General features: G+C 68.0%; 57 protein-coding genes (2 of these 57 cut by a window edge). 47 read left to right on the top strand and 10 right to left on the bottom strand.

What is annotated here, in order from left to right:
- Nucleotides 1-160, top strand: partial view of a metallophosphoesterase gene (locus DNK52_RS04145; protein ID WP_239455372.1) — the end only. 1,376 nt of this gene lie to the left of the window's left edge; the window shows 160 of its 1,536 coding nt (coding positions 1,377-1,536); the start codon falls outside the window, past its left edge; the stop codon is at nt 158-160.
- 23 nt (nt 161-183) lie between these two features.
- On the opposite strand, the gene DNK52_RS04140 is transcribed toward DNK52_RS04145, so the two are convergent.
- On the bottom strand, nt 184-1,185 hold the full coding sequence (locus tag DNK52_RS04140) for a GTP pyrophosphokinase (protein WP_110239664.1): 1,002 nt from the start codon (nt 1,183-1,185) through the stop codon (nt 184-186).
- Nucleotides 1,186-1,224: 39 nt separating this feature from the next.
- On the bottom strand, nt 1,225-1,797 hold the full coding sequence (locus DNK52_RS04135) for a mismatch-specific DNA-glycosylase (RefSeq protein WP_110239663.1): 573 nt from the start codon (nt 1,795-1,797) through the stop codon (nt 1,225-1,227).
- A gap of 65 nt (nt 1,798-1,862) precedes the next feature.
- Between DNK52_RS04135 and DNK52_RS04130 the strand changes: the two genes are divergently transcribed.
- A complete protein-coding gene (locus tag DNK52_RS04130) occupies nt 1,863-2,381 on the top strand; it encodes a hypothetical protein (RefSeq protein ID WP_110239662.1) in 519 nt (172 codons plus the stop codon).
- Between the two features lie 10 nt (nt 2,382-2,391).
- Nucleotides 2,392-3,558: a site-specific DNA-methyltransferase gene (locus tag DNK52_RS04125; RefSeq protein ID WP_110239661.1), complete on the top strand. Its 1,167-nt coding sequence runs from the start codon at nt 2,392-2,394 to the stop codon at nt 3,556-3,558.
- A 28-nt stretch (nt 3,559-3,586) separates the two neighbouring features.
- Here DNK52_RS04125 and DNK52_RS04120 read toward each other — a convergent pair whose 3' ends face one another.
- Nucleotides 3,587-4,717 (bottom strand): glutamate--cysteine ligase, encoded by a 1,131-nt coding sequence (locus DNK52_RS04120; protein WP_110239660.1) that lies wholly within the window; start codon nt 4,715-4,717, stop codon nt 3,587-3,589.
- A gap of 108 nt (nt 4,718-4,825) precedes the next feature.
- Here DNK52_RS04120 and DNK52_RS04115 point away from each other — a divergent pair, with 108 nt between their 5' ends.
- The 6 genes from DNK52_RS04115 to DNK52_RS04090 all read left to right on the top strand — a co-directional run bounded on the left by DNK52_RS04115 (nt 4,826) and on the right by DNK52_RS04090 (nt 13,676).
- Entirely contained in the window at nt 4,826-6,187 is a 1,362-nt protein-coding gene (locus DNK52_RS04115; RefSeq protein ID WP_239455371.1) for a threonine/serine exporter family protein, read from the top strand.
- A 51-nt stretch (nt 6,188-6,238) separates the two neighbouring features.
- Nucleotides 6,239-6,703, top strand: coding sequence for a pyridoxamine 5'-phosphate oxidase family protein (locus DNK52_RS04110; protein ID WP_110239659.1), 465 nt, complete (start codon nt 6,239-6,241; stop codon nt 6,701-6,703).
- A 4-nt stretch (nt 6,704-6,707) separates the two neighbouring features.
- Nucleotides 6,708-10,688 (top strand): ATP-dependent RNA helicase HrpA, encoded by a 3,981-nt coding sequence (gene hrpA / locus DNK52_RS04105; protein ID WP_110239658.1) that lies wholly within the window; start codon nt 6,708-6,710, stop codon nt 10,686-10,688.
- 168 nt (nt 10,689-10,856) lie between these two features.
- Nucleotides 10,857-11,465 (top strand): hypothetical protein, encoded by a 609-nt coding sequence (locus DNK52_RS04100; protein WP_239455370.1) that lies wholly within the window; start codon nt 10,857-10,859, stop codon nt 11,463-11,465.
- 162 nt (nt 11,466-11,627) lie between these two features.
- The gene (locus DNK52_RS04095; RefSeq protein WP_110239656.1) at nt 11,628-12,173 is read left to right on the top strand and encodes a type II toxin-antitoxin system PemK/MazF family toxin; all 546 of its coding nucleotides are present in this window, start codon (nt 11,628-11,630) and stop codon (nt 12,171-12,173) included.
- A gap of 114 nt (nt 12,174-12,287) precedes the next feature.
- Nucleotides 12,288-13,676 carry an extracellular solute-binding protein gene (locus DNK52_RS04090; RefSeq protein WP_110239655.1) on the top strand — a complete coding sequence of 463 codons (1,389 nt, stop codon included), beginning with the start codon at nt 12,288-12,290 and terminating at the stop codon, nt 13,674-13,676.
- A gap of 66 nt (nt 13,677-13,742) precedes the next feature.
- Here the strand turns inward: DNK52_RS04090 and DNK52_RS04085 are convergent, their stop codons facing one another.
- Nucleotides 13,743-15,125 carry a ribonuclease D gene (locus tag DNK52_RS04085; RefSeq protein ID WP_110239654.1) on the bottom strand — a complete coding sequence of 461 codons (1,383 nt, stop codon included), beginning with the start codon at nt 15,123-15,125 and terminating at the stop codon, nt 13,743-13,745.
- A 5-nt stretch (nt 15,126-15,130) separates the two neighbouring features.
- Nucleotides 15,131-15,748, bottom strand: a complete 618-nt coding sequence (locus DNK52_RS04080; RefSeq protein WP_110239653.1) for a DUF3000 domain-containing protein — start codon at nt 15,746-15,748, stop codon at nt 15,131-15,133.
- Between the two features lie 70 nt (nt 15,749-15,818).
- Here DNK52_RS04080 and hemE point away from each other — a divergent pair, with 70 nt between their 5' ends.
- The 4 genes from hemE to DNK52_RS04060 are packed head-to-tail and all read left to right on the top strand — an operon-like array spanning nt 15,819 to nt 19,477.
- A complete protein-coding gene (hemE, locus tag DNK52_RS04075) occupies nt 15,819-16,859 on the top strand; it encodes a uroporphyrinogen decarboxylase (protein ID WP_110239652.1) in 1,041 nt (346 codons plus the stop codon).
- Between the two features lie 47 nt (nt 16,860-16,906).
- Nucleotides 16,907-18,283 carry a protoporphyrinogen oxidase gene (hemG, locus tag DNK52_RS04070; RefSeq protein WP_110239651.1) on the top strand — a complete coding sequence of 459 codons (1,377 nt, stop codon included), beginning with the start codon at nt 16,907-16,909 and terminating at the stop codon, nt 18,281-18,283.
- 37 nt (nt 18,284-18,320) lie between these two features.
- Entirely contained in the window at nt 18,321-19,043 is a 723-nt protein-coding gene (hemQ, locus tag DNK52_RS04065) for a hydrogen peroxide-dependent heme synthase (RefSeq protein ID WP_110239650.1), read from the top strand.
- A complete protein-coding gene (locus DNK52_RS04060; RefSeq protein ID WP_110239649.1) occupies nt 19,043-19,477 on the top strand; it encodes an SRPBCC family protein in 435 nt (144 codons plus the stop codon). Before hemQ ends, DNK52_RS04060 begins: the two co-directional genes overlap by 1 nt.
- A 17-nt stretch (nt 19,478-19,494) precedes the next feature.
- Here DNK52_RS04060 and msrB read toward each other — a convergent pair whose 3' ends face one another.
- Both msrB and DNK52_RS04050 read right to left on the bottom strand, forming a co-directional pair.
- Nucleotides 19,495-19,893, bottom strand: a complete 399-nt coding sequence (gene msrB / locus DNK52_RS04055; protein WP_110239648.1) for a peptide-methionine (R)-S-oxide reductase MsrB — start codon at nt 19,891-19,893, stop codon at nt 19,495-19,497.
- 79 nt (nt 19,894-19,972) lie between these two features.
- Nucleotides 19,973-21,253, bottom strand: coding sequence for a hypothetical protein (locus DNK52_RS04050; RefSeq protein WP_204163358.1), 1,281 nt, complete (start codon nt 21,251-21,253; stop codon nt 19,973-19,975).
- Between the two features lie 62 nt (nt 21,254-21,315).
- Here DNK52_RS04050 and DNK52_RS04045 point away from each other — a divergent pair, with 62 nt between their 5' ends.
- The 4 genes from DNK52_RS04045 to DNK52_RS04030 all read left to right on the top strand — a co-directional run bounded on the left by DNK52_RS04045 (nt 21,316) and on the right by DNK52_RS04030 (nt 24,885).
- The gene (locus DNK52_RS04045) at nt 21,316-22,395 is read left to right on the top strand and encodes a DNA polymerase domain-containing protein (protein ID WP_110239968.1); all 1,080 of its coding nucleotides are present in this window, start codon (nt 21,316-21,318) and stop codon (nt 22,393-22,395) included.
- Nucleotides 22,396-22,538: 143 nt separating this feature from the next.
- A complete protein-coding gene (locus DNK52_RS04040) occupies nt 22,539-22,961 on the top strand; it encodes an FAD synthase family protein (protein WP_110239647.1) in 423 nt (140 codons plus the stop codon).
- A gap of 38 nt (nt 22,962-22,999) precedes the next feature.
- Nucleotides 23,000-24,628 carry a class I SAM-dependent methyltransferase gene (locus tag DNK52_RS04035; RefSeq protein WP_204163357.1) on the top strand — a complete coding sequence of 543 codons (1,629 nt, stop codon included), beginning with the start codon at nt 23,000-23,002 and terminating at the stop codon, nt 24,626-24,628.
- A complete protein-coding gene (locus DNK52_RS04030) occupies nt 24,625-24,885 on the top strand; it encodes a DUF6752 domain-containing protein (protein WP_110239646.1) in 261 nt (86 codons plus the stop codon). Before DNK52_RS04035 ends, DNK52_RS04030 begins: the two co-directional genes overlap by 4 nt.
- Before the next feature lie 62 nt (nt 24,886-24,947).
- Here DNK52_RS04030 and DNK52_RS04025 read toward each other — a convergent pair whose 3' ends face one another.
- Together DNK52_RS04025 and DNK52_RS04020 are read right to left on the bottom strand one after the other, a co-directional pair.
- Nucleotides 24,948-25,544, bottom strand: coding sequence for a hypothetical protein (locus DNK52_RS04025; RefSeq protein ID WP_239455369.1), 597 nt, complete (start codon nt 25,542-25,544; stop codon nt 24,948-24,950).
- Between the two features lie 13 nt (nt 25,545-25,557).
- Nucleotides 25,558-26,703 (bottom strand): ATP-dependent DNA ligase, encoded by a 1,146-nt coding sequence (locus DNK52_RS04020; protein ID WP_204163356.1) that lies wholly within the window; start codon nt 26,701-26,703, stop codon nt 25,558-25,560.
- A 127-nt stretch (nt 26,704-26,830) separates the two neighbouring features.
- Here DNK52_RS04020 and DNK52_RS04015 point away from each other — a divergent pair, with 127 nt between their 5' ends.
- From DNK52_RS04015 to DNK52_RS03975, 9 genes are all read left to right on the top strand, one after another.
- Entirely contained in the window at nt 26,831-27,886 is a 1,056-nt protein-coding gene (locus tag DNK52_RS04015; RefSeq protein WP_110239645.1) for a maleylacetate reductase, read from the top strand.
- Nucleotides 27,883-28,776, top strand: coding sequence for an intradiol ring-cleavage dioxygenase (locus tag DNK52_RS04010; RefSeq protein ID WP_110239644.1), 894 nt, complete (start codon nt 27,883-27,885; stop codon nt 28,774-28,776). The genes DNK52_RS04015 and DNK52_RS04010 overlap by 4 nt, the downstream gene beginning before the upstream one ends.
- Nucleotides 28,773-29,339 carry an NADPH-dependent FMN reductase gene (locus DNK52_RS04005; RefSeq protein WP_110239643.1) on the top strand — a complete coding sequence of 189 codons (567 nt, stop codon included), beginning with the start codon at nt 28,773-28,775 and terminating at the stop codon, nt 29,337-29,339. Before DNK52_RS04010 ends, DNK52_RS04005 begins: the two co-directional genes overlap by 4 nt.
- An 11-nt stretch (nt 29,340-29,350) precedes the next feature.
- Nucleotides 29,351-30,235, top strand: a complete 885-nt coding sequence (locus DNK52_RS04000; RefSeq protein WP_239455368.1) for an AAA family ATPase — start codon at nt 29,351-29,353, stop codon at nt 30,233-30,235.
- Nucleotides 30,232-31,623 carry a VWA domain-containing protein gene (locus DNK52_RS03995; RefSeq protein WP_110239642.1) on the top strand — a complete coding sequence of 464 codons (1,392 nt, stop codon included), beginning with the start codon at nt 30,232-30,234 and terminating at the stop codon, nt 31,621-31,623. The genes DNK52_RS04000 and DNK52_RS03995 overlap by 4 nt, the downstream gene beginning before the upstream one ends.
- Before the next feature lie 22 nt (nt 31,624-31,645).
- Complete coding sequence (locus DNK52_RS03990; RefSeq protein WP_110239641.1) at nt 31,646-32,248, top strand: hypothetical protein; 603 nt, start codon at nt 31,646-31,648, stop codon at nt 32,246-32,248.
- Nucleotides 32,249-32,399: 151 nt separating this feature from the next.
- On the top strand, nt 32,400-32,951 hold the full coding sequence (locus DNK52_RS03985) for a cupin domain-containing protein (protein WP_110239640.1): 552 nt from the start codon (nt 32,400-32,402) through the stop codon (nt 32,949-32,951).
- A 36-nt stretch (nt 32,952-32,987) separates the two neighbouring features.
- Complete coding sequence (locus DNK52_RS03980; protein WP_110239639.1) at nt 32,988-33,971, top strand: hydroxyquinol 1,2-dioxygenase; 984 nt, start codon at nt 32,988-32,990, stop codon at nt 33,969-33,971.
- Nucleotides 33,972-33,977: 6 nt separating this feature from the next.
- The gene (locus tag DNK52_RS03975) at nt 33,978-35,441 is read left to right on the top strand and encodes an aldehyde dehydrogenase family protein (RefSeq protein ID WP_110239638.1); all 1,464 of its coding nucleotides are present in this window, start codon (nt 33,978-33,980) and stop codon (nt 35,439-35,441) included.
- A gap of 95 nt (nt 35,442-35,536) precedes the next feature.
- Here DNK52_RS03975 and DNK52_RS03970 read toward each other — a convergent pair whose 3' ends face one another.
- Nucleotides 35,537-36,478: an AraC family transcriptional regulator gene (locus tag DNK52_RS03970; protein ID WP_110239637.1), complete on the bottom strand. Its 942-nt coding sequence runs from the start codon at nt 36,476-36,478 to the stop codon at nt 35,537-35,539.
- A 234-nt stretch (nt 36,479-36,712) separates the two neighbouring features.
- Between DNK52_RS03970 and DNK52_RS03965 the strand changes: the two genes are divergently transcribed.
- From DNK52_RS03965 to DNK52_RS03860, 21 genes are all read left to right on the top strand, one after another.
- Nucleotides 36,713-38,359, top strand: a complete 1,647-nt coding sequence (locus DNK52_RS03965; protein ID WP_204163355.1) for an FAD-dependent monooxygenase — start codon at nt 36,713-36,715, stop codon at nt 38,357-38,359.
- Between the two features lie 56 nt (nt 38,360-38,415).
- Nucleotides 38,416-38,874: a VOC family protein gene (locus DNK52_RS03960; RefSeq protein ID WP_110239636.1), complete on the top strand. Its 459-nt coding sequence runs from the start codon at nt 38,416-38,418 to the stop codon at nt 38,872-38,874.
- Between the two features lie 29 nt (nt 38,875-38,903).
- Entirely contained in the window at nt 38,904-39,665 is a 762-nt protein-coding gene (locus DNK52_RS03955) for a dienelactone hydrolase family protein (RefSeq protein ID WP_110239963.1), read from the top strand.
- 2 nt (nt 39,666-39,667) lie between these two features.
- Nucleotides 39,668-39,970 carry a DUF6295 family protein gene (locus DNK52_RS03950; protein ID WP_110239635.1) on the top strand — a complete coding sequence of 101 codons (303 nt, stop codon included), beginning with the start codon at nt 39,668-39,670 and terminating at the stop codon, nt 39,968-39,970.
- A gap of 134 nt (nt 39,971-40,104) precedes the next feature.
- Nucleotides 40,105-41,439: an ABC transporter substrate-binding protein gene (locus DNK52_RS03945; protein WP_110239634.1), complete on the top strand. Its 1,335-nt coding sequence runs from the start codon at nt 40,105-40,107 to the stop codon at nt 41,437-41,439.
- Nucleotides 41,440-41,491: 52 nt separating this feature from the next.
- Nucleotides 41,492-42,730 (top strand): acyl-CoA dehydrogenase family protein, encoded by a 1,239-nt coding sequence (locus DNK52_RS03940; RefSeq protein WP_110239633.1) that lies wholly within the window; start codon nt 41,492-41,494, stop codon nt 42,728-42,730.
- Nucleotides 42,731-42,753: 23 nt separating this feature from the next.
- A complete protein-coding gene (locus DNK52_RS03935; RefSeq protein WP_110239632.1) occupies nt 42,754-44,745 on the top strand; it encodes an ABC transporter permease in 1,992 nt (663 codons plus the stop codon).
- Nucleotides 44,742-45,512 (top strand): ABC transporter ATP-binding protein, encoded by a 771-nt coding sequence (locus tag DNK52_RS03930; protein ID WP_110239631.1) that lies wholly within the window; start codon nt 44,742-44,744, stop codon nt 45,510-45,512. The genes DNK52_RS03935 and DNK52_RS03930 overlap by 4 nt, the downstream gene beginning before the upstream one ends.
- Nucleotides 45,509-46,276: an ABC transporter ATP-binding protein gene (locus DNK52_RS03925; RefSeq protein ID WP_110239630.1), complete on the top strand. Its 768-nt coding sequence runs from the start codon at nt 45,509-45,511 to the stop codon at nt 46,274-46,276. The genes DNK52_RS03930 and DNK52_RS03925 overlap by 4 nt, the downstream gene beginning before the upstream one ends.
- On the top strand, nt 46,273-46,923 hold the full coding sequence (locus DNK52_RS03920; RefSeq protein WP_110239629.1) for an NADPH-dependent F420 reductase: 651 nt from the start codon (nt 46,273-46,275) through the stop codon (nt 46,921-46,923). The genes DNK52_RS03925 and DNK52_RS03920 overlap by 4 nt, the downstream gene beginning before the upstream one ends.
- Nucleotides 46,924-46,988: 65 nt before the next feature.
- Complete coding sequence (locus DNK52_RS03915; RefSeq protein WP_110239628.1) at nt 46,989-47,405, top strand: SRPBCC family protein; 417 nt, start codon at nt 46,989-46,991, stop codon at nt 47,403-47,405.
- The gene (locus tag DNK52_RS03910) at nt 47,398-48,117 is read left to right on the top strand and encodes an SDR family NAD(P)-dependent oxidoreductase (protein ID WP_162598594.1); all 720 of its coding nucleotides are present in this window, start codon (nt 47,398-47,400) and stop codon (nt 48,115-48,117) included. Before DNK52_RS03915 ends, DNK52_RS03910 begins: the two co-directional genes overlap by 8 nt.
- Nucleotides 48,118-48,128: 11 nt before the next feature.
- Nucleotides 48,129-48,860, top strand: coding sequence for a CoA transferase subunit A (locus DNK52_RS03905; RefSeq protein WP_110239626.1), 732 nt, complete (start codon nt 48,129-48,131; stop codon nt 48,858-48,860).
- Nucleotides 48,857-49,552, top strand: a complete 696-nt coding sequence (locus DNK52_RS03900; RefSeq protein WP_110239625.1) for a 3-oxoacid CoA-transferase subunit B — start codon at nt 48,857-48,859, stop codon at nt 49,550-49,552. Before DNK52_RS03905 ends, DNK52_RS03900 begins: the two co-directional genes overlap by 4 nt.
- Nucleotides 49,542-50,423: an IclR family transcriptional regulator gene (locus DNK52_RS03895; protein WP_110239624.1), complete on the top strand. Its 882-nt coding sequence runs from the start codon at nt 49,542-49,544 to the stop codon at nt 50,421-50,423. The genes DNK52_RS03900 and DNK52_RS03895 overlap by 11 nt, the downstream gene beginning before the upstream one ends.
- 274 nt (nt 50,424-50,697) lie before the next feature.
- Nucleotides 50,698-51,234, top strand: a complete 537-nt coding sequence (locus DNK52_RS03890; protein ID WP_338036722.1) for a flavin reductase family protein — start codon at nt 50,698-50,700, stop codon at nt 51,232-51,234.
- 14 nt (nt 51,235-51,248) lie between these two features.
- Nucleotides 51,249-52,184, top strand: coding sequence for a fumarylacetoacetate hydrolase family protein (locus tag DNK52_RS03885; protein ID WP_110239623.1), 936 nt, complete (start codon nt 51,249-51,251; stop codon nt 52,182-52,184).
- A 521-nt stretch (nt 52,185-52,705) separates the two neighbouring features.
- Nucleotides 52,706-52,966 carry a cupin domain-containing protein gene (locus DNK52_RS15955; RefSeq protein ID WP_162598593.1) on the top strand — a complete coding sequence of 87 codons (261 nt, stop codon included), beginning with the start codon at nt 52,706-52,708 and terminating at the stop codon, nt 52,964-52,966.
- Nucleotides 52,967-53,079: 113 nt separating this feature from the next.
- Entirely contained in the window at nt 53,080-54,303 is a 1,224-nt protein-coding gene (locus tag DNK52_RS03875; protein ID WP_162598592.1) for an acyl-CoA dehydrogenase family protein, read from the top strand.
- A gap of 548 nt (nt 54,304-54,851) precedes the next feature.
- Nucleotides 54,852-56,045, top strand: coding sequence for a thiolase family protein (locus tag DNK52_RS03865; protein ID WP_110239619.1), 1,194 nt, complete (start codon nt 54,852-54,854; stop codon nt 56,043-56,045).
- On the top strand, nt 56,042-56,439 hold the 5' portion of the coding sequence (locus DNK52_RS03860; protein WP_110239618.1) for a 3-oxoacid CoA-transferase subunit A. 298 nt of this gene lie beyond the right edge of the window; the window shows 398 of its 696 coding nt (coding positions 1-398); its start codon is at nt 56,042-56,044; its stop codon lies off the right edge, out of view. Before DNK52_RS03865 ends, DNK52_RS03860 begins: the two co-directional genes overlap by 4 nt.

The following is a 56,439-nucleotide window of genomic DNA, read 5'->3' as shown; positions in this document are numbered from 1 at the left end:
GATCGCGGTCGGCTCCAAGCCGCGACGTGACGCGCAGGTCACCCTGATCACCTACGACGCCACCGGCCGGCCGGTCGGACTCCAGTGGGTGACGTTGCAGACGACCGGTGTCTTCAAGGTCGGCGACTTCGCCGAGCTCGAGTTCCCCAGCGCGGTCTGAGGGCGCTCCTCAGGGCACCCCGCTCAGGGCACCTCGCGCAGGGTCTCCAACCGCGCCTGCAGCATCGGCACCCGGTGGGCGTTGCCGGTGAGGCGTACGTACTGGTCGCCGAAGATCGCGAGCAGGGCGTCGTCGAGTCGGCGCACGGCGCCGGCCGGGTAGCGGTACCCCATCCGGCTGATGATCGCGTCCGAGTCGACGGAGGTGAGCAGCCCGGCCAGCTCGTCGAGCGAGGTGATGCCGAGCTCCAGCAGCAGCCCGGAGATCCAGCCGTAGTGGTCGGTGTGCGACCAGCCAGCGTCGGCGTACGCCGCGGCCAGGAAGGTGGCCAGCTCCGAGGCGCTGATCCTGGGGTCGATCGGGTCGGCCTCGGCCGGGGTGCTGGGCGCGTTCGCCTGCAGCGCGGCGCGGATCGTCGCGAACTCCTGGTCGGCCAGCTCCAGCAACCCGGCGGCCAGGGTGAAGCGCCGGTCGAGGTCGGGGGCCAGCGACTCCGGCACCGTGCCCTTGTAGCGGACGTCGTGCTCGAACTCGGCCCACGCGTGCTGGAGCACGGTCCGCAACTGCATGCTGACCCGCAGGCCGATGAGGTCACGGAAGGGGGCCGGTGTGCGCTCGCCGAGCTCCACCAGCAGGTGGCGCGAGGAGTAGCCGAAGCGGCCCTCGCTCGCAGTCTCCAACCCCATGTCGCGGTCGTCGAGGATGACCAGGGCGTCCGAGAAGACGCCCGCCACCGCCTCCACGTCCGAGTGCACGTAGGTGATCACCCGCACCCCGATCTGGTCGGTGATGGCGTCGAGCGGGTCGGCGTCGGGGGTGCGTTCCAGGACTCGCGCTGCCTTGGCGGCGAAGGAGGCGACGCTCTTGGTGCGCGAGGAGACGCTCAGGTAGTTGATGCCGGCCTCGTCGAGCATCGATGTCACGAGCTCCAGCGCCTGGTGGGTCGGAGCGACCAGCGAGGGGCGCAGGGCGGCGTACTTGCGTACGGAGTCCCGGACCGGTTCCTCCGGCTGCATCGAGGTCATGGGGTCCAGCCTGCCCTGTGATCGGTCGTCATGGGGTCGTCACTCGCCGAAGATGCCGGCCGCGCAGGCCGGAGCTGCGTACTCGACGGCCAGCGAGGCGGTCGTGTGGTGGGCGTTGAGTCCGGACGGGTTGGGGACCACCCACAACTCGGCGCCGGCCAGGTCCTCGGGCTGACGCCCCACGACGGCCTTGCGCTGCCCGAAGGCCTGGCGGTACGCGGTGATCCCGGCGACCGCCACGACGCGCGGCCGTACGCGCTCGACCAGGGCCAGCAACTGCTCCCCACCGGCCTCGAGCTCGCTGGGGGTGAGCTCGTCGGCGCGCGCGGTGGCACGGCGTACGAGGTTGGTGATGCCGATGCCTCGGGCCTTCACGTAGTCCCGGTCCTCCTCGCTCATCCCGGCGGCCGGGTCGATCCTGCGCTCGAGGATGCCGGCCTGCGTCAGAGCCGGGTAGAAGCGGTTGACCGGATGGGCGAAGTGGGTCTGCGTGGCGGCGGTCCACAACCCCGGATTGATGCCCACGAAGAGGAGCCGCACGTCATCACCCAGCAGATCGGGGACCTCGGCGTCTCGGAAGGACTCGAGCTCGGCACGGGAGAAGCGCGGCATGGGGCCGAGGTTATCCGTCGGGTTGTGGGCGGGATCCGTCCCCGCCCCGCTATCGTCACATCACCATGAATGCCACCCGTCGCTCCCGTGCCCGCCACTTCTCCGGCCGAAGCGCTCGCCTGCGCCGGTGGGGCCTCGTCACGGTGCTCGTCACCTCCCTGACGCTGAGCGCGTGCGGCGACGGGGACGACGACCCGAAGTCACAGGGGACGCCGTCTGTCGACAGCAGTGAACCGCGTGTCATCGGCACCTTCTCCGGAACCGGCCTCCGTCCCATCGAGGACGGGCACAAGGTCACCGTGGACGGCGCGCAGGGCGCGAGTGACTGGCTGGAGACCCTGGGGGCCACCGAAGAGACTCGGGCCGAGGTCTCGGAGGCCATCGAGGACGCTGACCTGAGCGACGACGAGATCTTGTGGGGGGCGGTCCTGAGCACCGGCTGCCTGGCGCCGAAGAGCTGGACCTTCACCGAGGTCGACGACGAGTGGACCCTCGACGTCGTCCCCGACGACGAGGAAGCCACGACCACCTGCGTCGCCCCCGTCACCAGGATCGGCTTCGTGGCCGTGCCGAACGACGACTGAGACCGCTGACGTGGGGGCCTGGAACACCTTTCTCGAGGGCGACAACCTGGCCGTGATGGCCACGTTGGAGCCGGGATCGGTCGACCTCGTCTACACCGACCCGCCGTACAACACCGGCAACGGCTTCGCCTACGTCGACACCTTCCGCGGCGCCGACGGGTTGCGCGCCGGCCGGCACGAGGCCTGGACCGACTTCATGCGCCCGCGCCTGGAGGCCGTACGCAGGCTCCTGGCCGAGACCGGGGCAGTCTTCATCAGCATCGACGACAACGAGCAGGCCCACCTGCGGTTGCTGATGGACGAGGTCTTCGGCGAACGCAACTTCCTCGCCCAGGTCGTGGTCAACCTCAACTCCAAGGGTCGTCAGCTCGGCGACGGCTTCGCCACCAACCACGAGTACCTGCTCGTCTACGCGCGCGACGCGAAGAAGTGCGTGCTGGACGCGCGTACGTCCGACACCGTCGACCCGGACGACTTCCCGTACGTTACCGAGGACGGTCGCGCCTTCCGTCACCTGCCGCTGCGCAACACCAACAAGAAGTTCAACCCGGTCACCACCCCGACCATGCACTACCCACTGTGGGGGGACCCGGTCAGCGGCCGCGTCCGGGCGGAGCCGTTCGACGGCGGCCAGGAGATCACGCCGGTCTTCGGCGACGGACGTCCGGCGGTCTGGCGGTGGTCGAGGCCCCTGGTGGAGGCGCGCCCCGACGACCTGGTCTGCCGCGAGATCAAGGGGCTGGCCGGCCCGCGGGTCGACCTCTACCAACGCGACTGGCTCGACGCCCCCGGAGGGCGACGCAAGAAGCTCCGCACCATCTGGGTGCACGAGGAGGTCGGCTCCACCGACACCGCGGTCGCGGAGTTGAAGCAGCTCCTGGGCCACGTCTTCGAGTCACCCAAACCCACCGGGTTGGTGCGCCGGATCCTGCGCACCATGCCGGCCGACGCCCGGGTGCTGGATCCCTTCGCCGGCAGCGGCACGACCGGTCACGCGGTCGCGCAGTTGAACGCCGAGGACGACGGGACGCGTACGTGCGTCTCGATCAACGTGGCGGAGCCGACGCGAGCCGGGTCCAACGCCGCGAACGCCGGTCTGGCCACGGTCGCCGACATCACCCGCGCCCGGTTGCGTGCAGTCGCGGAGAAGTTCGGCGGAGGGCTGGAGGAGCGCTGAGGTCGTCGTCGCCCTGCGCCCGACAAGGTCAGCCCAGCGACGTACGCAGCTCGCCCACGACCGAGTCGACGACCGCCACCAGGTCGCCGCCGGTGGCCTCGGAGACCCGACGTTGCCGTTGGTAGGAGGCGCCGTGCTCGGCGATCCGCCACAACCGGTCGAGCTCGTCCTCGCAACCCAGGCGCGCCGCGACCGGCTCCAGGCGTACGAGCTCCGCGGCCAGGTGCTCGGTGACCAGCATCTCGGTGTTGTCGCTGTCGAGGATCACGATCGCGTCGAGTCCGTAGCGGGCCGCGCGCCACTTGTTCTCCTGCACGTGCCACGGCGGCAGGGTCGGCACCCGTTCGCCGGCCGCGATCCGGGTGTCGAGGTCGACGACCAGGCAGTGCACGAAGGCGGTCAGGGCGCCCAGCTCGTCGATGTTCGAGACCCCGTCGCACACCCGGGTCTCCAGCGTGCCGAGCGTGGGGACCGGGCGGACGTCCCACCGGATCTCGCTGAGCTCGTCGATCACGCCGGTGGTGAGCTGGTCGTGGGCGAACGACTCGAACTCGCTCCACGCCTCGAACTGGAAAGGCAACCCCGCGGTCGGCAACTGCTGGAACATCAGGGCCCGGTTGGAGGCGTACCCCGTGTCGAGTCCGGCCCAGACCGGGGACGAGGCGGAGAGTGCGAGCAGGTGCGGGTAGTGGTTGAGCAGGCCGTTGAGCACCGGCAGCACGCGGTCGCGCGAGGGCAGGCCGACATGCATGTGGACACCCCAGATCAGCATCTGGCGGCCCCACCACTGGGTGCGGGTGATCAGCTCCTCGTAGCGGTGGCCTTCGCTCAACTGTTGCTGCGACCAGTTCGCGAAGGGGTGCGCGCCAGCGCCGAAGAGGTCGACCCCGACCGAGTCGGCCGCCACGGAGACGCGGCTCAACGTCTCGCGCATCTGTTCCATCGCCTCGCCCACGGTCTCGCAGATCCCGGTGACCGCCTCGACGGTGTTGCGCAGCAGCTCCTTGTGCAGGCGCTCGGGGTGGGCCAGCAGTGGGGTGGCGGCAGTGAACAACTCGTCCGCAGCGCTGACCAGGTCCCGGCTGGTCCGGTCAACGAGCGCGAGTTCCCACTCGACCCCCAGGGTTGGTCGCGGCGAGGCGTGGAAGTCGATGCGCACGCGTTCACTCTAGGGGGCCACAGGTGGCCCGGCGGGCCCAGCAGACACGTGTGCAGGGGGATTCCGTCGGCTTTCGTCGGCTTTCGTCGGCATGGCAACATCGGCGAGGTGCCCCACTCCGACGAACACGACGTGAAGGAACTCAACCTCACCATCGACCTCTGCCTCCGGGTCGGAGAGATGCTGCTCGCCAACGGGGCCGGTGCAGCCGACGTGACCTCGACCATGCGGGCGGTGGCCCACCACCTCGGGCTGCGGCGTACCGACATCGACGTGACGTTCACCCAGATCTCGATGAGTTACCAGTACGACGCCTCCGAGCCGACGCTGGTGATGATCCGGCAGGTCACCCAGCGCACCATCGACTACGAGGACCTCACCCAGGTCGACCACCTGGTGCGGGCCCTGATCGCCGGCGAGCTGGACCTGTACACGGCACGGACCCGGATGGCCACGATCGTCTCGGTCGGCCACCCGTTCCCGCGATGGGCGGTGACCCTGGCCACCGGTGTCATGTGTGCCGCGGTCGGTCTCTTCCTCGGCGGCAACTGGCTGGTCGTGCTGATCGCGTTCATCGCGGCGATGACCATCGACCGGGCCCAACTGGAGCTCACCAAGCAGCGTTTCCCCAACTTCTACCTGCAGATCGTCGGCGGGGTGATCGCCAGCCTCTTCGCGGTGGCTGCGGCGGCCAGCAGCCTGGACGTCGACCCGTCACTGCTGGTCACCGCCAACATCATCATGCTGCTGGCCGGCATCGGCTTCATGGGAGCGCTGCAGGACTGCCTCTCCGGCTTCTACCTGACCGGGACGGCCCGGATCACCGAGGCGATGATGGCCACCGTCGGCATCGTGGCCGGGGTCAGCGCCGGACTCTCGGTGGGACAGCTTCTCGGCGTCGACATCGGGCGGTACGAGCCGGGTGCCTCGGGCTGGCAGAACCTCGGGGTCGTCGTCGTCGGTTCCGCGCTCTGCGCCGCCGCGTTCGCGGTCTCGGTCTACTCGCCCAAGCGCACGCTGATCCCGATCGCGCTGGTCGCCGGCGGGGCGGCCGCCATCTACCGCCTCGTCGTGGAGGCAGGGCTGGAACGACCCTGGGCAGCCGCCAGCGCAGCCTTCATGATCGGCGTCGTCAGCTACGCCGTCTCCGGTCGGGTCCGGGTCCCACCCCTGGTCGTGGTCGTCTCGGCGATCGTGCCGCTGCTGCCCGGTCTCACGATCTACCGAGGCCTCTCCCTGCTGATCCAGGGCGGTCCCATGAGCTCCCAGGGCATCCTGGCGATGGTCACGGCCGCTTCGGTGGCCCTGGCCCTCGCCTCCGGGGTGATCCTCGGCGAATACGTCGCCCAGCCGGTGAAGCGGGAGGCCCGCCGGCTCGAGCAACGCCTTGCCGGCCCACGCCTGGTGGGGGTCTCGCGAGCCCGGAGCCGGCAGTCGCGACGTGAGCGGGCCCGGGACCTGGAGCGGTAGGGGTGCCAGCGCCGCGTTCACGCCTGAGGCGTTCCGTGGGACCATGGATCCATGGACGCAAGCCGTGACTCATCGGTCGAGCTCTCCTTCGAGGAGTGCCGTGAGCTGCTCCTCACGCAGAGCGTCGGCCGGGTCGCCTTCAGCAGCCCGGACGGCGTACGCATCGTGCCGGTGAACTTCGCGCTGCGCGACGGCTCGGTGGAGTTCCGCACCACCTCCTACTCGGAGTTGGCGACCCATGCCCCCGGCACCCGGGTCGCCTTCGAGGTCGACCAGCTCGACCCGGCGCACCGCAGTGGCTGGAGCGTCATCGTCACCGGTGACTGCGAGCGCGTGCTGGAGCACTCCGGCTCGACACTCTCCGGCTCGACACGCTCCGGGTCCGCACCCGGCGGTGACGCCGACCCGTGGGCTGGCGGCCGGCGCCAGCTGGTGCTGCGCCTGCACGCCCACCAGATGACGGGTCGTCGGGTCGGTGGGGGCGAGTGGGACCACCCGCCCGCCGACCTGGACTGATCGGGTGAGCGAGACCACCGGGCGTGCTGCGCCCTCTCCCGAGACTGTCCCGACCCTGACGATCACCTACCCCGAGCAACTCCCGGTCTCGCAGCGTCGCGACGACATCGCCGCCGCGATCCGCGACCACCAGGTCGTGATCATCGCCGGCGAGACCGGCTCGGGCAAGACCACCCAGCTGCCGAAGATCTGCCTAGAGCTCGGCCGCGGGCGACGTACGGGCTCCGGCGACCGCGCCGCCGGCGGACTGATCGGCCACACCCAGCCGCGCCGGATCGCGGCCCGCTCGGTCGCCGAGCGGATCAGCGAGGAGCTGGCCGCCGACGGGATCGGCACCGGGCTCGGTGACGTGGTCGGCTACCAGGTCCGCTTCACCGATCGCACCTCGCGCAGCAGCCGGGTCAAGGTGATGACCGACGGCATCCTGCTGGCCGAGCTGCAGCGCGACCGGCTGCTGAAGAAGTACGACACGATCATCATCGACGAGGCCCACGAGCGCAGCCTCAACATCGACTTCCTGCTGGGCTACCTGCGTCGCCTGTTGCCCAAGCGTCCCGACCTCAAGCTCATCGTCACCTCGGCGACCATCGACGTGGAGCGCTTCGCCGCCCACTTCGCCGACGCCCGCAAGCAGCCCGCACCGGTCATCGAGGTCTCGGGCCGTACGTTCCCGGTCGAGGTCCGCTACCGCCCGCTGATCGACCTCTCCGAGACGGACGAGGAGGGTGAGGCGGTCACCCGCGACCAGACCGAGGCGATCATCGAGGGGGTCCGCGAGCTCAGCAGGGAAGGCCCCGGCGACGTCCTGGTCTTCCTGCCCGGCGAACGCGAGATCCGCGACACCGCGGACGCGTTGGACGCGCTGCTGAACAATTTTGGGGGGCGCGACCGGCTCGAGGTGGTGCCGCTCTACTCGCGGCTCTCGGCCGCCGAGCAGCACCGGGTCTTCTCCAGCCACCCCTCGACGGTGCGTCGGATCGTGCTCGCCACCAACGTCGCCGAGACCTCGCTGACCGTGCCCGGCATCCGGTACGTCATCGACACCGGCGTCGCGCGCATCTCGCGCTACTCGGTGCGGACGAAGGTGCAGCGCCTCCCGATCGAGCCCATCAGCCAGGCCAGCGCCAACCAGCGCTCGGGTCGCTGTGGCCGGGTCGCGGAGGGCATCGCGATCCGGCTCTACTCCGAAGAGGACTTCGAGGGGCGTCCGGAGTTCACCGACCCCGAGATCCTGCGCACCAACCTGGCATCGGTGATCCTCCAGATGACCTCGCTCGGGTTGGGTGACGTCGCCCGCTTCCCGTTCCTGGAGCCGCCGGACAAGCGCAACGTCCAGGCCGGTGTCCAGCTCCTGGAGGAGCTGGGAGCCCTCACCACGAGGAGCAGCGAGCAGTCGAGGCTGACCCGTCTGGGTCACCGTCTGGCACGACTGCCGATCGATCCCCGACTGGGTCGGATGATCCTCGAGGCCGAACGACTCGGCTGCGTGCGCGAGGTCGTCGTGATCGCAGCTGCGCTGTCGCTGCAGGACCCGCGGGAACGCCCCGCCGACCAGCAGGCGCAGGCCGACCAGTCGCACGCCCGCTTCAAGGACAAGACCTCGGACTTCCTGACCTGGCTCAACCTGTGGCGCTACGTCAAGGGTCAGCAGAAGGAGCTGTCGTCCTCGGCCTTCCGGCGGATGTGCAAGCGCGAGCACCTCAACTACCTCAGGGTGCGGGAGTGGCAGGACTTCGAGTCGCAGCTGCGCCAGGTCTGCAAGGAGATGAAGGTCGACCTCGGGCCCTCACAACGTCATCCGGAGTGGTCGCCCCAGCAACCGGGTGTGATGACGTCCGGGGGTGGTGACGGCGCCGTCGAGGTCGTGGCGGGCAGCGAGGGTGGAGCGACGTACGACGCCGACGGCATCCACCAGGCGCTGCTCTCCGGCCTGCTCTCCCACGTCGGGGCCCTGGAGGAGCGCGAACGCCCCAAGCCGGGTGCGAAGCCGACCGAACGGCGCGCGATGCGCGAGTACCTGGGCGCGCGCGGCTCCCGGTTCGCGATCTTCCCCGGCAGCGCACTGAAGGGGGCCAACCCGCCCTTCGTGATGGCCGGCGAACTCGTCGAGACGGGCCGGTTGTGGGCCCGGCAGAACGCCGCCATCAACCCCGAGTGGGCCGAGAAGCTGGGTGCCCACCTGGTCAAGAAGACCTACTCCGAGCCGCACTGGTCGAAGAAGCGCGCTGCGGTCACCGCCTTCGAGAAGGTGACCCTGTACGGCGTCCCGCTGGTCTCCGACCGGGCCGTCAACTACGGCTCGATCGACCCCGAGGTGGCCCGCGAGCTCTTCATCCGTCACGCGCTGGTCCAGGGTGAGTGGGTCGAGCTCACCTCGGGACGCCACAAGTTCTTCACCAAGAACCTCGAGATGCTCGCCCAGGCCGAAGAGCTCGAGCACCGGGCCCGTCGTCGCGACATCGTCGTCGACGAGCACACCCTCTTCGACTTCTACGACGCCCGGATCCCCGCCGACGTGGTCTCCGGCGCCCACTTCTCGGCCTGGTGGAAGAAGGAGCGTCAGAAGAACGGTGAGCTGCTCACGTTCGACCTCGACATGCTCACCCACGACACCGCTGAGCAGGTCGCCGCGAGTGACTTCCCGACCACGTGGCACGGGGAGTCCCTGACCTTCGCGATCAGCTATCACTTCGAGCCCGGGGCCGAGGACGACGGCCTCAGCATCGAGGTCCCGGTCGCGACCCTCAACCAGGTCGACCCGGACGACTTCTCCTGGTTGGTCCCCGGTCTGCGCGAGGAACTGGTGGTCAACCTGATCCGTACGCTCCCCAAGAACCTGCGGGTCAACTTCGTGCCGGCGCCCAACACGGCCAAGACGTTCCTGGAGACGGTGCCGCCCGGCGAGGAGCCGCTGCTGGACTCCCTGGAGCGTCACCTGCGGGCCGTCACCGGAGTGCACGTGCCGCGCGAGGCGTGGGACGTCGACAAGCTCCCGCCGCACCTGCGTCCGACCTTCACGGTGGTCGGGGAGGACGGCAAGGTCGCCGCCCGGGGCAAGGACCTGGACGCGTTGAAGGCGCCCTTGCGCCCCACGTTCGCCGCCGCGATGGCCGAGGTCGCCAATGACACCGGAGTCACCTCCACCGGACAACGGACCTGGACCTTCGGCGAGATCGAGACCTCGTTCACCCGCCGTCGGGCCGGGCACGAGGTCCGGGGTTTCCCGGCGCTCACCGACGAGGGCGGCACGGTCGGACTCGGGGTCTTCGGCTCCGAGGAGGAGGCCGCGGCGCGTCACCGGCTCGGCGTACGCCGACTCCTGCTGCTGGCGCTGCCGAGCGCGGAACCGTTGCTCGCGAGCCTGTCCAACACCGACAAGCTGGCGCTCGCGGTCTCGCCCTACCCGACGGTGGCCGAGATGGTCGAGGACCTGCGCGCCGCCGTGCTGATCGACGTGGTCGACGCGCATCCGCCGGTCCGCGACCAAGGGGCGTACGAGGCACTGCTCGCCGTTGCCCGCACCACCCTGGAGCGGTCCCTGCCGGGGGCGCTGGCGGATCTGATGAAGGCGCTGGCGGCGTGGCGCAGCGCGGAGAAGGTGCTCACCGGGCGTGCCGACCTGAACACCCTGCCTGCGCTGAGTGACATGAAGGCCCAGGTCGAACGTTTGGTGCACCGCGGCTTCCTGGGCGAGGCCGGGGCTGCCCAGTTGCGGCACTACCCCCGCTATCTCGCCGGCGTCGAACAACGTCGTGCGAAGCTGGGCCAGCAGGTCGCCAAGGACCGTCAGATGATGGACCAGCTGGCCGACCTGCAGGGTGCCTGGTTGCACCAGACGGCCGCGTTGGCGCCGGGACGTCCGCCGCACGAGTCGTTGCGCCGGGTCCGCTGGATGCTCGAGGAGTACCGCGTCCAGCTGTGGGCGCAGTCGTTGGGCACTGCCCAGTCGGTCTCCGACCAGCGCATCCGCAAGGCCCTCGGCTGACCCGTCCCGCTGCAGCGAGCCGCGGACGTCATCACGTGCGTACGTCAGGGGAGCCGGAGGTGATGACGTCCGGGAGGGGGGCGCGCGGGACGTCATCAGGAACGTACGTCAGGGGCGTCATTCGTGATGACGTCCCGGAGGGTTTCCGGCGGGCGTAGCCTGATTCCCATGAGCGACTCCGAGCGAAGCAGGCGACACCACCGGCCGATGCTGCGTGACGAGGCCTACTTCGACCAGATCACCCAGGGTCTCGACCCGGCAGTCATGCGCGAGGCCGGCGAGGTCGCCGCCACCATGCTCGTACGCGGGGTGCGGCGCAAGGGCGACGACGCCCTGATCGACCGGGTGGTCGCCCTGGCCGAGACCGAGGGGTTGGAGACGCTGGCCGAGATCTGGTCCGGCGCTCCCGCCGACACCCTGGCCGGCACGCTGTGGCGGCTCTACCTGCTCACCACCTGGGTGAGGGAGAACCCCCAGCGGGTGGCCGAGGAGTTCACCTGCGGTCGAGAGGTCGCCCAGGCTGCCGGCGTCATCGCCGGGATCGCCGACCCGCCGGGACCTGAGCAGCTGCAGGTGATGGTCGACGAGGTGCTGCGGGGCGTGGTCGAGGGTGACTTCGTCGACGTGCTGCACCGGGCGTCGGCCTTCGCCCACGTCGTGGCCACCGGCCGCGGGCGGCTGGGCCACGCATCGCACGACGAGACGGTGCGGATGCTGACCCTGGCCGAGCAGCTGGAGGCGGCGTCACGACTGGAAAGTCGCGGCTCCTTGGTCTGATCCGGCTTGGCTTCGTGGGTCAGCGGATTACACTGTCGATGTGCACCGGACCGCGGCAGCCCCGGGTCCCAAAATAAGCCGCTTCGAGCGGCCACGCGCCGTGAGGCGCTCCCGGTCCGGTGCGCACCACCCTCTCGCCGAGGGCCTCACTAGGCTGGCCACATGGGACGTCTGACTCGTACGTTGTCCGGGCTCGTGCGCCGTACGGTGCAGGACGCCGTCAGGATCAATGGGGCCAAGCTCGCCGGGAGCCGCGCCCGCAGCACCCGCGAAGACAACCCCCGTACCCGACCCGCGAACGGTCCGGGCCGCCCGGTCGTGGAGTACCGCGTGGAGATCGACGGCGAACCGGATCCCGGCGAGGTCGTCTGGGGCTGGGTGCCCTACGAGGACGACCCTTCCCAGGGGAAGGACCGGCCCGTCCTGCTGCTGTCCCACCAGGCCCGTCACGATGCAGGGGAGTGGGTTGGGTTGATGCTGAGCAGCCGGGACCACACCCGCGACCCGGGTCGCGAAGCCCGCTACGGCCGGATTTGGATGGACGTCGGCACCGGCGCCTGGGACCGGGAGCACCGTCCGAGCGAAGTGCGCCTGGACCGGCTGGTCCGCCTCCCTGACTCCGCGATCCGTCGAGAAGGGGCCGCCTTGCCGAAGGTGGTCTTCGACGCGGTGGTGGCTCGGGCCCGGGAGCTGCACGACCTCGGGTGAGGAGAACGCGAGGGCCGTCTCTCGGCTCCCAGTCGTGCGGTGGGATGACCCCTGAGTCGCTAGGCTGACCCGGCGACCGCCCCATCCCACGTGCCGGAAGAAGAACGACCGCTGATGACGACCCGCCGCCCTGCCCTCACCCTCGCCGCGCTGATGGCGCTCGCCGTGACCGCGGTCGGTTGCACCGGGGACGCCTCGAACCCCGAGCCCACCGGCGCCCCCACCGCCAGCGCCGAGCCGGAGCAGCTGACTCTCGGGGTCCAGGGCACGGAGGCGGAGATGGAGGCCTGGAGCGAGGTCGTCGCCGACTTCAACGACGGCAACGTCGACTCCCAGGCGTCGTTGGTGAAGTGGGCACCCCAGAAATCGGCCCAGGAGGTCCTCGACGGCGGCAAGGCCCAGGACGTCCCCGACGTCTTCCTGACCTCGCGCGGCGACCTGGACGCGGTCCTCGAGAGCAAGCTCTCCCGGCCCGTGAGCGAGCTGCTCGACGAGCGGGGCGTCGACTTCGGCGACCGTTTCGCGCGGGCAGCCGTGCAGTCCTTCGGCGTCGACGGCGAGCTCCAGTGCATGGCGTACTCGATCTCCCCGATGGTGCTCTTCGTCAACGAGAAGCTCGTCGACTTCGAGAAGATGAAGGCCCGTGGCCTCAACACCACCCACCGCGACGACCGGTGGAACATGGTCGACTTCGAGGAGGCGGCGCGCTTCGGCACCCGCCCGGCCCGCAAGATCGCCGGTCTCCACATCGAGTCCACGGTCCGCGGCCTCGCGCCGTTCATCCTGTCGGCGGGTGGGTCACTCTTCGACGACCCGGAAACGCCGACGACGCTCAACTTCTCCTCGGACGAGACCCGCGACGCCCTCCAGAGTGCGCTGCCGGTGCTGCGCGACGCGAGCCTGACCCTGACCGAGGAGCAGCTCTCCCGCCGTACGCCGATGGAGTGGTTCAAGCGCGGCAAGCTCGGCATGATCGCGGGCGAGCGGTCGCTGGTCCCCGAGCTCCGTCAGGAGGAGAAGCTCAAGTTCAACGTCATGCCGATGCCCTACCTCGGTGCTGCGGCCACCATCGGAGACTCCACGGGTCTGTGCATCTCGGCGAACACGAAGAACGCCCCCGAGGCCGCTGACCTGATCACCCACCTGGTCAGCGACGAGGCCACCGCGGCGTTGGCCGAGTCCGGGTCCATGGTGCCGACCAACCTGGCCGCCGCAGCGTCCGACTCCTTCCTCCAGCCCGACCAGATGCCGGAGCGTTCGTCGGTCTTCAACTCGTCGGTGCGGGGGACATTCTTCCCGCCCCTCGGCGTCTCGTGGGCAGCGCTCGAGGAGGCGGTCGCTCCTCAGGTGAGCCGTCTGCTCCTCGAGCCCGGCGAGATCGACCTCGAGGAGATCACCACCCAGATCGACGAGGCCTCCAGGACGGTCCTCGACCCGGAGACCGTCGAGGAGGAGTCCGGTGACCCGTCGTCCGGTGCTCCTGACGGTGCCGCCGACGAGTGACTCAGCCGATGGGTGAGTCAGCCGATGGCTGAGTCAACCGAGGGGTGACTCAGCCAACGGGGAGGTTCAGCTGGTGGTCTCGGGTGCCGGAGCCTGACCTGCGGCAGGATCCTCGACGGGCTCGTCAGCCTTGAGCGTCGCGTCTGCCAGGGCGCCGGTCACGAGCTCGCGCTGCCAGGGCCGCGCACCGTAGCCGGCCAGTTGCTCGTCGATGGCGACGGTGAGGGCAGGCAGGTTGCGGGTCGCCGGTGGTGTCCACATCGCGCGGCGTACGTGGTCGGGTGCGATGAGGTTCTCCACCGGCAGGTGATTCGCCTCGGCGATCGAGAGCATCGCCTCGCGGGCGGCCTTGAAACGTCGATCGGCCACCGGGTCACGGTCCGCCCACGACTTGGGGTGCGGAGGACCATCCCCACGCAGGGTGCGGACCGGCAGCTCGGACTCGGGGAGCTCAAGACCTGCCGCGATCGCGCCCAACCAACGGTTGACGTGACGCTCTGCGCCGCGGCCGTTGAACCCCTTGGTCGACAGCAGGGCTCCGCGGGTGGTCGGCATGGCAGCGGCAGCAGCCACCAGGGCGGCGTCGGGGATGAGGCGTCCCGGGCTCACGTCCCGGTCCCGGGCCAGCTCGTCACGGGCCTCCCACAGGGCACGGGCCACGGCCATGGCGCGGCGGCTGCGGAGTTTGGTGACCCCGGACGTACGACGCCAGGGTTCGGTCCGCACGGCGGGTCGGAAGTTGAGGAGGTGCGCGAACTCCTGGCGCGCCCACTCGGCCTTGCCGGCCTTCTCCAACTCATCGGCCATGTGGTCGCGCAGCTCGTCGAGGACCTCGACGTCGAGGGCGGCGTACTCGAGCCAGGAGCGGGGCAGCGGACGGGTCGACCAGTCGGCGGCGGAGTGTTCCTTGCGCATGCGCAGCCCCACGATCGACTCGACCAGGGTCGCCAGGCCGACGCGCGGCAGGCCGAGCAGGCGGCCGGCGAGCTCGGTGTCGAAGATGCTGGTCGGTTCCAGGTTGACCTCGCGCAGGCAGGGCAGGTCCTGGGTGGCCGCGTGGAGGATCCACTCGGCGTCTCCCAGAGCTTCCTGCAACTCGGTGAGGTCGGAGTCGAAGGCGATCGGGTCGACCAGGAAGATGTCGGAGTTGCCGCGGCGCAGCTGGATCAGGTAGGCGCGTTGGGAGTAGCGGTGGCCCGAGGCCCGCTCGGCGTCGAGAGCAATCGGCCCCTCCGCTGCCCCGAGGGCCTCGCAGGCCTGGGCGAGGAGTTCCGGCGTGTCGACCACGTCGGGGATCCCACCACTGAGGGTGAGCAGCGGAACAGGCTCCGGAGCCGGCGGCGGGGGTGTCGCCCGGGCCGCTGCGTCCGTGCTCGCCGGGTCAGGGCTCCCCGGGTCCGTGTTTCCGGGAGCGCGGTCCGGGGTGGTGGAGCCGTGGTCGTGCGTCATCTGGTTCAGAAGCCCCGCTGTCCGCGTCGTTGAGGAATGGCCGTCACGCCCTCCGGCACCGGCGGGAGGCCGGCAGCCGTGCAGAGCAGTTCTCCCCATGCTTCCACGTGGGCCCTCAACGCGGTCGGGTCGTCCTCGACCAGAGGCGTCCAGGAGGCGCGGATCTCGATCTGGGCGGTGGGCTCCTCGTCAGCCATCCCACCGAAACTCTCGGTCGCGACCCGGGTGACGCTGCCCGAGGCAGAGGCCCACTCGGAGCCGTGCGCGTCGAGGGCCTCGGTCAGCCACGTCCACCCGACCCCACCGAGCAACGGATCGCTGGCGAGCTCCGGGTCGATCTGGGCGCGGGCGTACGCGATCAACCGGTAGGTGCCGTCCCAGGCGTCGTTGCCGCGTGGGTCGTGCAGCAGGATCAGGCGGCCGGTCGCGATCTCGTCGTCGTCGAGCGTGACATCGGCGGAGACAGCTCCCGACCACGGCGCGATGCGCTGCGGGGCGGGCATCTCCTCGCAGAAGACCTCGTGCCGGAACGTCGCGGCACGCAACTGCGCCAGGGCTGTCACGAAGTCAGCGGGTGCTTCGTCCGCACCGGGACCGGTGTGGTTCTCCGAGTGGACGACCATGGGCTCACGCTAAGTCACCCGACAAGCGCACGATGTGCCAACACGCCGCCTGACCTGCGATGATCCTCACGTGAGCCCCTCACCCACCGCCGCCAACAGTGCCTTCCTCGCCGCCGCCCGTGGCCTCCCCGTGCCCCACACCCCGGTGTGGTTCATGCGTCAGGCCGGGCGATCGTTGCCCGAGTACCTCAAGGTCCGCGAGGGCATCGGCATGCTCGAGTCGTGCATGGACCCCGACCTCGTCGTCGAGATCACCATGCAGCCCGTGCGTCGCTACGGCGTCGACGCCGCGATCTTCTTCTCCGACATCGTGCTGCCGCTCAAGGCGGTCGGCGTCGACCTCGACATCGTGGCCGGTGTCGGGCCGGTGGTCGCCAAGCCCGTGCGTACGCTCGCCGACGTCGAGGCCATCGACGACCTCACGCCCGAGCACGTCACCTTCATCACCCAGGCCGTCCAGGGCCTGGTGACCGAGCTCGGCACGACACCGCTGATCGGTTTCGCCGGCGCGCCCTTCACCGTGGCCTCCTACCTGGTCGAGGGTGGTCCCTCGAAGGACCACGCCAGGACCAAGGCGATGATGCACTCCCAGCCCGAGGTGTGGGACGCGTTGATGCGCAAGATCTCCCAGATCGCCTCGGCCTACCTCAAGGTCCAGGTCGACGCGGGTGCCTCGGCCGTCCAGCTCTTCGACTCGTGGGCCGGCGCGCTGGCCCCCATCGACTACGCCGAGCACGTCATGCCCCACTCGGCCCGGGTGTTGGCCCAGGCCGGCGAGCTGGGCGTCCCGCGGATCCACTTCGGGGTCGGCACCACCAACCTGCTGACCCTGATGGGTGAGGCGGGGGCCGACGTCGTGGGTGTCGACTGGCGTACTCCGCTCGAGCGCGGCATCGAGCTCGTGGGCGACCGCGCCGTGCAGGGCAACCTGGACCCCACGCTGGTCTTCGCGCCCACCGAGGTGATGACCGAGCGAGCCGGTCGGATCATCGAGACCGGTCGCTCCGCGAAGGGTCACATCTTCAACCTCGGTCACGGGGTCATCCCCAGCACCGACCCCGACCAACTGGCCCGGCTCACCGACTTCGTGCACGCCTACCCCGTCGACTGAGCCCGTCGACTGAGCCCGGTGCGGTGACCTCTGGCAGATTGGGTGCCATGTCTTCTCCGAACGCTGGGCCGCGACCACGCGTGGTGGTGGTAGGTGCAGGGGTCGCCGGCCTGACCGCGGCCCGCAGGCTCGCCGGCCGCGGGATCGACGTGCTCGTGCTGGAGTCCTCGCCTCGCATCGGCGGCAAGTTGTACGCGCGCGACGTGGGCGGGGTCGTCGTCGACGTCGGGGCCGAGGCGATGCTCAGCCGGCGCCCCGAAGGTGTTGACCTGGCCCGCGAGCTCGGCCTCGAGATCGTGCACCCGACCCGGGCGAGCTCCCGACTCTGGACCGGAGGTGCGCTGCGTCCCTTGCCGCGTTCGTTGATGGGGGTGCCCTGTGACGTCGATGCTCTGGCGGCCAGCGGTCTGCTCTCCGGCGAGGGGTTGCTCAAGCTCGCGGAGGAGCCGACCCTGGCCCCGTTCGTGCTGCAGGGCAACGACATCTCCGTGGGTGACCTGGTCGGCGAGCGCTGTGGCGACGAAGTGGTCGACCTCCTGGTGGAGCCCCTCCTCGGCGGCGTCTACGCCGGCCACGCGCGCCAGATCTCGGCGCGCGCCGCAGTCCCGCAGATCCTTGCCTTCGCGGAGCGTGGGTCGTTGTTGGAGCAGGCCGCCGAGCTCCCCCCGCCCTCCGACGTGCCGGTCTTCGCCGGACTCGCCGGCGGGATGGGCAGGCTGCCGTACGCCCTGGCCGAGGGCCTGGACGTGCGCACCGATGCGACGGTGCGCGAGCTCGTACGCACGCCCCACGGCTTCGCGCTGACAGTCGGACCGACCACTGCTCCCGAACGGATCGAGGCCTCTGCGGTCCTGCTCGCGACCCCGGCAGCTGCGACGGCGCGACTGCTCGGGGAGCTGGCCCCGGAGGCGAGTGCCGAGTTGGCCGGCATCGAGTCCGCGTCGATGGCCGTGGTGACCTTCGCGTTCGCGGTCGAGGACGCCGAGGTGCTGGGCCGGGAGTCGTCCGGTTTCCTGGTCCCTCCGGTCGATCGGCGCAGGATCAAGGCCTCGACCTTCTCCTTCGCCAAGTGGGACTGGGTGCGGGCCGCCGGCGAGGAGCACGGCGTCGTCCATCTGCGTACGTCCCTGGGTCGTCATGGCGACGAGGTCGCGCTGCAGAGCGGTGACGACGAACTCGTGGCATGGTCGCTGGCCGACCTCGCCGAGGCCACCGGCCTGAGGGCGACGCCGGTCGCCACGCACGTGCAGCGCTGGGGCGGGGGACTGCCGCAGTACGCCGTCGGTCACGTGGACCGGGTCGCCCGGATCAGGGCGGGCCTGCCGGACGGCATCGCGGTCGCCGGCGCGGCCTATGACGGGGTCGGGATCCCTGCGGTGATCGCCTCGGCGGACCGGGCTGTCGAGCGGCTGCTGACCCCTTGAGCACCTACGGGTTCGGGGCCCCGGGCACAATGGGGGCATGAGCGACCACGCTGCCCCCGAGACCCAGTCCAACGCAGCTCGGATCAACGAGCTCAACGACACGATCCGCTACACGATGTGGTCGGTCTTCAAGCTCCGCGACCTGATCGGTGACGCCGACCGGGCGGCCGAGGCGGCCGAGGTCGAGGCCCTCTTCGCCCAGTTGAAGGAGCAGGACGTCACGGTCCGCGGCACGTACGACGTCTCCGGCCTGCGTGCCGATGCCGACGTGATGATCTGGTGGCACGCTGAGGACTCCGAGCAGCTCCAGGCCGCCTACAACGCGTTCCGGCGTACGGCGTTCGGTCGCCGCTTCGAGCCGGTCTGGTCGCAGATGGCGCTGCACCGTCCGGCGGAGTTCAACCGCAGTCACATCCCGGCCTTCCTGGCCGACGAGACGCCGCGGGCGCACATCTGCGTCTACCCCTTCGTGCGCTCCTACGAGTGGTACCTCCTCGAGGACGGCGAGCGTCGCAAGATGCTGGCCGACCACGGCAAGATGGCGCGCGACTACGCCGACGTGCGGGCCAACACCGTGGCGAGCTTCGCGCTGGGTGACTACGAGTGGATGCTGGCGTTCGAGGCCGACGAGCTGTACCGCATCGTCGACCTGATGCGTCACCTGCGCGGCTCCGAGGCGCGCCGTCACGTGCGCGACGAGGTGCCGTTCTACACGGGATCTCGCGCAGAGGTCGCCGAACTGCTGCAGCGCCTGCCCTGATGCCCGGCGGCGCGGTCGACTTCACGGTGCCGGCCGAGGTGGCGTACGACTTCCTCGTCGATCCGCTGCAGCGGCCGCGCTGGCAGTCCTCCCTGCGCGACGTCGTGGTCCTCGACGAGAAGCGCGACGACGACGGGTTGGTGCGCGCCGGGACCCGCTGGATCGACGTGACGTGGCCGGGGGTCCGGCCCCGCATGGTGCTCACCGAGGCCGATCGACCACGCCGCTGGGTGGAGCGCGGGGAGTGGGGCGTCTTCGACGCGGAACTGACGCTCACCTTCACCCCGTCCCCGACAGGTTGTCGGGTGGCGGCGGACTTCCACGTGCGAGCCCGAGGGGTCTGGGCGCCGCTCGGCGCCGCCGCGTCGGTGCTGGGGCGCCCACCGGTGCTCGGTGACCTGCGTCGAGCAGCGCGGATCCTCGCCGCAGCCTGAGCCGTGGAGCGGCCAGCTCAGTCCTGGGCGTGCAACTTGATGCTCAGCGAGTTGATGCAGTAGCGGTCGCCGGTGGGGGTGCCGTAGCCGTCGGGGAAGACGTGACCCAGGTGGGACCCGCAGGAGGCGCAGCGGACCTCGACCCGCTTCATGCCGGCCGAGTTGTCCTCGATGTACTCGATGGTGTCGGTGATCGGCTGGTAGAAGCTGGGCCACCCGCAACCTGAGTGGAACTTGGTCTCCGAGACGAAGAGCTCGGCCGAGCACGCGCGGCACGAGTAGGTGCCTGCCGTGTCGGTGTCGTTGTACTCACCGGTGAAGGCACGCTCGGTGCCTGCCTGGCGCAACACCTGGAACTCCTCCGGAGTCAGTTGCTCGCGCCACTCTTCGTCACTCTTGTTCACCTGGTAACCCATGCGCCCAACGGTATCTCGCAGAACCACACGCCCTGCCCCCGAGAGCGAGCCCGGGGGCAGAGCGAGGGACCGGATGGTTTCAGTGCTCGTGTCCGTGCTCCTCAGCCGGGATGCCCGTGGTGACGACGAGCTCCACCGCAGCGCCCGGCAGCTTCCACCTGTCGACGACCCTGCCCTTCGCCAGGTCAACCACGACGAGCTCGTCGGTCGAGGCGTCGGTGACGTAGGCGAGATGGCCGACCACCCGCAGCACGGGGCCGGGCTGCTGCCAGTCCTTGTTCTCCTTCCACGGCTTGATCGCGTCGATCCGCGACACCTCACGCCCGCTCTCCTCGTCCAGCACGCGCAGACTGCCGTCGTACGTCAGCACCACGGCCTCGCCGTGCGGGCCGCGGGCCAGAGAACGGAACCAGTACGCGCTCCCGAGGTCGACGGTGCGCAGGCTGTCGGTGCGGGTGTCGATGAGGGCGATCTCGGTGGGCCGCTCGAGCTCTGCGTCGGGGTCGGTCTTCCAGTCGCTGAGGACGACGGCGGAGTCGGGGTGGCCGGCCAGGTTGCCGGTGCGGGCGTACGCCTCGTCGACCGGAACCTTGTGGAAGGTGCCGTCGCGCAGGATCACCGGCCCGTTCTCACATCCCAGGACGACCACGTCACCGTCGTCCGTGGGGGCCGCCGTCGTCTCCCCGTGCACGCCGGGGCAGGCGTTGGTCTCGGTGACGAGGTCGTCGCCGTCGCGCACCTGCACCGTGCGACGCTCCTCGGCCGTGCCCTGGGTGGTGAGCAGGGTGTCGTCGGAGAGTTGCAGGGCCACCCCGTGGTGCGGGGCCTCGGTGCGCTGGACCTCGGCCGTGGCGTCAGGGTCTGCGACCTCGGCCGTGGGCACGGTCGTGATCTCGCCGGTGCCGTCGGCGAAGAAGGTGGTGTGGCCGGCGTTGACGACGACGTGGCCCGCCTTCTCGGCGGACCTGACGACGTCGGTCAGGCCCGGCGTGGAGACGTAGCGGTGGCTGTGGTCACCGTGGCCCTCGCTCCACACCCCGGTGTCGTAGAGCTGGAAGCCGGTGCTGTCGGCGACCGCGACGTGACGTCCGTCGCCGGCCTCCGAGAGTCGTACGAAGGTGTCGTCGGCGATCTCGTCGAGGAGCTCTCCGGACTCGGTGTCGATGAGCACGAGTCCGCCCTGGTGGGCGACCAAGGCCCGCGGCGCCAAGGCCGACACCTCACGGGGTGCCTCGGTGGTGGGCGCAGGGTTCGGCTCCGAGGAGGTCCGGCCATCAGTGGTGGTGGTGCCGCAGGCGCCGAGGAGCAGCAGCGCAGTCAGGGCGAGGGGGAGCGAGCGGGGCAACCGTTGTCTTGTCATGGGCAGGACCGTACATGAGAATGAGAATCGTTCTCAACTGAGGTTGGCGCTAGCCTGTGCGCATGGCGAAGGCGACCGAGGCGTACGTGACGGCCGGCGAGCGCGAGGTGCGGGTCTCCTCGCCCGAGCGGGTGATCTACGAGGCGACGGAGTCGACGCCCGAGGTCACCAAGTTGATGGTGGCTCAGTACTTCGCCAGCGTGGACGACGGCCTGATGTGCGCACTGCGCGAACGGCCCACGGCGATGGAGCGTTGGCCCTCGGGATGGCGCCCAGGCATGCGGTTGGCGACCGGCCCCGGCGACAAGGGCGCCGACGGTTTTTACCAGAAGCGGTTGCCCCGGGGTGCTCCCGACTACCTGGAGACGGTGGAGATCACCTTCCCCTCCGGGCGTACGGCCGAGGAGATGTGTCCGACCGAGATCGCGGTCCCGGTCTGGGCGGCGCACATGGGCACGCTCACCTTCCATCCCTGGCCCGTACGCCGCAGCGACGTCGACCGTCCAGACGAGTTGCGCATCGACCTGGACCCACAGCCGGGCTGCGACTTCGGTGACGTCACCCGGGTCGCGCTCGTGGCTCGGGAGTTGGCCCAGGACCTCGGTCTGCGCAGCTTCGTGAAGACGAGCGGCAACCGCGGCCTGCACGTCTTCGTGCGCATCGAGCCCCGGTGGGAGTTCGTCGACGTGCGGCATGCGGCGATCGCCTTCGGCCGGGAGCTGGAGAAGCGGGACGACCAGGTCACCACCGCGTGGTGGAAGGAGGAGCGCGGGGCGCGGATCTTCGTCGACTACAACCAGAACACCCGCGACCGGACGATCGCCTCCGCCTGGTCGTTGCGTCCGCTGGCCGGCGCGCCGGTCTCGATGCCGGTGACCTGGGAGGAGTTGGGCGATCTCCGAGGTCCCGGCGCCTTCACCCTCTTTTCGGCGCCCGAGCGGCACGCCGACGGTGATGCCTGGAGTGAGATCGACGACGTGGCCCACTCACTGCAACCTCTGCTGGACCTGTGGGAGCAGCACCCGGTCGAGCTCAACTACCCGCCGGACCACCCGAAGATGCCAGGTGAGCCTCCGCGGGTGCAGCCCTCGCGGAAGGTCGAGGAGCACTGGGACGCCGACGGAAATCCGCGCGAGTCCTGAATGGACCCGACAGTCGGGGGCGGCTGGTGTCGATCGCCACACCGGCGATGGATGCGAGGATCACTTGCCTGGAAGTTAGAGTCGGGAGCGTGTCGGCTACGGTGAAAGCTTGCACGTACTTGCCCGAACTGAGGAGTGACGCCATGGGTCAGGTGATCGGTTACGTCCCGGGGGTGTTCGACCTGTTCCACGTCGGGCACCTGAACATGCTGCGCCAGGCGCGTGAACTCTGCGACGTCCTGGTCGCCGGCGTGGTCTCCGACGAGATGTGCCTCGAGGGCAAGAAGGTCGCCCCCACCGTCCCGCTGGCCGAGCGCGTGGAGATCGTCGGTGCCATCGGGATCGTCGACAGCACCTACGTCGAGACCTCCCTGGACAAGACCCAGGCCTGGAAGGACGTCGGCTTCCACCGACTCATCAAGGGTGACGACTGGCGTGGCACCCCCAAGGGCATTGCCCTGGAGGAGCAGATGTCCAAGGTCGGTGTCGAGGTCGTCTACTTCCCGTACACGACGCACACCTCCAGCACCGCCCTGCGCCTGGCGATCGGTGAGCGCGTCTCGTGAGCCAAGCCGCACCAGCAGTTTCCGGGTCCGCGTCCGCCGTGACCAAGGGGGCCAGCGTCAGCGACGAGGGGATCCTCGTCCCCGGCCCCTCCCACCCCCTGGTCGTCAGGGTCAACGGGATCTACGTCTTCTCCTTCGACCCCGAGCGTGACGGGCGTCCGCACCAGGGAGGCCTGCTGATCGAATGGCCTCCGGTGCTGCGCAAGTACCTCGAGGGCCATGGCCGGGTCACCGTGTGTGACGTCACCGGCAGCGACGTCGTCTTCGACGGCGACGTCTCCCTCGGCACGAGCGACCAGCCGCTGGCGATCGTGGACACCTCGGGCCACCCGCTCAGCGTCGACAAGGTCGGCCACCTGTGCCGCTCCTTCTCCGACACCTCGGAGGAGATCCGCAACGAGATCCTCGTGGGCACCCAGCGTGCGCTCGATGACCTGCGCGAGGCCTGCGGGGTCAACGCGTACCTCAACTACGGCGCCCTGCTCGGTGCGGTCCGCGACGGCGCGATGATCGCGCACGACTCCGACACCGATCTCTGCTACGTCAGCAAGCACGAGTCTCCGGCAGACATCATCGCCGAGTCGTACATGATCGAGCGCAACATGACCGCCCTGGGCTGGAACGTGCTGCGCATGTCCGGTGGCGACGTCAAGCTGCTGCTCCCGCTCAGCGACGGCCGCAACTGCCACATCGACATCTTCGGCGCCTTCTGGTGCGGGGGCACGTTCTTCCAGTTCGGCAACCGCTCCGGCAAGCTGGCCAAGGAGTCGCTGCTCCCGCTCGGCACCGTCGAGATGCACGGCTACGAGTTTCCCGCCCCGGCGGACCCCGAGGCGATGCTCGTCTTCCTGTACGGCGAGAACTGGCGCATCCCTGACCCGTCCTTCACCTACGCCGACCCCCACGAGGGCGTACGCCGTCTCGACGGCTGGTTCCGTGGGTTCCGCAGCCACATGGGTGGTTGGGCAGAGTTCCACGACGGCCCGGCGCGCAAGGTCCGCAAGGAGCGCAGTCCGTTCGCCGTCTGGGTGAACGAGCAGATCGGAGCCGACGACGCAGTAGCCGAGGTCGGTTCCGGAGCCGGTCAGGACGCGCTGTGGTATCTCGAGCAGGGGCACCCGGTGCGCACGTACGACTACTCCCGGATGGCCCGCAAGCGAGCCCGCCTGCTGGCCAAGGACCACGACGCCGACCTCAAGGTCTCCAAGCTGATCCTCGGTGAGCTGCGTACGGTGCTCGCCGCCGGCGCTGACCTGGCCCGCGACCCGCACCACATCACCGCGCGCCTGGTGGTGGGTGCGCTGGAGCCCCACGAGCGCGAGAACCTGTGGCGCATGTGCCGGATGGCGCTGCGCGGGCACGGCAACTCGCTGTTCCTCGAATTCAGCGCCAGGGTCCCGGGGATGATCCCGGAGCCGTGGCCGGCGGGTGTTCTGGAGACGCCGCAGCCGGCGCGTCTGGTGCACCGGGTCACGCCCCGCCTGGTGCGTCGTGAGATCGAAGCCGCCGGTGGTGTCATCGAGCACATGGAGATCGGGCCCGGGCTCGACATCCTCGAGAACGCCGATCCGGCCGTGTGCCGGGTGCGCGTCACCTTCCCCAGCCCCCAGGAGCGTGCGGCTGCTGCCGCCGCCGCAGCCACTTCTTCGGAGGAGATCCAAGCATGAGCGCCAACAAGTCGATCAAGGGCCGTGCCCGCACCGGCAGCGTCTGGTTCAAGGAGCGGGTACGCCGCGTCCAGGACAACCGCGGCAACGTGCAGGCCCGCCTGGCGGCCCTCGAGGCCGAGGTCCAGGAGAACCGCCACCTGAACCGTCGGATCACCGAGATCGCCGACGTCGTCGCCGAGCTCCTCGTCCCGCTGCACCTGCAGGACGAGGAGAAGGTCAACGAGGTCCTCGAGCGGTACCGCAACAGCATCTGAGGCACTACATGACGAACGCTCGGCCGGGATCCGGCCGAGCGTTCGTCATGTCTGGGTCGAGGTCAGAGGCCGGTGACGCCTTCGCCGCCGGCGCTGCCCTGCTCGTTGAACGTCTCGTGCTCGAGGAGGTGGAGCACCGGCACACCCAGCTTGCGGCGGGCCCGTGAACTCCAGTCCACGTGGAAGAACTCAGCCACCAGGTGCGGTGCAGTGAGCACGATCGCCTCGCGCGCGTTCACCTCGGTGGTCGTCTCGTCGAGAGCGTGCACGGGGTCGACGCTGATCACGAGTCCGGCCGCGGTCGCACCGGTGGCGCGCAACGCCTCGAGGCTGTTGGCCAGCTCCAGGTCGGCTGCTTCCTCGCTCTCGTGGCGAAGCTCCTGGAGGTCGATGTCGCTGACGATGGCCGGCGCGGCCAGCATCTCGCCGGTCCCGAGTGAACCCATCGCTGCCTCGATCCGGGCCGAGGCGTCCTCCAGCGGGATGAGCACGTGGTAGATGACCTCGTCGGCGATCTCCTCGTGCAGGCCGTGGATCTGGGCCGCGTCGGACTTGCTGATCTCGTGCTCGGCCAGGATGACGACGTCGTAGCTGCCGATCCCGTCGTCGATCGGGTCGTTGATGACCTGTTCGTTGTTGCCCTGCTCGGCCACGGCCATCACTCCTCAGTTGTCACTTCGCGTCGCTGGTCAAGATCCTAGCGAGGTCGTAGCGCACAGGCTCCTCCAGTTGGTCGTACCCGCACGACACCGGGTCCCGATCTGGGCGCCACCGCTGGAACTGGGCGGTGTGGCGGAAGCGCGCACCCTCCATGTGGTCGTACTTGACCTCCAGGACGCGTTCGGGTCGCAGCGGCGTGAAACTGAGGTCCTTGCCGGCGCTCCACCGGCTCTGGGTGCCGGGGATCCGGTCGGGGTTGGCGATCGCGCCGGCCCACGCGCCCCACGGGTGCTCGTCGATGCGGCAGACCAGGTCGGCCAGCTCGTCCATCAGCTCGGCCCGGCGGGCGGCGGTGAAACTGGCCGCCACCCCGATGTGCTGCAACTGGGGCGCACCGGACTCGTCCTCGGTGTAGAGGCCCAGCAGCAGGCTGCCGAGCAACGGCTTCTCAGGTGTGGAGGTCTTGTGCTCGCGGTAACCGGCCAGCACCACGTCGGCCGTGCGTACGTGCTTGATCTTCAGCATCGTGCGCTTGTTGGGCGTGTACGCCGCGTCCAGGGGCTTGGCGATCACGCCGTCGAGGCCCGCGCCCTCGAAGACGGTGAACCACTCCTCGGCCAGTTCGGGATCCGTCGTCGTACGCGTCAGGTGGCAGCGGGCGCCGAGGTCGAGCTGCGTACGCCCGGCCAACTCCTCCTGCAGGTGCCCCAGGGCGCCCTCCAGGGCCGTACGGCGCTCTGCGAAGGGCCGCTCGACGTAGGAGTCGTCGCCGAGCGCGAGCAGGTCGAACGCCACGAATCCCGCAGGGGTCGCCTCCGAGAGCATCTGGACCCGCGACTTCGCCGGGTGGATCCGCTCGGAGAGGGCATCGAACTCCAGACGCTGGCGGCCGTCGGCGCCCGGTCGGGCGACAAAGAGCTCACCGTCCAGCACGATCCGCTCGGGCAGATCGCGCTTGATCGCCTCGACCACCTCGGGGAAGTAGCGGGTCAGCGGCTTGGTGTTGCGACTCGTCAGCTCGACCTCGTCGCCGTCACGGAAGACGATGCAACGGAAGCCGTCCCACTTCGGCTCGAAGCTCATGCCGTCCTTGATCGGGACGCGCGGCGCCGAGGTTGCCAGCATCGGCTGGAAGGGCGGCATCACGGGGAGGTCCACACCGGACATCCTAGAAGCCGAGTCTGCACATCGTGGAGTCGAAACCGGGTTCGGTGGCGAGTTCGGATTTCAGCCATGAAGCGCTTGAGATGTTCTTGCGGGGGCCTGTGGCGCCAAGACTGGCCGCGTGCAATTCGTTCATGAGTCACTACCCCAGCGTGTCTGCTTCCAGACCGGGGAGGCTGCGGCCGCCGTCCAGGCTGAGATTGAGCGCCTGGGCGCCCGGCGGGTGATGGTGATGGCCGGTCCCGACGAGACAGCGCTGGCGGATCTGGTCACGTCGGGAGTTCCCTCCGTGCTGCGCCACGATGAGGTGGTCATGCACGTACCCGTCGAGGTTGCTGAGCGGGCACGGGCGGCAGCGCTCGCGCACAGGGTCGATGCGGTCCTCTCCATCGGCGGCGGCTCCACGACCGGGCTGGCGAAGGCCGTCGCAATGACGACCCGGCTCCCGATCGTCGCAGTGCCGACGACGTACGCCGGCAGCGAAGCGACGGCCGTGTGGGGCCTGACCGAGAACGGACACAAGACCACCGGCATCGATGCGGCAGTGTTGCCGCGAGCGGTCGTCTACGACGCCTCGCTCCTGCGAACCCTGCCGAGGGAGATGTCGGTCGCGAGTGGCCTCAACGCCCTGGCCCACTGCGTCGACTCACTGTGGGCGCCGCAGGCCGATCCGCTCAACGCCATATTCGCTGCTGAGGGTGCTCGAGCGTTGCACGAGGGCCTTCCTCTTGTCGCGAAGGACCCAACGGGACTGTCGGGGATTGAGCTTGCTCTCTACGGGGCCCACCTCGCAGCGAAGGCCTTCGCTTCGGCCGGCTCGGGACTGCACCACAAGATCTGTCACGTGCTCGGCGGGAAGTTCGATCTGCCCCACGCACAGACCCACGCGATCGTGCTGCCGTACGTCCTCGCGTTCAACGCTCCGAACGCTCCCATGGCCGAGAGCAGATTGGCTGCGGCCTTCGGCAACTCGACAGCGCTGAGTGGTCTACAGGAGCTGCGCCGCACGCTCGATGCACCGCGTGCCCTGCGCGACGTCGGTCTCGAGGCGGGCGACATTCCTTCCGCAGTCGAAGGAGTGCTGGCCCTCTCATTGCCTTCGAACCCGACTCCGCTGACCACTGAGAATCTGACCGCGCTGGTGCGGGCTGCCTGGGCGGGGGAAGAAGCGAGATGAGCGGACGTACGGAAGTCTCAGCCGCGCAGCGGGCGCGGGAGGACGAGATCGTCGCTCGGGTGCTCGCCTCCTTCGACAGTTGCTCGGACCAGCGACTCCTCGAGCTCATGCGAGGCGTGGTGACCCACCTCCATTCCTTCCTGCGTGATGTTCGGCTCACAGAGGAGGAATGGAATGCCGCCATCGCCTTTCTGACCGCCGTCGGCCACAAGAGTGATGATCGGCGCCAGGAGTTCATCCTGCTCTCCGACACCCTCGGTGCCTCGATGCAGACCATTGCCATGAACAACGAGGCGGTCGGAGATGCCACCGAGGCGACCGTGTTCGGCCCCTTCTTCGTCGAAGGCTCACCCAAGATCGAGTGCGGCGGCGACATTGCGCGCGGCGCTGCGGGCGAGCCCTGCTGGGTTGAGGGCACGGTCCGCGACACAGACGGCAGGCCCGTGGCCGGCGCTCGCATCGAGGTGTGGGAGGCCGACGACGACGGTTTCTACGACGTGCAGTACGACGACGACAGGACGGCCGCCCGCGGCCACCTGTTCACTGACGATGAGGGTCGGTACAGCTTCTGGGCGATCACCCCGACGCCGTACCCCATCCCGGTCGACGGGCCAGTCGGTCAGCTGCTCGACGCGACGGGGCGCTCACCGATGCGGGCGGCTCACCTGCACTTCATGGTGCGTGCGACGGGCTACCGCACGCTGGTCACGCACATCTTCGTGCGAGGGGACGAACTGTTGGCGTCCGACGCCGTGTTCGGCGTCAAGGACTCTCTGGTTCGCGACTTCGAGGGTCATCCGTCAGGCACCTCGCCCCCCGGAGGGCGGACCATCGACGGCTCGTGGTCCCGGACGGCGTTCGACATCGTGCTCGCCCCGGCCGAGTCATGACCACGCTGAGCGTGGTCATCGCCAGCACCCGCCCCGGTCGCGCGGGCCTGCCGGTAGGTCACTGGGTCGCTGAGACAGCGGCAGCGCACGGCGGTTTCGAGGTGGAGGTCGCGGACCTGGCGGAGTTGGCCCTTCCTATGATGGACGAGCCCCAGCATCCGCGTCTGGAGCAGTACGTACACGAGCACACCCATCGGTGGAGCGCTCTGGTGGACCGGGCAGACGCCTTCGTCTTCGTCACCCCTGAGTACAACCACGGCCCCGCGGCGAGCCTGCTCAACGCGATCTCGTACCTGTACCGGGAGTGGCTCCACAAACCCGTCGGGTTCGTCAGCTATGGCGGCGCATCCGGCGGCCTCCGGTCGGTCCAGGCGATGCATCCCGTCGTCTCGCGGCTGAGCATGGTGCCGATCCCGGAAGGCGTCGCCATCCCCTACATCAAGCGTCACGTGGCGGATGGGGTATTCACGCCTTCCTCTGCCCAGCAGGAGTCGAGCACGGTCATGCTCGACCAACTGCTTCGCTGGCAGGAGGCCTTGGTCAGCCTCCGTCAGCACAACTGAAAGGCATCCCTGTGGCCTTCTTCTCTTCCGTAGAACACGCTCGTGAGGCTCTTGCGAGCACCGGCTACCTCGTTGACGAGGAACTCGCCACTGTGGTCTTCCTCGGCGACGCCATGGGCAAGCCGCTCCTCCTCGAGGGACCGGCCGGCACCGGGAAGACCGAGCTGGCCAAGGCCGTGGCAGCTGGCACGGGCGCGAGGATGATCCGGTTGCAGTGCTACGAAGGACTGGACGAGGCCCGTGCGCTGTACGAGTGGAACTACCGCAAGCAGTTGCTGCGGATACAGACGGCCCAGCCCGGCGCGGAGCAGGAGCATGCCTGGGACGACCTGCACGACGACATCTTCAGCGAGGAATTCCTTCTCGAACGGCCGCTGCTCGCCGCGATCCGGCACCCGGGACCGGTGGTGTTGCTCATCGACGAGACCGACAAGGCCGACGTCGAGGTCGAAGGGCTGCTGCTCGAGCTGCTCAGCGACTTCCAGGTCAGCATCCCCGAGCTCGGCACGATCACCTCCGTCCAGCGACCGTTCGTGGTGCTCACCTCCAACGCCACCCGAGACCTCTCCGAGGCGCTGCGGCGTCGCTGCTTGCACGCTCAGGTCGAGTACCCGGATGCCGCGCGGGAGCGCGCCATCGTGCTCAGTCGGGTCCCTCAGGTGAGCGAGGAGTTGGCTGGTCAGGTCGTCAAGGCAGTCCGGGCCATGCGCGCCCTGGACCTCCGCAAGCCGCCGAGCATCGCGGAGACCATCGACTGGGCCCGGGCCGTCTCGGCGTTGGGCCACCGCGAGCTCGGCGACGCTGTCGCCGGGCAGACCCTCGGGGTGGTGCTCAAGAACGACCAGGACAAGGTGAAGGTGCGTGAGCAGCTCCGCCTGGCGGCCACGGGTTCATGAGCGCGCCGGCCCCCCAGGCGCCGAGTCTGCGTGACGTCGGGCCGCTGCTGGTCGTCGCGCTGGTGTCTCGTCTGCGGGCGGGTGGTGTGCCGGTCTCCACCAGCGAGGTCCTCGACGCGATGGCCGCGTTGCTTCTCTCCGATCTCACCTCGCGCCGCCGGGTACGCGCGGCACTGCGAGCCACGTTGGTCAAGGACGCCAGCCACGATGTGCTCTTTCGGCGCTCCTTCGACGCGGTCCTCCCACCGATCCGCGCGGACCCCGTGGACCCCGCGGAGACGGCGACCATCACCTCCGGCGGTGATGCGCAGGTCGAGGAGGAGCAGCTCCAGGAATCAGTGGTGAGGGCCTTGCGTGAGGACGACGAGGACGACATCGAGCACGCGCTCGAGGAGGCGATCACCCGCTTCTCCGGAAACCACGACGACGGTCGCTCGGCCGGGCACCACGCCCAGCGGGTTCTGCGACGGATGAACGTGTCGGACCTCTACCGGCGCTACCTCGACGCCGACGCCGACGCCGAAGACAGTGACTTCGACCGCGTCGTGGACGCTGTCGAGGCCAGGACCGCGATGGAGCAGATGAGCCGGCGGCTCACCGAGATGTTGTCCGGCCGGTTGCGCGAGGGAGATGGTGTCTCCGCGCAGCACCTGGAGGACCTGCAGGACCGTCCCTTGCTGCGGGCGGGGGCCGATGAATTGGTCGCGATGCGGATGGCGATGCGGCCGCTGGCTCGGCACCTTGCCGCCAAGCTCGGGTCGTCGCGCAGGCGAGGCGGGTCGGGGGTGGACATGCGCCGTACCATTCGGGCGTCGATGGGGTACGGCGGAGTCCCCGTCGTTCCGGTCCTGCGCCGTCGCAGACCGACGAAGCCAGACCTCGTCGTACTCTGCGACGTCTCCGGGTCGACCGCCCAGTTCGCCCCTTTCACACTGACGCTGCTGCACGCCTTGCACGACGAGTTCCGGCGGGTCCGCTCATTCGTCTTCATTGACGGCATCGTGGAGATCACCGAGCTGATGGAGACGAGCCCGGGCGTGATCGACCCGCACCACCTGCTCGGCGCGCGCGGGTTGATCGCTCACGACGGCCGCAGTGACTACGCCCGTGCCATGACCACCTTCCTCGCGACGTGGGGGTCCTCGGTCACCGCGAAGACGACGGTCATCGTCGCGGGAGATGCCCGGTCCCACGACCGCGAGCCAGCCACGGCTGCGGTGGCTGAACTGAGCCACCTCGCCCGGCGGCTCTACTGGCTCAACCCCGAACCAAGGGCTGACTGGGACACGCTCGACTCACGGGCAGGCGAGTACGCCACCCACTGCACCGACGCGTTTGAAGTATCGACCATCCGGCAGCTCACAGCCGCCGTCGCCAAGATCGTGTGAACCACCCATCCCAGGAGAAGCTGTGACCAGACACCTGCTGAGCGTTGGCATCATGTTGCCGCCCGGGCTGACCGACGACGTGGCGGTGAGCATCGCCGCCATGACTGGCCGGTTGGGGTTCGCCACAGTGCACCTTGCCGACGTTCCGACGCCGGGCCTCCTGGCGCGGCTGATCGAGACTGCGGCGCCGGCGTTGGTCGTGGTGAACACGGACGAGGCCCGCGGACTGGTGCGCGTGAATGACCCGGAGACCGTGGCGGCCGTACGTGCCCGGCTGGACGCCGCGGAGTCCACCTGCCCGCTGCAGGTGTCGGTCCCGATCTCCATCGGCCGCACCATGAACGAAGCATTCGCCCGCGCTGACCTCGAGCCACGCTTCAGTGGTGACCGGCACCCCCGCGACGTCGGCATCTTCGGGACGTTCGAGCAAGCGCAGGAGCAGGTGCTCGCGCTGGCGCGCGCCGGAGCGGACGACCTGGTGCTGGACGTACCGCTGGAGCGTGACATCGCGGACGTGCTTGCGCAGATCCGTGCGCTCGTGGTGGGAGCCACCCCCGAACTGCTGGACGCACCCCCACGCAAAGACCGAGCTGAGCCGCCGCGGACCGTGTTCTACGGCAACTGACCAGACCCGGCGCGAGCTTCGGAATTCCGCCACATCGGCCCAGGAACCTGTTCTCCCAGAGGGTGGCCCCCAAGACTCGCTGTGACGCGGAACACCTATTGACCTGGACGGTCTGGGGCCGCGGCCGACGGCTAGACGAGGAGCAAAAGAGATGACCACGATCACCAGCCCTGCCCAGGGAGGTGCGATCCAGCACGCGAACTACACCACCACATTCGCGGCGCTGGCCTCCTACGAGAAGGGCGGCGTCGAACTCATCGCCGACGACGCCCGCCACTACGCCTTCTCCAACATCTTTGATGTTGCGTCGACGATGCCCGCTTGGGACCGCGTCGCCGTGGCAAAGAACTGGGAGTACGTCCTCGAGACGGTACGAGCCGAGGGTACCTCGCCCTGGTTCACCGCCTCCCACGACGAGTTCGCCATCTGCATGGACGCCGCCGACGGCGAAGTCCTCGTGGAACTGGTCAAACTCGACATGCCAATCGCGACGGACGACGTCGAAGGTGCTGTCCTCGTCGACGGCGACCCCGTCGGTCCGCGGATGGGCCGCATTCGCCTCAAGCGTGGCCACCAGGCGCTGCTGCCCAAGGGGTCGGCGTACCGCTTCGTCAAGGACGGGGCCCCCGGCGTCCTGCTCATCCAGACCATCGGTGGAGAGCTCACCCAGTACCGCTGGGCCGAGATCTGCCAGACCGTCTGACCGCCCACCGTTTCCCGTTACCCAGAGAGAACTCCGATGACCATTCAGCTAGATGTCGACCGTTCCGCCGACGTGAACGTGGACGGCTACCACACCTTCAAGCTCGGCGAATTCACCTTCCGTCGGGACGAGTTCTTCGTCTACATCGACTGGCCCACCGGCAGCCACATCATGAGCGCCGACGCGTTTCTTCGAGCTCTGCAGCGCGACGTGGCCTGGGACTTCTTCTACGGAATCGTCAACTTCGACGGCATCTTCGGGACGGTCAACCACTACGGCACCGTCGACATCTTCGCCGGTCGTTACAACGAGTCCTATCGCAAGGCGGAGCTCGACTACAGCGAGACCGTCGAGACCCCCGTCATCCGTGAGACGTTCGAGGCCGTGCTGTCCGACTGGACCAACCAGTCCTTCGACCCGTTCGCGTCGCCCCATGAGACCGGCTCCGCTTTCGGGGTGAAGAACGGTGACAACGACGCTGCCGTGACCCGTCAGCGCGTCGCCGCTGAGCGGATGGTCGGCCTTCCGGGCGACCAGCAGCCGCGCAGCGACGAGATGGGCTACCCGGTCAACCGGATGTTCGCCGACGTCGACCAGAGCGAGCCGGTGGTCGAGGTTGAGCCTGGCTTCGAGGACGAGGTTGCGGCCTTCAGTCTGTTCGCATACCTGTCGCGTTCCGACGTGACCTGGAACCCCTCGGTCGTGAGCGTCTGCAAGGACTCACTTGCCTGCCCGACGACTGAGGAGTACATCCTCCCGATCATCCACGGCAACGACCGGGTCGAGTGGTTCATCCAGCTCTCCGACCAGATCACCTGGGAGGTGGAGGACCGTGACACCGGCGCGGTGCGCTCGCGCGTGGTGATGAAGGCGGGTGACGTCTGTGCGATGCCGGCCGACATTCGCCACCAGGGATATTCGCCCAAGCGGTCCATGTTGCTGGTGTGGGAGAACAACTCCGGGGCGATCCCTGAGGCGATCGCCTCCGGTAAGGCGCCGACCTACCCGATCGAGTTCTGATCCAGCGTGCAGACACAACTCTTCATCGGCGGCGAGTTCGTCGATGCCGCCGACGGGGCGACGATCCAGACTCTCGATCCCCACGACGGGTCGGTTCTCGCGGAGGTCGCCGAGGCCAAGCAGGAAGATGTTGACCGCGCGGTAGCTGCGGCCTGCAAAGCATCCCACCGCTGGAGCCGTCTGGCGGCCGCGGACCGCGGTCGCCTGCTGCTGAGACTGGCGGACGCCATCGAGGACGACGTACAAGGGCTGGCCCTGCTCGAGACTCGCGACACCGGCCATCCACTGCGAGACACCGTTGGTCTGGACGTGCCGCGAACCGCGGCCACCTTCCGCTACTTCGGCGGGATGGCTGACAAGTTCCAGGGCACCGTGGTCCCGGTCGAGCAGGGCTTTCTCGACTACGTGGTCCCGGAAGCGCTCGGAGTGATCGGGCAGATCGTCCCGTGGAATTTTCCCGCCATGTTCGTCGGCTGGAAGCTGGGCCCCGCGCTGGCAGCGGGTAACTGCGTGGTGATGAAGCCGTCTGAGGTCACGCCCCTGTCCGCACTCCGGATCGCTGAGTTGGCTGCCGAAGTGGGCTTCCCTCCGGGCGTCATCAACATGGTTCCCGGGTACGGCCAGAACGCCGGACAGCGGCTCGTTGACCATCCCGACGTCGCAAAGATCTCGTTCACCGGTAGCAGCAGCGTCGGCAAGCAGATCGCGAAGGGAGCGGCCGAGACACTGAAGCAGGTGCACCTCGAGCTCGGCGGCAAGGGCGCGAACATCGTCTTCGGCGATGCTGACCTGGCGGCGGCGGTGGGTGGCACGGCGTTCGGCATCTTCCACAACCAGGGCCAGGCCTGCATCGCCGCCAGTCGGTTGATCGTGCACGAGTCGGTCAAGGACGAATTCCTGGAACGGCTCGTGGCGCTGGCCGAGTCGATCCGACTGGGCGACCCCAAGGACCTTTCGACGGAGATGGGACCCCTCACGTCCGCCCTCCACCGCGACCGAGTGACGTCATTCCTCGAGACGGCCGGCAAAGATGGCGGGGTCGTCCTCACGGGTGGCAGGGTGCCCCAGGATGCCTCGCTCGCGGCAGGCTACTACGTCGAGCCGACCATTGTGGAGACCCGCCCTGACGCCCGCGCGGCCCAGGAAGAGGTCTTCGGCCCCTTCATGGTCGTGCACACGTTCAAGACCGATGCCGAGGCTCTCGAGATCGCCAACGGTACCTCGTACGGTCTCGGTGGCGGCCTGTGGACCAAGGATCTCTCCCGGGCTCACAAAGTGGCTCGGGACCTGCGCGCCGGCATGGTGTGGGTCAACTCGTACAAGCGGGTCAACCCGGGCTCGCCCTTCGGAGGCATCGGCGCTTCTGGGTACGGCCGTGAGATGGGCTTCGAGGCGATGCGGGAGTACACCGTGCCGAAGGCGACCTGGATCAACATCGACGCCAACATCCCGCCGTTCTACCCGCGCTGAAGTTTCCCTCATGGGGGGAGATGGTGGTGCACAGCGGCGACGCACCTCCCGAGCACTTCGGGGTGTGCGTCGCCGCTGTTGTCGCAAGAGATCCCTCAGACCGCGGCGCTGCGTCGGACCGCACCTGCCGTGGCGTCGAACCGACGCTTGAAGGCGTCCGAGAAGTATGCCGTCGAAGTGAACCCGCAGCTTGCGGCGATGTCGACAATGCGATGCTCGCGTGTCTCGGGGCGGCCCAACAGGGAGTGAGCCAGATCGAGGCGCCGAGCCAGGATGTGTTGGGGAACGCTGGCGCCGGTCTCCGCGAACAGGCGGGAGAGGTGGCGCTCACTGATCCCGGCGCCGGCGGCGACGTCGGCTGCCGACAGCGAGGTGTCGGTGAGGTGGTCGTCGATGAACGCTCGGGCAGCGGCGCGATGCGCGACCGGTAGCCCGATCCTGCCGCCGGTGGCGATGACCGACACCAACTCCAGAATCGTCCTCTCGTCAGGGGGCACCGCGGACCGCCCCACAGCGCGGCCCACCTGGCGCACCAGTGCCCTGGCGTAAGGATCGGCTTCGGCCCCGGTGGTGTCGAGAAAGAGCGGCACGTCGACGGTGTGCAGGCCGGTGAGTTCGGTGAAAGCGTCGCGGGGAACCTTGATCGCGAGCTCCTCGAGGCCGTGTCCGAACCCTCGGAGGAAGGGTCTGTCGACGTCGCACACGAGCAGCTGTCCGGGCCGCACAATGCGTCGAGCGCCAGCGTGTTCCCACAGCGCCTCGCCTCGCAGAGAGGCGTAGACGACGATTGAATCACTCGGACGTTGCGACACCATGGAGGCGTCACGCACGACGGTGTGTGGGGTTCCCTGCACCCGGGCCAGGTGCAGCCGGTGCAGTTGCAGGTTCACCTCTTTGGCGCGGAAGGACGCGCTGTCGGGCACTCGGCACGTCAAGCCGACGAGGGCTGCCGCATTGTGCTCCTCCCAGACCTCGACGCTCTGGTCGAGGGGGTGGGACGAGACGTCGAAGACCTGCGGCTTGGGGACGGGGTGCATCAGGATTGGCTCCTCCGGTCGTGGTGAACATCACACGGACCGGACCGTACCTCAGATTCCGTGCCACGGAAACTGATTGCGAGCAGTGAAATATGTCAGCCCGTTTGAGCGTCAAATGCCTGCAGTTGAAACATCCTGTTAACCGCCATGACGTGCACGTGATCCTCGACACAGACCCAAGATGCTCGATAAATTACGAAATGTAATTCCAGTACACGGAATCTGAGGAGCAACGTGATCGCCACTGCCAAGGCACAGGCCGCACCCGTCGCCATCTCCGGAGCCGGCCCCGTGGGGATGGCTCTGGCGATCGACCTGGCGCTCAGAGGCGTCGCCAGCGTCCTGTTCGAGAAGCGCTCGAACGACGAGCGCATCGTCGCTCGAGCGAACATGACCAACGTCCGCTCGATGGAGCACTTCCGCCGGTGGGGGATCGCCGAGGCGCTGCGCGAGAACGACCCGGTCAGTCCCGAAATCCAGCGCGACGTCGCCTTCGTCACGCGACTCAACGGGCACCACATCCACAACTTCCCTCGTGCCTACGAATGGTCCGAGCGCCTGCCCATCGCGTCCGAGGTCGCGGAGTGGGCGCCGAACGAGGCGATCGAGAAGACGCTGCGCGACCGCGTGCTGTCCTTGCCGCTGATCGACCTTCGCTTCGAGCACGAGGTGCAGTCGTTCGTCCAGGACGAGGACGGTGTCAACCTGACCGTGACCACGCCGCAGGGCGAGGAGACCATCTCGGCGAGCTACCTCGTGATCGCCGAGGGGAGCCGGAGCCAACTGCGAAACCAGGGGCTCAACGTGCGTATGGAGGGAAAGCCGAACCTGGCGCGCAGCTTCCTGTGGCACGTCCGCTCCCCACGGCTCGCAGAGTTGTGGAAGGCCTCGCCGATGGTTTCGATGCTGTTCTTCTACAACGAGGACAGGGGCGGTGACAGTCTGGTGCCGCAATCCGGGACCGACCACTGGGCGTACTTCTGCTCACCCGTGCCCGACGACGTCGACGGGGACGACTGGGAGTCCTGTCGCGCGATGCTCTACCGCGCCATCGGCGAGGAGTTCGAGGTCGAACCCCTCAACGGAGGAACCTTCTGGACCCACTCGATGCAGGCCCCCCGCTTCGACTTCGAGCGGGTGTTCCTGGCCGGCGATTCAGCGCACCTGGTCTCGCCGATGGGCGGCTTCGGCATGAACCTAGGAATCGGCGATGCCGCAGACCTGGGCTGGAAATTGGCCGCGGTCATCCAGGGTTGGGGCGGGCCGATGCTGCTCCCCAGTTACAGCATCGAGCGTGGCGAGGTCACCCGATTCATCCTCGACGGCTGTGAGCGCAACCAGTTCACCGGTTCGCGGGAACTGGTCCGAGACGGTATCGAGGACGAGGGTGAGCTGGGTGAGGCCGTCCGCGCCCAGGTTGCCGAGGACATCTACACCAAGAAGGCTCGTCAGTTCACGCGGATGGGTGGCCAACTCGGCTACCGATACTCCTCGTCGCCGGTCATCTTCCGCGACGGGACCGAGGAGCCGCCGCCGTCATTCGAGGACTACGTGCCCTCCGCAGCGCCGGGCAACCGGGCGCCCCACGTCTGGCTGAAGGACGGCACGTCGCTGTACGACCACGTCGGGCAGGGGTTCACACTCCTCGTCCTGGGTGACCTGGACTCCGCTCCGTTGCGAGCGGCGGCCGAGGCCCGCGGCATCCCCTTCGACGTCCTGGCGGTCGAGGGTTCCGACCTCGCCGAGCTGCGGGACCTCTACCAAGCAGACGGTGCCGTCATCCGCTCCGACCATCACGTCGCGTGGCGCGGCGACCAGCTGCCGTCCGACGTCGAGAACCTTCTCGACGTGATCACGGGCGCCAAGGCCTGGGCGCGCTAGTCGCGCTTTCCTGCACAGAACCAGAAACCACCAACATCCAGATGAAAGGTTCCACCATGCCCAAGGTCACCCGATTGGGTCACGTCGGTCTGTACGTCCGCGACATCGAGACCATGAAGGAGTTCTACGCCGACTTCCTCGGACTGACGGTCACCGACCGCGACGAGCGGCGCATCTTCCTCAGTGGTCGCCCCGAGGAAGAGCACCACGAGCTGCTGCTGGCGCAGAACGACCAGCACCACACGGACCCGCAGCAGATCTCCTTCCCCGTCGAGACGCTCGCCGACCTGCGCGAGTTCTACCGTCTGATCGTGGAGCGTGGCTACCACATCGACCACGTCAACAACCACGGCAACGCGTTCGGCTGCTACTTCCATGACCCCGAGAGCAACCGTGTCGAGGTCTACTGGCACACCGGCCTGGACTGGCCGCAGCCCTTCGGCGAGCCCATCGACCTGTCGCTCTCCGAGGAAGAACTGATGCAGATCCTGGATGACATGAAGGCGTCGATCTGAGTGTCCTTCCGGTTGCGCAGGGGATGTCGATGAAGGACGAGATGCTCGTCGAGTGGGTCGGGTTCCCGGGCCATGACGGTGATGTGATCGAGGCGTACTCTGCGCGACCGCTGGGCCGCGAGAGGAGGCCCGGGGTCGTGGTGCTGCACCACGCGCCCGGACTCGATCCGTGGTGCAAGGAAGTCGTTCGCGCGTTCGCGTCCGAAGGCTACGCAGCGGTGGCCCCGCACCTCTACCACCGTCGGGGTCCTGGGCACTGGGCGGACGTCGCCGCGGCAGCTCGCGCGGACGGGGTAGGTGTGTCCATGCCGAACGAGCAGGTGATGGGTGATCTCGAGGGAGCCGCCCGCTACCTCCGTGCGCAGCCGGGATCGAACGGCAAGGTGGGTGTCATTGGCTTCTGTTCGGGCGGCCGCCAGTCGTTCCTGGCCGCGTGTGACGTGCCGTCTCTCGACGCTGCGGTCGACTGTTGGGGCGGCAGCGTTCTCCCGCAGGAGCCTGACCCGCTTCGACCCAACGGCCCCACTCACGGGGTGATCCACCGTGCACCTGACATGACGGTCCCGTTGTTGGGCATCTTCGGCAACGACGACGCCAATCCCGACGTGGCGCAGGTGGACGAGACCCAACGTGTGCTGACGGAGCTTGGCAAGGAGTTCGAGTTCCATCGCTACGACGGCGCTGGCCACGCCTTCTTCACCACCGACAAGCCCAACTACCGGCAGGAGCAGGCCGTCGACGGCTGGGCGAAGGTCTTCGCCTTCTACGACAAACACCTGCGTCAGGAGTAGCCATGTGTACCTGGATCACCGAGAAGGTCGCCGTGACAGGCGCAGCCCGGGGCGTGAGCGACTGGATGACCGTCAATCAGGTCAACGTCTTCTACGACCATCCCGTCCAGGCGCCGTTCGACCACGCCGTCATCATCGACTTCGTCGATCCCTCCGCGGGCGTCGGTGCGAGGGTCGGGATCGAGCTCAGTGCCGCCTCCGCGGTCGAACTCGTACGGGCCATCGAAGCTGCGCTGGTGAGCCCGGAGGCGGTTCGCGACCTGGCTGACGAACGTGCTGCCAACCGCTCGACCGTCAGCTCGTAGAGCATCTGCGCACATGGCGCGTCGGATACGTGATACGCCTCACACCTGCAACGCGATTTCACTTCTCGGAAAGTAATTCCACTCTCGGACACAGTCAGCCGCATCTCGCGGCTCCGCCCCGAAGGAAGAGACTCATGAAACCCACTTCGTCCCAGCGCCTGGTGCGCTCGCGCGGACTCGGACGGCTCCCGCTTCCCGTGTCGGTGCTCGCAGTCGCACTCACGCTCGCAGGGTGCGCCAGCGACAGCGACACCCCGGGGAAAGAGGCCACCGGCGGCGACCCCGCGGCGACTGCCTCCGCAGACCCGTGGGCGGTCACGGACTACGTCGACTACACCGGCGGGACCGACGGCGCGGCGGATGAGAGTCTTGAACCGGTGACGATCGGTTGGCTGAACCAGCAAGGCGGGCCACTGGGCTTCCCGTGGGCCACCGCGGGCGCAAAGGCCGCCGTGAAGTACGTGAACGAGCACCTGGGCGGCGTGGATGGGCACCCGCTCGCCCTCAGCACCTGCTTCATCGCCGACGCCGAGGCGGAGGGCAACGCGTGCGGTCTCGAACTGGTGAATGACGACGACGTGAAGACGGTTCTCTACGGAACTGTGATGGCCGGCAACCAGTCCTTCCAGGCTGTGAACAAGGGCAAGAAGCCCCTGCTCATGTCCAACTCGATCAGCCCGATCGATGCCGCGGCCGACAACGTCTACACCTACAACGGCAACCCGGGCTCCATCTTCGGCGGGTTGGCCAGCTACGCCTCCGAGGTGGTCAAGGCGAAGTCAGTCTCCGTCATCTACCCGCAGGACGCCCAGAGCACGGCGGGCGTCGGCATCCTCAAGGCGGCTCTCGACTCGGTCGACATCGACATGAAGGCGGTTGGCTTCGACCCCTCGACGACGAACCTGACCGGTGCGGCGGTGGCCGCGGGCGTCCAAGATGCAGATCTCGTGATCCCGCTCGTGTCCTTCCCCCCGGCGTGCATCGCCGCTGCGAAGGCGTTGGAATCTCTCTCGGTCACTGCGCCGGTCGTCGCGACGGGCTCGTTCTGCTTCACCGATGCGACTGCTCAGGGACTGGGCGGGGAGGCACCGCTGTGGCACCAGCTGGCCACGCAGACGAACGTCGCGGACCACAGCCTGCCGGATGTCCAGGCCTATCTGGATGCCTCGGCAGACGTGGGTCTCGGGGCGGAAGGCCAGGGCTCCTCCGACGCGTCCCTGGCCTGGGGCCTGGTCCTGACTGCGGCACGACTCCTCAATGAGGCCGGTGGCGCCGAGGCCGACGAGGCCTCGATCGCGAAAGCGGCCAAGGCGCTCGAAGGGCCGATCGTTCTCGGAAGTGCGGAGATCGAGTGCGGGGCGTACGCCAAACAGCCCGGTCTGTGCGGAGCCCAGACCCGAGTCTTCGAGCACACCGGAGGCGGCGAGTTCAAGGCTCTGACCGAATGGCTCTCACCCGCCGGTCTGTGACGTAGCTCGTCTGTTCGCCCCGTGATTCTCCCAATCCCCTGAGGAGCACCCGATGAGTTTGCTGGCAGATCTGACGATTGCCCAGCCTGAGCCGAACCTGCGTCCCGAAGAGCTGGTGGCGCGGGCGGCAGCGATGCGTGAGCACCTTCGCGAGGAGCAGGCAGTGACGGAGGGGCGAGGCACCTTCTCGCCCGAAACCCACGAGATGTTCCGTTCGGCAGGCTTCTACCGCACCTTGCTGCCGCGACGCTTCGGCGGCTACGAATTCGACGTCGCTACCTTCGTACGCATGGTCGTGGAGGTCGCTCGTGGGTGCCCGGGCAGCGGCTGGTGCCTCTGCCTGGCGGCTGGACACGGACTGCAGATCAGCGGACTCTTCAACGAGAAGGCACAGGCCAACGCGCTCGCCCCGGACGGCGAGTTCTGTGCCCCCATGCGTGGCGTCCCCATGGGGACCGCGACGCGTGTGGCCGACGGGGGTTGGGAGATCACCGGTGTCTGGGACTACTGCTCCGGCTCGCCGTACGCCACGCACGCCCTTCTCGGGGTGCACCTGGTCGAGGACGGTGCGCCAGCAGGCGAAGGGTTGGCGCTCGTGCCCCGCAATCGCTGGATCCTGAAGGACGACTGGAGGCAACGAGCCTTCGGTATGCGGGGCAGCGGGTCGAACAGCATCGAGATCGAGGGTGCCGTCGTTCCCGAAGAGAACATCGCGCGCGGGAGCCTGCTGCAGGACGACCTCGAGACGCCGGGCTACGAGCTCCACGGGAACCCCATGTACGCGGGCCCTCCCATGGGCTATCTGCAGCTGGAGGTCACCGCAGTCCTGGTGGGCTGCGCCTACGCAGCCCTGGACGAGTACGAGCGCATCATCAGCACCAAAACACTGCCGGGACCGGGCGCACTGCCCCGCTCCACCCACCCCGCCTTCCAGCGCCACTGGGGAGTGGCGGCCGGGAAGATCCGAGCCGCCGAGGAAGTCCTTCTGGGGATGAGCCGCCACTACCAGGAGCTCTGCGCGGAGGCAGTGGAGGACGGGGTCGGGTTCGAGACCGAGCAGTTGATGAGCATCAACGCGAGCACCCACCACGCCGTCAACTTGGCCTGGGAGGCGGTCGAACTGCTGTTCAGAACCTCCGGCACGAGTGAAGGAGGGACCAACGGGTCGCGCATGCAGCGCTACTACCGCGATATCTCCACGGCCCGGACAAATGCGGGCTTACAGTACGAAAACTTTGCCGAGCGGTCCGCGCAAGTGCATTTCGGACTCGACGTCAGCCCCCTCGGCTGACGTGGACGATCAATAGGACTGACATGCAAAACATTCTCCTCTTCTCGATCCTCGGGCTCGCCTCAGGCGCGATCATCGCGACCATTGCGATCGGCGTCGTCCTGAGCTGGCGTGGCAGCGGCACCATCAACATCGCGGCAGGCGCAGTCGTCATGGTCGCCGGATACATCTTCTGGTGTCTGCGCACCGGCTACTTCGCGCCGGCGCTGATGATGGTGCCTGCGGTGCTCCTCACGCTGGTTCTAATGGCGCTGCTGGCCGTCGTGGTCGAGGTGGTCGCGGTCAAACCCCTGCGCACGGCGTCCCCATTGGCGCGGTTGGTGGCCTCGATCGGGGTGCTGTTGCTCTTCCAGGCGGCGGTTCAACTGGTGTTCGGCACCGCACCCGTGGACAGTCCGGCGGTGCTGAGTGCTGAGGTCGTAGAGGTCGTGGGCGTCACGGTCCCGATCGCGCACTTCATCCTGGCCGGTGTCGTGGTCGTCCTCGCTCTTGCGCTCTCGATGCTCTACCGATTCACGCGGTTCGGACTGGCGACCCGAGCTGCCTCCGAGAACGAACGCTCCGCGATCCTGGCCGGTTTGTCACCCGACTCGCTGTCGCTCGCCAACTCCGTCATCGCCTATGTCGTCGCCGGGTTGGTGGGGGTCCTGGCCGCCTCCGTGGTCGGCGTCAGCGCGAGCACGCTTCCACTGCTGATCGTGCCTGCCCTCGCGGCGGCGCTGCTGGCCAACTTCACGTCGTTCGGCATCGCGTGTGCGGCCGGACTGGCCATCGGTATCGGCGAGTCGCTGCTCTTCTATGCCTCCACGCAGTCGTGGTTCCCGACCCAGGACGGGTTCGCGCTGCCCGGTATGCAGCAGGTGGCCGAGTTCTTCCTCATCGTGATCGCGTTGTGGTGGCGTGGGTCGAGTCTGCCCCAGCGAGGCGAGACCGCTGGCCGGTCGCTTCCGCCCGTACCGCGTCAGGAGAGGCTCGTACGCCGCGCAGCTCCGGTCGTGCTGGCGTGCGCTGTCGCTCTGGTCGTGCTGCCGTCGGACTTCCGTCAGGCCGTCACCACAGGGCTCGTCGCCACCGTGCTCTGCCTCTCGTTCGTCGTGATCATGGGATACGTCGGTCAGCTTTCGGTGGTGCAACTGGCGTTGGCTGGCCTCGGCGCCTTCACGGTGTCCCGGCTCGGGACCGAGTTCGGCATCGGTTTTCCACTGGGGCCGATCATCGCCATCGCCCTCGCAACCGTGCTCGGCGTGGCCATCGGCGCCGCAGCCTTGCGAGTGCGGGGGATCACCTTGGTCGTCGTCACGCTCGCAGCGGCGATCGCCATCGAACAGTTCGTCTTCGCCAACGCACGATGGGGTGGGGGCCAGACTGGAGCGCCGGTCGAGTCGCCGACCCTCTTCGGCGTCAACCTCGGTGCCGACGCCTCCTTCCCCGGTCTGAACGGCACGCTGCCGAGCCCTCTCTTCGGCCTGCTCGCGTTGGTCGGCACCGTCGTCCTCTACGCGTTCGTCGCCAATCTGCGACGAGGCGACCTGGGCCGAAGAATGTTGGCCGTCCGGTCCAACGAGCGTGCAGCTGCAGCGGTCGGGGTGAACGTGCGTGCGGTGAAGATCGTCGCCTTCGGCATCGCGTCGGCCTTGGCCGGAACCGCCGGGGTCATGTACGCCTACAACTACTCCACCGTCTCGGCGGGCAGCTACGGGATCGCCATCGCGCTCACGTTGGTCGCCAGCGTCTACGTGCTGGGAGTGACGCTCGTCCAGGGTGCCGTGCTGGCCGGCTTCGGTGCCATCGGTGCCGTGGTTCCGCTGATTCTCCAGAAGTGGGTACTCCCTCAGGACCAGATCTCGATCTGGGTCCAGTTGATCATCGGCGTGGGCTTGCTCGTCCAACTGAAGCTGTTCCCCGACGGCCTGCTCGTGGGGATGGAGCTGAAGAAGGAGCGCCGCGCAGAGCACAAGGCCCAATCGGAGCCGAGTGTCGTCAGTCCCCGCGTCGAGGAAGGTGTTCCCGCATGATCCAACCCGTTCTGGACGCCCGCGGTATCAGCGTTCACTATGGTGGTGTCACGGCACTCGACGAGGTCGACATTGCAGTGGGCCCCGGTCAGGTGGTCGGCCTCATCGGCCCCAACGGGGCAGGCAAGACGACCTTCATCGATGCCTTGACGGGATTCGTCCGCCACGAAGGCACGGTGCGTCTCGACGGCGTGGACCTGAAACGCAAGCGTCCTCATGCTCGCGTGCAGGCCGGTCTGGGCAGGACCTGGCAGGCGGTTGACCTGTTCGACGATCTGTCGGTCGCTGAGAACATCGCCGTCGCGGCCCACCGACCAACCCTGGTCTCCACGTTGCGTGAGTTGCTGGGGGCAACGTTGCCTCAGTCGGCCGCGGTGGCGTCATCGCTCGAGGCTCTGGACATCGCCCACCTTGCAGAGGCGCGCCCGCGCGAGTTGGCGGAGGGTCAGCGCAAGTTGGTCGGCATCGCTCGTTCGCTTGCCGCTGCGCCCAAGGTGTTGTGTCTCGACGAGCCCGCGGCGGGCCTCGACACAGACGAGAGCGCCGTCCTCGGACAGCAGCTGCGACGACTGGCGGACGACGGTCAGTCGATGTTGCTCATCGACCACGACATCTCTTTTGTGTTCGGCACCTGCGACCACGTCGTCGTCCTCGAGTTCGGGAAGGTCATCGCTGCTGGACTGCCCGGTGACGTGAAGAACGACCCCCGGGTCATCGCTGCCTATCTGGGCACAGCAGCTGCGTCGATCAGTGGGGAGCGATCATGACTCAGGCACTTGAACTGCGGGGGCTGTCGGCCGGCTACCACGGGAGTACCGTCGTGCGGGATCTCGACCTGCGCGTCGGACGCGGTGAGGTGGTCACCTTGTTGGGACCGAACGGCGCGGGCAAGACGACGACGTTGTGCGCGATCTCTGGTGTGATCAAGACCCACGGTGGGAGCGTCACCCTGGGCGGGGAGGACATCTCGTCGGTCTCACCGACCAGACGCGCCCGCCGGGGCATCGCTCACGTGCCCGAAGACCGCGGACTGTTCTTCGGGCTGACGGTGGCTGAGCACCTCAAGTTGGGTCGTCGTGGCGAACACCTCGACGCCGAGCTGGCCTACAAGTACTTCCCGGCACTGGCCGCCATCACCAACCGGCGCGCCGGGGTGATGTCGGGCGGGGAGCAACAGATGCTGGCACTGGGCCGTGCTTTGGCCAGGCAGCCCGGTCTCCTCCTGCTCGACGAGCTGAGCCTCGGACTGGCGCCAGTGATCGTGGAACGGTTGCTCCCGGTCATCCGGCAGTTCGCGGACGAGACAGGGTGCGGAGTCCTGTTGGTCGAGCAGCATGTCCAGCTGGCGCTCGGCATCGCAGACCGGGCCTACCTCATGGGCCACGGGGAGGGCTCCACCAGTTACGACGCAAGCGAGTTGCTCAATGACACGCGCCTGATCGAGGCGAGCTACCTCGGTGGCGATGACTTGGACTTGGAGTCTCTCGCCACCGACCACAACCAGAAGATCTATGAGAGGGAAACACAATGATGATCGCGATGATCGGTGCCGGACGGATGGCGCAGGCGCTGACCCCGGTGTTCGTGCAGGCTGGACACGAGGTACGCCTCAGCAACTCACGCGGGCCGGAGTCGCTTGCCGACCTGGTCGCCGATCTCGGCCCCAGCGTGGAGGCCCGGACGGTGGCGGACGCGGTCGAAGGCGCGGACCTCGTTCTCCTGGCGACGCCCTGGGGGCGCACTGCCGACGCGGTGGCAGCCGTGGCTGACTGGCAGGGCCGTGTGGTCGTCGACGCCACCAACAACCGCAGCGCCCCGGGACCGCAGGGTCTCATCGACATCGGCGACCAGGTGTCGAGCGAGATCGTCGCTGGTTACGTGCCCGGCGCCGACGTGGTCAAGGCCTTCAACGTGACACCCATTCCGTTCCTGGTCGCTGCCCTGGGGTCGGAGAGCGAGAACGACGGCGAGGCCAAGGCCGTCTACATCGCCGGCGACGACGCCGGTGCAAAGTCTCGGGTGAGCGACCTCGTAGCCAGCATCGGCTGTGTCGCCGTCGACACCGGCGACCTCCGCACCGGAGGTCACCTGCAGGGCATGAGCGGTCCACTGACTGCCCGGCTGGAGATGCTCACCGCGTCGGAAGCCAAGGAACAGCTCGCGCAAGCCCAAGCCTGAACACCACCCCACTCCGGTTCGCGTGCAGCGTGCACGTGAACACAGACAAGAGAATTGAGAAACCAATGGCAATCGTTCGTGTCAGCAAGAGCACCCACCTGTCCGTCTCCGCCGATGAAGCCTGGGCGTTCGTCAGTGACTTCGCGGGCTACGCCTCCTGGCAGCCCCACATCGAGTCGGTCGAAATGCAGCCCACCGGGGACCGCAAGGTCAACTTCACCCGCGGCGACTCCGTCATGGACCGGGTGACCGCTCAGGACGAGGGCGCAAAGACGCTGACCTACGGGTTGGTGCCCGGACAGGAGGTCCCGATGAAGAGCCTGGATGCCACCTTCGCAGTGAAGGAGGACGGAGCGGGTTCCGAGGTGGAGTACACCATCGAGGTCGATGTCCCTGACGAGATGCAGGACATGGCACGCGGCGGCATCGGCGCTGACGTCGACGGTGCACTCGCAGGGCTCGACAGCAAGTTCAATGCCTGAGATTCCCGACACGCCGGTCGCCTTGGTGACCGGCGGTGCGGGATTCATCGGATCGGCGATCGTCGAACGTCTCCAAGCCGAGGGGCATCGCGTCGCGGTGCTCGACCGGGAGTCTGAGTACCCGGTCGATCTGTCGGACGAGGAGTCGGTCCGCTCCGCAGCACGCCAGGTGCTGGCCGACCACGGTCGGTGTGACGTCATCGTCCACGCGGCCGCCTCCTTCGAACTCGCCCCTCTCCCTGACCTTCGTGCCGACCTGCTGCGCCGGGTCATGGCAGTCAATGTCGAGTCGCCTATCTGGCTTCTGCAGGAGTTGAGCCCCGGGATGTCGGAGCGCGGATATGGCCGCGTGGTGTTCATCGTGTCGGACACCTTCTTCAACCCCCCGCCGGTCCCGGACATGCTCCCGTACATCACCAGCAAGGGGGCGCTCATCGGCGCCGCACGGTCGCTGGCCAGGTCGCTGGGCCCGCAAGGCATCACCGTCAACTGTGTGGCGCCCGGCATGACGCCGCCTCCGGGCGGTGGCATGGGAGCGGATCTCGCCGATGTGGAGAACGCGCTGGTCGAGGACGTGCGTCAGAGTCAGGCCATCCGGCGCAGCCTGGTGCCCTCAGATGTCTCCCAGGTTGTCGCCTTCCTCGTGCGACCCGAGGCCGAGATGATGACTGGGCAGACCTTGTGCCCGGACGGCGGCCTGGTGCTCCGGTGAGGAGCTAGCGGATGGACAAGACGTTCGACGACGCCAGCGCAGCGGTCGCGGACCTTCCCGACGGGGCCAGCATCGCGGTCGGCGGGTTCGGGACCGCGGGTGTGCCGTGGGCGCTCGTGAGGGCTGTGCGGGAGGGCGGGGCCACCGGGCTCACCATGGTCACCAACAATTGCGGTGTCAATGGCGCCGGCCTCGCCCTCTTGCTCCAGTCCGGGCGTATCGATCGGGTGATCGCCTCCTACATCGGCTCCAACAAGGAGTTCGCCCGGCAGTACCTCGCGGGGGAGATCGAGGTCGAGCTGACACCACAGGGAACGTTGGCTGAACGCCTGCGTGCTGGTGGTGCCGGAATCGCCGCCTTCTACACCGCAACCGGGGTGGGAACGATGGTGGCTGACGGGGGCGTACCGCTCCGTTTCGGGCCTGGAGGAGAGACCCTCGAGGTGAGTCCAGCCAAGGAAGTGCGGCGCTTTGAGCGTCACGGGCGGCAACAGGAGTTCGTGCTCGAGGAGGCGATCACCACCGACTACTCCTTCGTGCGAGCCAGCATTGCCGACCGTCACGGAAACGCGGTGTTCCACGCGTCGGCGCGCAACTTCAACCCGGACGTGGCCATGGCAGGGCGCATCACGGTGGTCGAGGCGGAACAGGTCGTGGACGTGGGAGTGCTCGACCCGGACTCGGTGCATCTGCCGGGCATCTTCGTGCAGCGCGTTGTCGAGGCGAGAGAGGTTGTCCAGTGAACCGCGGTTGGTCGCGCGAGGAGGTCGCGGTCCGCGCGGCACGCGAGCTGCGGGACGGGTACTACGTGAACCTCGGGATCGGGCAGCCGACGCGGGTCGCGGACCATGTGCCTGCAGGGATCGACGTCGTGGTCCACAGCGAGAACGGGGTCCTCGGCATCGGTCCGACACCAAGCCGACAGCTCGAGGACCCTGACCTGATCAACGCCGGGACGGAGCTGGTCACGGCACTGCCCGGCGCTTCGTTCGTCTCCTCCTCCGACTCCTTTGCCATGATCAGAGGCGGACACATCGATCTCTCCATCTTGGGTGCGATGCAGGTTTCGTCGTCCGGCGATCTGGCGAACTGGGCGGTTCCCGGCGTCGCGGTCAAAGGCATCGGCGGCGCGATGGACCTGGCCGTCGGAGCGCGCCGGGTGATCGTGGTGATGGACCACCTGGCCCGCGACGGATCAGTCAAGCTTGTCGAGAGCTGCACCTTGCCGCTGACCGGGCGCGGGGTGGTGGACCAGGTCATCACGAACCTCGGGGTCTTCGACATCGCACAGGAGGGCTTCGTTCTGACCGAACTGGCTCCTGGAATCACCGTTGAGGATGTTCAGGTGTCCACGGGAGCGGCCGTGACGGTACGGTTCCCAGAGACCCCGGTCCGGGGTTGTAGGGTGGCGGTATCGGAGTCCTGTGAGCGCTGAGAGCGAGGCGTCGGCGAGGTTGGCTGTCGAGAAGAATGGTCGTGACGCCGGAGGCGTACGTGCAGTGACGCGCAGCACGAGGATCATCACCGCGCTCGCTGAGCACCCGTACCCGCTCGGCATCGTTGAACTTGCCACCTTCGTACAGCTTTCGCCGGCCAGCGTCCACCGCATCCTGTCCACCCTCGTGAGCGTCGGGTGGGTCGAGCAGAATTCCCGGACGGCAAAGTACCGGCTGGGGATGCGTGCCATCGGTGTCGGCTCTGTGGGTCTGGTGACCAACCCGGTGCTTCACGACGGCCGCATGTACCTTGCCCGCTTGGCGGAGTGGTCTGGCCACGACGCTGTGCTGAGCACGCTCATCGGAGTCAAGACCGTCCAGCTGACCAGAGTGGCCGGCCCGCACACCGAGATGATCGAGTTCGAAGCGGGACATCCGCAGCCTGCGCATGCCATGGCTGACGGAAAGTTGCTGTTGGCGTACCTGCCTGAAACGGAGGCTCGCTACTTCTACGAGGTTGCAGGCATGCGCCAATACACCCCGAACACCATCACTGATCCAGCGCGGATGGAGCAGGAGCTCGCCCGGATCCGTGAGCAGGGCTACGCGGTCGACAACTCTGAACGGTTCGACCACGGGCGTGGGCTCGCGGTGCCCGTCCTCGACGTGGATGGCCGCCCGATCGCGGCCATGTTGTCCCTGGGGCGGATCGACCCCTCGCAGGACAGCGACATCGTGCAACAGATGTTCACGCTGGCGCGGGAGATGTCCGAGCGCCTGAGTGCCTCAGGTGATCTGCCTCCTGCGGCCGCAGGCGACGGTGTGTCCCTGCCCGGGGCCATCTCGACCTCGGGCGAGCGATCCGTCTGACGCACGCCGCCTGAGGCGCGTCTGCCGCTGCGGTCGCAGCCTCTGAGGCAAGCCCCGCGTGGTCAACGCCCCCTTCGCCGACCGCTCCTCCGGTCGCGGCATCCCGAACACCGCGTCGCTTGATCGGCGACCCCACGCAGCGAACGCCTGCCTGCGCCGAGGGCGTGGACCGCGGCCCTGGCTGCTGAGGCATGGCGGTTATCAGGTGCTCCGAATCGCTTGACGCGTGATGCTCATCACCCTACGGTTATGAAATCCGATTCCGACAGATGGAATGATGATGATGACTGCGATTGCACAACCCCCGACCTGGACCTCGCCCGGTCGCGACCTCCGTCCCGCGCAGGACTTCCGGCGGGTACTGGGTCAACTGCCTACGGGCGTGGTCCTCCTGGCGGCCCGCACTGCGGATGGCCCGGTGGGCATGGCCGTCAACTCGATCACCTCGGTGTCCCTGGAGCCCCGTCTGGTTTCGATCTGTGCCGCGCGCACATCGTCGACGTGGCCTCAGCTCCGCCGGGCAGGGCGCTTCTGCATCAGCATTCTCGCCGCGCACCACGAAAGCGCGAGCCGACGGTTCTCCGCGCCCGGGGACCGGTTCGCCGGTCTCACCTGGCACGACCGGGCCGGCGGCCCTGCGCTCGACGACGCCGTCGCATGGCTCGATTGTGAGCTGTACGCCGAATACGAGGCCGGCGATCACACGATCGCTGTCGCATCCGTGACCGATCTCGACGCTGTGGAGGACGGGCGCTCGCTGGTCTTCTTCGGTGGTCGTTACGGCCAGTTCGTTCCCAACCCGCAAGACTAGAGAGGACCACCGAAGTGAAGCTGCTGTTCTTTGACGACTTCAAGCTGGGCGTTGCAAATGGAGATGAGGTCGTCGACGTCTCTTCGGCGGTCAAGGAACTCCTTGACCGGACGCCGCAGCACCTGATGATCACCGTGATCGAGGAGTGGGAGACCTACCGCGAACCGCTCGAGCAAGCAGCTCAAGCCGGCGTCGGGGTTCCCCTCGACTCGGTGCGCATCCGCCCGCCGCTGCCGCGGCCGCTCAACATCGACTGCATGGCCAGGAACTACATGGAGGACGGCACGATCTCGGAGCGGCCGCCCATCAACGGATTTGCCAAGACGCCGAACTCGATCATCGGCCACGGCGATGCGATGGTCCTCCCCGACATCGCGGCGACCGTGTTCGAGGGTGAGGCGGAGTTGGCGATCGTGATCGGGAAGACGGCCCAGAACGTGTCCGCTGCCGAGGCCTTCGACTACATCTTCGGTTACACCAATCTCATCGATGGCTCGGCGCGAGGCATCCCGCCTCGTCAGAACGCGTTCTACCAGATGAAGTCCAGGGAGACCTTCTGCCCGATCGGTCCCTTCATCGTCACTGCGGACGAGATCGAGGACCCGATGAACCTCCCCGTCCGGCTGTGGACCAACGGCGAGCTGATGCAGGAATTCAACACCAACGACATGGCCTACGACATCGCGCGCTGCGTCGAGTTCGTCTCGTCCATCCACACGCTGCAGCCCGGCGACATCATCGCCACGGGGACCAACCACCGCGGCCTGCACCCGTTCATGGACGGCGACCGTGTCGAGCTCGAGGTCGGTGGGCTCGGCCGGTTGGCGATCGACATCCGCGACGACCTCAAGCGCACTTGGAATCGTGAGACACGCCACGCGCGCGCGGAAGCTGGGGCTGAGGGAACGTCGCCGCAGCTCACCGGCAAGTACTCCGCCGCCGAGGCCTGAGGAACGTGCGCGTCCTAAGGCTCGAACAGACCGGCGCCGGGATCGAGGCGAGCAGCGGGTTCCTGCCTCATCGAGATTCTCGGGTCAAGGGCCCCAGCGATGTCATCCCAGCGACCGCCTTCTGGATGATGCGCGCAGTGAAGGGACAGGAGCCAGAGCCCGGCTCGTTGGGTCCCCATCTGATGGTTGTGCTCTCCGGCACCGTGCGCGTCAGAGCCGATGGGAACGACCTCGGAGACCTCGGTCCAGGGGACGTGCTGGGCGCTGATGTCGCTCCTGACGGGGCGCTGGACCTCGAGTGGGCAGGAGACGCGTGGCTCTTCTACGCGTTGACGCCGCGTTGGCTCCCCTCGCCTGGTGACAACCAGGCGAGGGGAGACGAGGCACGGCGGCCAGGGCGGCCGCTGTTGACGTGGATCTACGACGACAACGGCACGTCAAGGTCAGAACCGTTCACCTGGCCTGGACCGATGGTGCCAGTGCCCCCCACCGATGAGTGGCCCCAGTCGCATGGTGCCTTCGTGACTCGTCGTGACTACGGTGACGACGGGTACGCGCCGGGGGTCTGGCACAACGGGCCGCGCCCTCAGTTGGGCTTCACCCTGAACGGGTGTGCTGAGAACGAGACGGGGGACGGCACCGTCACCCGTCCGGTTGCCGGTGACATGGCGTACATCGACGACGTCACCGGTGCCGGGCACGTGACGCGCGGTCAGGGGGATCGCTGGATGCTGTTTGTCACTGTCGCCCCGGAGCACCTGCGTTCCACTCCCGAAGCCTGATTGCTTGCTCCCGCCACCAGAGTGCGCGGAGAGCGGTCCCGACAACTACTTCTGCTTCTCTTTCGCGCGGAGCTCCCACGGAGCCTGCGTCCATACAGAAAGGGTGGGCCATCGTGTCTGCTGCTATTGACGAAACCCTGAGCGCAGCCTCTGGCGCCGAACTGCGCAGTGCGATGGTGTCGAAGGTCAGGGAACTCCGGCCGCGACTCCTGGAGGAACAGGCGGCCACCGAACAGCGGGGCGCCTTTTCTCCTGAGATGCATGAGATCTTCCAGGCCGAGGGGTTGTACAGGATCCAGCAGCCCCGCCGGTACGGAGGGCACGAGTTCGACGTACCTGCCTTCCTGGCTGTCGTGCGCGAGATCGCCCGTGGATGCCCAGGGACCGCTTGGTGCTTCTCCCTCTCAGCGGGGCACCACATCCAGATGGCTGCCCTCTTTTCGGAAGCCGTCCAGGACGAGATCTATGGCAGCGTGAGCGACTTCCTGGCTCCCTGCCGTCCCGTTCCCATGGGCGAGGCGCACTGGGAGGACGGGAGCTGGAGGGTCACCGGCGAGTGGGACTACTGCTCGGGTGCGCCCTACTCCACACATGCACTGGTCATGGCCCGTCTGCACGGCGGTCCGGCCACGCAGCCGTTCGGCCTCGTCGTCCTCCCGCGCAACCAGTGGACGATGCTCGACAACTGGCGAGGCAGTGTCCTGGGCATGGCAGGCAGTGGTTCCAACACCATCCGGGTCGAGAACGCCGTCGTTCCTGCGGACCACCTGGTGCAGGGTTCGGTGATGACGATGCCCGCCGGCGCGGACTCGGTCGGGTACAAGTTGCACGGCAACCCGTTGTTCTGCGGGCAGACGGCTGGCTACGCCCAGCTCGAGATTGCAGCGATCCTGGTCGGGACCGCACGCGCGACCGCGGACGAGTACGAGCGTCTCCTGCGGACGAAGAAGACGATGGGGCCGAGTCCCCAGCCGCGGTTCACGGCTGGTGAGCACCAGCGGGCGTTCGCCTCGGCGACTGCGCTCACCGACGCGGCCGAGGACGTTCTCGAGGCCGCTGGTCAGAGGTTCATGGACTACTGCAGAGATGCCGTGAACACGGCATCCGGGTTCTCCCGTGCCGACGCGGGTCGCACCTCCATGGCAGCGAACCAGGCGGTGGACCTGGCCTGGCAGGCGGTCGATCTCATGTTCCGGATGTCCGGCAGCAGCGAGGGTGCCAGGAACGGTGCCCGGATGCAGCGCTACTACCGCGACTTCTCCATGGCCCGCACGAACATGGCGCCGAAACTCGACATGGAGGCGCAGGCGTTCGCCGAGGCGTACTTCGCGAACTAGTTGCCTGCCTTCGAGAGGAGCCTGTCATCAGAGCTCGGGATGAAACTCAACCGTCCGCGGGGATCGCCGTGAACCACTACTCGATCGTGCGTCGGCTCGACGTCGGCGTCGACGGCTGCACGCTCCTCGTGGAGGATGCAACTGCGGCGCTCTCGCGTGTCCAGGTTGGTGCCCACCCTGATCGCCACGGAGCAGAAGATCTGGCGAGGCGAGGACTGTGGGCGTTGTCCGTCATGCTCGTCATCGGCAGCACGGGCGACGTCGGTTGCAGTGCGCTCTTCCGATCGGCGACCGGACCGGTGCGTCGGTCCGTCTCTCCGGGCGTGGCCCTCGGCCTGTGCGCCGATGGGCGTCAAACGGTCGTCATCCGCCGGGGGGACCATCCTCGAGCGCCTGCCGGGGCGACCGGAGCAGTCGAAAACTGACGGTATGAAGCAGGCGTCATGCGGTGGCCGAGTGTCGAATATCCGCATCGTCTTCAACCTTGATCACCGACCAGCAGCTTGGCGAGGACCGTCCTCGTAAAGCGGCCTGACCCAAAGGAACCCATGAGCGCCTTCATCTACGCCACGACCCGTACTCCGTTCGGAAAGTTCAAGGGCGCCCTTGCCGGTGTCCGGACGGACGACCTCGCTGCGGGTGTGATCGAGGCGTTGCTGGTTGGAACTCCCGGCCTGGAGCCTGCTGCGATCGAGGAGGTTGTCTGGGGCAACTCCAACGGCACAGGGGAGGACAACCGCAACATCGGTCGGATGGCTGCGCTCCTGGCTGGCCTTCCGACCAGCGTGCCTGCCAACACGGTGAACCGGTTGTGTGGCTCGAGTCTGGACGCAGCGATCATCGGCTCGCGACAGATCAAGTCGGGTGACGCAGACATCGTGCTGGTCGGCGGCGTCGAGTCGATGACTCGCGCCCCGTGGGTGCTGCCGAAGCCAGCGAATGGGTTCCCGGCATCCGACATCACGGCCCTTTCGACAACGATTGGTTGGCGGCAGATCAACCCGCGCATGCCGGAGGAGTGGACTGTCAGCCTGGGAGAGGCCAACGAGCAGTTGCAGGAACGGTTCCGCATCACCCGCGAACGGCAGGACGAGTTCGCCGTACGTTCCCATCTGCTGGCCGCGAAGGCATGGGATGAGGGCTTCTACGACGATCTCGTGGTTCCGTTCGCAGGTATGACTCGCGACGAAGGGGTGCGGTCCGACTCGTCGGTGGAGAAACTTGCCGGTCTCAAGCCGGTCTTCCGGCCCGACGGGACCATCACCGCTGGTAATGCCTCGCCGCTGAGCGACGGTGCATCCGCTGTGCTGCTCGGGTCCGAGCAGGCCGCAGAACGAATTGGGCGGGCGCCGATCGCCAGGATCGCTGGCTGCGGCGCGTTCGCGTTGGATCCGCAGGACTTCGGGTACGCGCCGGTCGACGCCGCAAACCGGGCACTGGCCCGGGCGGGGATCGACTGGAGCCAGATCGGAGGGGTCGAGCTCAACGAGGCGTTCGCCGTGCAGTCCCTGGTCTGCGTCGACGCCTGGCTGGAGCAGGGTCTGCAGGACCCCGAACTGGTCAACCAGAAGGGTGGAGCGATCGCGCTCGGGCACCCGCTGGGGGCCAGCGGGGGTCGCATCCTCGGCACGCTCGCGAAGGTCCTGCGTGAGCGGGGCGCTCGTTGGGGCGTGGCCGCGATCTGCATCGGCGTCGGGCAGGGGTTGGCCGTCGTACTCGAGAATCCGGAGGCGTCGGCGTGAGTCGCAGTCAGATCATGCAGTCCGCGGATGACTCGGTTGCGGACATTGAGGATGGCAGCACCGTGTTGGTGAGCGGATTTGGTCTCGCCGGGATGCCGGTCGACTTGGTCGACGCCCTGATCCGACAGGGTGCGACCGACCTGACGATTGTGGCCAACAACGCCGGCAATGGCGAGTTCGGCCTGGCAGCGCTGCTCAAGGCCAAGAGGGTCCGCAAGGTGATGTGTTCCTTCCCGCGGCAGGCCGACTCCTACATCTTCGACGACCTGTACCGCTCCGGCCAGATCGAGCTCGAGGTGATACCCCAGGGCAACCTTGCCGAGCGGATGCGCGCCGCAGGCGCAGGGATCGGCGCGTTCTTCTCGCCGACCGCCGTGGGCACACCGTTGGCCCA

The organism is Nocardioides gilvus (genome assembly GCF_003194605.1).
Lineage (GTDB): Bacteria > Actinomycetota > Actinomycetes > Propionibacteriales > Nocardioidaceae > Nocardioides > Nocardioides gilvus.
The sequence above is the reverse complement of the archived record's forward strand: the minus strand, read 5'-3'. Positions and strand labels throughout refer to the sequence as shown.

Excerpts from the sequence above, each read along its gene's own strand:
- DNK52_RS04140 (WP_110239664.1), bottom strand. The coding sequence starts at position 1,185 with ATGACCTCGATGCAGCCGGAGGAACCGGTCCGGGACTCCGTACGCAAG.
- DNK52_RS04135 (WP_110239663.1), bottom strand. The coding sequence starts at position 1,797 with ATGCCGCGCTTCTCCCGTGCCGAGCTCGAGTCCTTCCGAGACGCCGAG.
- DNK52_RS04130 (WP_110239662.1), top strand. The coding sequence starts at position 1,863 with ATGAATGCCACCCGTCGCTCCCGTGCCCGCCACTTCTCCGGCCGAAGC.
- DNK52_RS04110 (WP_110239659.1), top strand. The coding sequence starts at position 6,239 with ATGGACGCAAGCCGTGACTCATCGGTCGAGCTCTCCTTCGAGGAGTGC.
- DNK52_RS04100 (WP_239455370.1), top strand. The coding sequence starts at position 10,857 with ATGAGCGACTCCGAGCGAAGCAGGCGACACCACCGGCCGATGCTGCGT.
- DNK52_RS04095 (WP_110239656.1), top strand. The coding sequence starts at position 11,628 with ATGGGACGTCTGACTCGTACGTTGTCCGGGCTCGTGCGCCGTACGGTG.
- DNK52_RS04090 (WP_110239655.1), top strand. The coding sequence starts at position 12,288 with ATGACGACCCGCCGCCCTGCCCTCACCCTCGCCGCGCTGATGGCGCTC.
- DNK52_RS04085 (WP_110239654.1), bottom strand. The coding sequence starts at position 15,125 with ATGACGCACGACCACGGCTCCACCACCCCGGACCGCGCTCCCGGAAAC.
- DNK52_RS04080 (WP_110239653.1), bottom strand. The coding sequence starts at position 15,748 with ATGGTCGTCCACTCGGAGAACCACACCGGTCCCGGTGCGGACGAAGCA.
- hemG (WP_110239651.1), top strand. The coding sequence starts at position 16,907 with ATGTCTTCTCCGAACGCTGGGCCGCGACCACGCGTGGTGGTGGTAGGT.
- hemQ (WP_110239650.1), top strand. The coding sequence starts at position 18,321 with ATGAGCGACCACGCTGCCCCCGAGACCCAGTCCAACGCAGCTCGGATC.
- DNK52_RS04060 (WP_110239649.1), top strand. The coding sequence starts at position 19,043 with ATGCCCGGCGGCGCGGTCGACTTCACGGTGCCGGCCGAGGTGGCGTAC.
- msrB (WP_110239648.1), bottom strand. The coding sequence starts at position 19,893 with ATGGGTTACCAGGTGAACAAGAGTGACGAAGAGTGGCGCGAGCAACTG.
- DNK52_RS04050 (WP_204163358.1), bottom strand. The coding sequence starts at position 21,253 with ATGACAAGACAACGGTTGCCCCGCTCGCTCCCCCTCGCCCTGACTGCG.
- DNK52_RS04045 (WP_110239968.1), top strand. The coding sequence starts at position 21,316 with ATGGCGAAGGCGACCGAGGCGTACGTGACGGCCGGCGAGCGCGAGGTG.
- DNK52_RS04040 (WP_110239647.1), top strand. The coding sequence starts at position 22,539 with ATGGGTCAGGTGATCGGTTACGTCCCGGGGGTGTTCGACCTGTTCCAC.
- DNK52_RS04030 (WP_110239646.1), top strand. The coding sequence starts at position 24,625 with ATGAGCGCCAACAAGTCGATCAAGGGCCGTGCCCGCACCGGCAGCGTC.
- DNK52_RS04025 (WP_239455369.1), bottom strand. The coding sequence starts at position 25,544 with ATGGCCGTGGCCGAGCAGGGCAACAACGAACAGGTCATCAACGACCCG.
- DNK52_RS04010 (WP_110239644.1), top strand. The coding sequence starts at position 27,883 with ATGAGCGGACGTACGGAAGTCTCAGCCGCGCAGCGGGCGCGGGAGGAC.
- DNK52_RS04005 (WP_110239643.1), top strand. The coding sequence starts at position 28,773 with ATGACCACGCTGAGCGTGGTCATCGCCAGCACCCGCCCCGGTCGCGCG.
- DNK52_RS03995 (WP_110239642.1), top strand. The coding sequence starts at position 30,232 with ATGAGCGCGCCGGCCCCCCAGGCGCCGAGTCTGCGTGACGTCGGGCCG.
- DNK52_RS03985 (WP_110239640.1), top strand. The coding sequence starts at position 32,400 with ATGACCACGATCACCAGCCCTGCCCAGGGAGGTGCGATCCAGCACGCG.
- DNK52_RS03980 (WP_110239639.1), top strand. The coding sequence starts at position 32,988 with ATGACCATTCAGCTAGATGTCGACCGTTCCGCCGACGTGAACGTGGAC.
- DNK52_RS03970 (WP_110239637.1), bottom strand. The coding sequence starts at position 36,478 with ATGCACCCCGTCCCCAAGCCGCAGGTCTTCGACGTCTCGTCCCACCCC.
- DNK52_RS03960 (WP_110239636.1), top strand. The coding sequence starts at position 38,416 with ATGCCCAAGGTCACCCGATTGGGTCACGTCGGTCTGTACGTCCGCGAC.
- DNK52_RS03955 (WP_110239963.1), top strand. The coding sequence starts at position 38,904 with ATGAAGGACGAGATGCTCGTCGAGTGGGTCGGGTTCCCGGGCCATGAC.
- DNK52_RS03950 (WP_110239635.1), top strand. The coding sequence starts at position 39,668 with ATGTGTACCTGGATCACCGAGAAGGTCGCCGTGACAGGCGCAGCCCGG.
- DNK52_RS03945 (WP_110239634.1), top strand. The coding sequence starts at position 40,105 with ATGAAACCCACTTCGTCCCAGCGCCTGGTGCGCTCGCGCGGACTCGGA.
- DNK52_RS03940 (WP_110239633.1), top strand. The coding sequence starts at position 41,492 with ATGAGTTTGCTGGCAGATCTGACGATTGCCCAGCCTGAGCCGAACCTG.
- DNK52_RS03935 (WP_110239632.1), top strand. The coding sequence starts at position 42,754 with ATGCAAAACATTCTCCTCTTCTCGATCCTCGGGCTCGCCTCAGGCGCG.
- DNK52_RS03930 (WP_110239631.1), top strand. The coding sequence starts at position 44,742 with ATGATCCAACCCGTTCTGGACGCCCGCGGTATCAGCGTTCACTATGGT.
- DNK52_RS03925 (WP_110239630.1), top strand. The coding sequence starts at position 45,509 with ATGACTCAGGCACTTGAACTGCGGGGGCTGTCGGCCGGCTACCACGGG.
- DNK52_RS03920 (WP_110239629.1), top strand. The coding sequence starts at position 46,273 with ATGATGATCGCGATGATCGGTGCCGGACGGATGGCGCAGGCGCTGACC.
- DNK52_RS03915 (WP_110239628.1), top strand. The coding sequence starts at position 46,989 with ATGGCAATCGTTCGTGTCAGCAAGAGCACCCACCTGTCCGTCTCCGCC.
- DNK52_RS03910 (WP_162598594.1), top strand. The coding sequence starts at position 47,398 with ATGCCTGAGATTCCCGACACGCCGGTCGCCTTGGTGACCGGCGGTGCG.
- DNK52_RS03905 (WP_110239626.1), top strand. The coding sequence starts at position 48,129 with ATGGACAAGACGTTCGACGACGCCAGCGCAGCGGTCGCGGACCTTCCC.
- DNK52_RS03890 (WP_338036722.1), top strand. The coding sequence starts at position 50,698 with ATGATGATGATGACTGCGATTGCACAACCCCCGACCTGGACCTCGCCC.
- DNK52_RS03865 (WP_110239619.1), top strand. The coding sequence starts at position 54,852 with ATGAGCGCCTTCATCTACGCCACGACCCGTACTCCGTTCGGAAAGTTC.